This is a genomic window from Streptosporangium minutum, from assembly GCF_002149035.1.
In the GTDB taxonomy this organism is placed as follows: domain Bacteria; phylum Actinomycetota; class Actinomycetes; order Streptosporangiales; family Streptosporangiaceae; genus Streptosporangium; species Streptosporangium minutum.
Genome location: NZ_NGFP01000026.1, coordinates 1 through 53,026, shown reverse-complemented (window position 1 = coordinate 53,026; position 53,026 = coordinate 1). Strand labels below are relative to the sequence as shown.

At 71.1% G+C, this 53,026-nt stretch carries 53 protein-coding genes and 2 tRNA genes; 32 read left to right on the top strand and 23 right to left on the bottom strand.

Features of this window, described 5'->3' with window-relative positions:
* The coding region (locus tag CA984_RS08635; protein ID WP_133061577.1) for a hypothetical protein at positions 1-287 on the bottom strand (287 nt) is incomplete at its 3' end.
* Between the two features lie 126 nt (positions 288-413).
* Here CA984_RS08635 and CA984_RS08630 point away from each other — a divergent pair.
* Entirely contained in the window at positions 414-2,888 is a 2,475-nt protein-coding gene (locus CA984_RS08630; protein ID WP_086570044.1) for an ATP-binding protein, read from the top strand.
* Between the two features lie 410 nt (positions 2,889-3,298).
* Complete coding sequence (locus tag CA984_RS08625; RefSeq protein ID WP_086570042.1) at positions 3,299-4,072, top strand: AMP-binding protein; 774 nt, start codon at positions 3,299-3,301, stop codon at positions 4,070-4,072.
* A 132-nt stretch (positions 4,073-4,204) separates the two neighbouring features.
* Here CA984_RS08625 and CA984_RS08620 read toward each other — a convergent pair whose 3' ends face one another.
* Positions 4,205-5,923: an RICIN domain-containing protein gene (locus CA984_RS08620; protein ID WP_165781158.1), complete on the bottom strand. Its 1,719-nt coding sequence runs from the start codon at positions 5,921-5,923 to the stop codon at positions 4,205-4,207.
* Between the two features lie 675 nt (positions 5,924-6,598).
* Here CA984_RS08620 and CA984_RS08615 point away from each other — a divergent pair.
* The 3 genes from CA984_RS08615 to CA984_RS08605 are packed head-to-tail and all read left to right on the top strand — an operon-like array spanning position 6,599 to position 9,739.
* Positions 6,599-7,885 carry an ABC transporter substrate-binding protein gene (locus tag CA984_RS08615; RefSeq protein WP_086570035.1) on the top strand — a complete coding sequence of 429 codons (1,287 nt, stop codon included), beginning with the start codon at positions 6,599-6,601 and terminating at the stop codon, positions 7,883-7,885.
* Between the two features lie 52 nt (positions 7,886-7,937).
* Positions 7,938-8,825: a carbohydrate ABC transporter permease gene (locus tag CA984_RS08610; RefSeq protein WP_207620789.1), complete on the top strand. Its 888-nt coding sequence runs from the start codon at positions 7,938-7,940 to the stop codon at positions 8,823-8,825.
* Positions 8,822-9,739, top strand: coding sequence for a carbohydrate ABC transporter permease (locus CA984_RS08605; protein WP_086570033.1), 918 nt, complete (start codon positions 8,822-8,824; stop codon positions 9,737-9,739). Before CA984_RS08610 ends, CA984_RS08605 begins: the two co-directional genes overlap by 4 nt.
* A 77-nt stretch (positions 9,740-9,816) precedes the next feature.
* On the opposite strand, the gene CA984_RS08600 is transcribed toward CA984_RS08605, so the two are convergent.
* Positions 9,817-10,803 carry an ArsR/SmtB family transcription factor gene (locus CA984_RS08600; RefSeq protein WP_086570031.1) on the bottom strand — a complete coding sequence of 329 codons (987 nt, stop codon included), beginning with the start codon at positions 10,801-10,803 and terminating at the stop codon, positions 9,817-9,819.
* Between the two features lie 66 nt (positions 10,804-10,869).
* Here CA984_RS08600 and CA984_RS08595 point away from each other — a divergent pair, with 66 nt between their 5' ends.
* The gene (locus tag CA984_RS08595) at positions 10,870-12,069 is read left to right on the top strand and encodes an MFS transporter (RefSeq protein WP_086570028.1); all 1,200 of its coding nucleotides are present in this window, start codon (positions 10,870-10,872) and stop codon (positions 12,067-12,069) included.
* Between the two features lie 53 nt (positions 12,070-12,122).
* Here CA984_RS08595 and CA984_RS08590 read toward each other — a convergent pair whose 3' ends face one another.
* The 7 genes from CA984_RS08590 to CA984_RS08560 form a co-directional block, all read right to left on the bottom strand.
* On the bottom strand, positions 12,123-13,112 hold the full coding sequence (locus tag CA984_RS08590; protein ID WP_242675817.1) for a LacI family DNA-binding transcriptional regulator: 990 nt from the start codon (positions 13,110-13,112) through the stop codon (positions 12,123-12,125).
* 57 nt (positions 13,113-13,169) lie between these two features.
* Positions 13,170-13,973 (bottom strand): IclR family transcriptional regulator domain-containing protein, encoded by an 804-nt coding sequence (locus CA984_RS08585; protein ID WP_086570024.1) that lies wholly within the window; start codon positions 13,971-13,973, stop codon positions 13,170-13,172.
* Positions 13,957-14,355 (bottom strand): 4-carboxymuconolactone decarboxylase, encoded by a 399-nt coding sequence (pcaC, locus tag CA984_RS08580; RefSeq protein WP_086570021.1) that lies wholly within the window; start codon positions 14,353-14,355, stop codon positions 13,957-13,959. The genes CA984_RS08585 and pcaC overlap by 17 nt, the downstream gene beginning before the upstream one ends.
* A gap of 52 nt (positions 14,356-14,407) precedes the next feature.
* Positions 14,408-15,739: a 3-carboxy-cis,cis-muconate cycloisomerase gene (pcaB, locus tag CA984_RS08575; protein ID WP_207620788.1), complete on the bottom strand. Its 1,332-nt coding sequence runs from the start codon at positions 15,737-15,739 to the stop codon at positions 14,408-14,410.
* Between the two features lie 64 nt (positions 15,740-15,803).
* Positions 15,804-16,979 carry a thiolase family protein gene (locus tag CA984_RS08570; RefSeq protein ID WP_086570019.1) on the bottom strand — a complete coding sequence of 392 codons (1,176 nt, stop codon included), beginning with the start codon at positions 16,977-16,979 and terminating at the stop codon, positions 15,804-15,806.
* 346 nt (positions 16,980-17,325) lie between these two features.
* Entirely contained in the window at positions 17,326-18,552 is a 1,227-nt protein-coding gene (locus CA984_RS08565; RefSeq protein ID WP_086570017.1) for a Cmx/CmrA family chloramphenicol efflux MFS transporter, read from the bottom strand.
* Positions 18,549-19,544 (bottom strand): NAD(P)/FAD-dependent oxidoreductase, encoded by a 996-nt coding sequence (locus CA984_RS08560; RefSeq protein ID WP_086570050.1) that lies wholly within the window; start codon positions 19,542-19,544, stop codon positions 18,549-18,551. Before CA984_RS08560 ends, CA984_RS08565 begins: the two co-directional genes overlap by 4 nt.
* A gap of 92 nt (positions 19,545-19,636) precedes the next feature.
* Here CA984_RS08560 and CA984_RS08555 point away from each other — a divergent pair, with 92 nt between their 5' ends.
* Both CA984_RS08555 and CA984_RS08550 read left to right on the top strand, forming a co-directional pair.
* The gene (locus CA984_RS08555; RefSeq protein WP_086570015.1) at positions 19,637-20,236 is read left to right on the top strand and encodes a helix-turn-helix domain-containing protein; all 600 of its coding nucleotides are present in this window, start codon (positions 19,637-19,639) and stop codon (positions 20,234-20,236) included.
* A gap of 199 nt (positions 20,237-20,435) precedes the next feature.
* Entirely contained in the window at positions 20,436-21,650 is a 1,215-nt protein-coding gene (locus tag CA984_RS08550) for a CynX/NimT family MFS transporter (RefSeq protein ID WP_086570013.1), read from the top strand.
* Positions 21,651-21,868: 218 nt separating this feature from the next.
* Here CA984_RS08550 and CA984_RS08545 read toward each other — a convergent pair whose 3' ends face one another.
* Positions 21,869-22,381, bottom strand: a complete 513-nt coding sequence (locus CA984_RS08545) for a cysteine dioxygenase (protein ID WP_086570011.1) — start codon at positions 22,379-22,381, stop codon at positions 21,869-21,871.
* Between the two features lie 52 nt (positions 22,382-22,433).
* A complete protein-coding gene (locus CA984_RS08540) occupies positions 22,434-23,324 on the bottom strand; it encodes an amidohydrolase family protein (protein ID WP_086570009.1) in 891 nt (296 codons plus the stop codon).
* Between the two features lie 227 nt (positions 23,325-23,551).
* On the opposite strand from CA984_RS08540, the gene CA984_RS08535 reads away from it, so the two are divergent.
* Positions 23,552-24,505: a LacI family DNA-binding transcriptional regulator gene (locus CA984_RS08535; RefSeq protein WP_242675816.1), complete on the top strand. Its 954-nt coding sequence runs from the start codon at positions 23,552-23,554 to the stop codon at positions 24,503-24,505.
* Between the two features lie 80 nt (positions 24,506-24,585).
* Here CA984_RS08535 and CA984_RS08530 read toward each other — a convergent pair whose 3' ends face one another.
* Complete coding sequence (locus CA984_RS08530) at positions 24,586-26,061, bottom strand: aromatic amino acid lyase (RefSeq protein ID WP_086570005.1); 1,476 nt, start codon at positions 26,059-26,061, stop codon at positions 24,586-24,588.
* Between the two features lie 4 nt (positions 26,062-26,065).
* Entirely contained in the window at positions 26,066-26,434 is a 369-nt protein-coding gene (locus CA984_RS08525) for a phage holin family protein (protein WP_086570003.1), read from the bottom strand.
* Positions 26,435-26,692: 258 nt separating this feature from the next.
* On the opposite strand from CA984_RS08525, the gene CA984_RS08520 reads away from it, so the two are divergent.
* From CA984_RS08520 to CA984_RS08460, 13 genes are all read left to right on the top strand, one after another.
* The gene (locus tag CA984_RS08520; RefSeq protein ID WP_086570000.1) at positions 26,693-27,742 is read left to right on the top strand and encodes an NADP-dependent oxidoreductase; all 1,050 of its coding nucleotides are present in this window, start codon (positions 26,693-26,695) and stop codon (positions 27,740-27,742) included.
* 45 nt (positions 27,743-27,787) lie between these two features.
* Positions 27,788-28,072: a hypothetical protein gene (locus CA984_RS08515; protein ID WP_242675815.1), complete on the top strand. Its 285-nt coding sequence runs from the start codon at positions 27,788-27,790 to the stop codon at positions 28,070-28,072.
* A 60-nt stretch (positions 28,073-28,132) separates the two neighbouring features.
* Positions 28,133-28,531: an OsmC family protein gene (locus tag CA984_RS08510; protein WP_086569996.1), complete on the top strand. Its 399-nt coding sequence runs from the start codon at positions 28,133-28,135 to the stop codon at positions 28,529-28,531.
* A gap of 668 nt (positions 28,532-29,199) precedes the next feature.
* A tRNA-Lys gene (locus tag CA984_RS08505) sits at positions 29,200-29,273 on the top strand.
* 413 nt (positions 29,274-29,686) lie between these two features.
* Positions 29,687-31,033 carry a cytochrome ubiquinol oxidase subunit I gene (locus CA984_RS08500; protein ID WP_242675814.1) on the top strand — a complete coding sequence of 449 codons (1,347 nt, stop codon included), beginning with the start codon at positions 29,687-29,689 and terminating at the stop codon, positions 31,031-31,033.
* A 4-nt stretch (positions 31,034-31,037) separates the two neighbouring features.
* Positions 31,038-32,051 (top strand): cytochrome d ubiquinol oxidase subunit II, encoded by a 1,014-nt coding sequence (locus CA984_RS08495; protein WP_086569994.1) that lies wholly within the window; start codon positions 31,038-31,040, stop codon positions 32,049-32,051.
* 356 nt (positions 32,052-32,407) lie between these two features.
* Positions 32,408-33,316 (top strand): NADP-dependent oxidoreductase, encoded by a 909-nt coding sequence (locus CA984_RS08490; protein WP_086569992.1) that lies wholly within the window; start codon positions 32,408-32,410, stop codon positions 33,314-33,316.
* A gap of 295 nt (positions 33,317-33,611) precedes the next feature.
* Complete coding sequence (locus CA984_RS08485; protein WP_242675813.1) at positions 33,612-33,980, top strand: hypothetical protein; 369 nt, start codon at positions 33,612-33,614, stop codon at positions 33,978-33,980.
* A gap of 498 nt (positions 33,981-34,478) precedes the next feature.
* On the top strand, positions 34,479-35,333 hold the full coding sequence (locus CA984_RS08480) for a lytic polysaccharide monooxygenase (protein WP_242675812.1): 855 nt from the start codon (positions 34,479-34,481) through the stop codon (positions 35,331-35,333).
* Positions 35,334-35,388: 55 nt separating this feature from the next.
* Positions 35,389-36,009 carry a DUF305 domain-containing protein gene (locus CA984_RS08475; RefSeq protein WP_086569985.1) on the top strand — a complete coding sequence of 207 codons (621 nt, stop codon included), beginning with the start codon at positions 35,389-35,391 and terminating at the stop codon, positions 36,007-36,009.
* An 87-nt stretch (positions 36,010-36,096) separates the two neighbouring features.
* Positions 36,097-36,933 (top strand): MetQ/NlpA family ABC transporter substrate-binding protein, encoded by an 837-nt coding sequence (locus CA984_RS08470; RefSeq protein ID WP_086569983.1) that lies wholly within the window; start codon positions 36,097-36,099, stop codon positions 36,931-36,933.
* 152 nt (positions 36,934-37,085) lie between these two features.
* On the top strand, positions 37,086-37,352 hold the full coding sequence (locus CA984_RS08465; RefSeq protein ID WP_012894291.1) for a DUF6458 family protein: 267 nt from the start codon (positions 37,086-37,088) through the stop codon (positions 37,350-37,352).
* A gap of 168 nt (positions 37,353-37,520) precedes the next feature.
* Positions 37,521-37,739 (top strand): DUF4235 domain-containing protein, encoded by a 219-nt coding sequence (locus CA984_RS08460; RefSeq protein ID WP_269324029.1) that lies wholly within the window; start codon positions 37,521-37,523, stop codon positions 37,737-37,739.
* Between the two features lie 79 nt (positions 37,740-37,818).
* Here the strand turns inward: CA984_RS08460 and CA984_RS08455 are convergent, their stop codons facing one another.
* Complete coding sequence (locus tag CA984_RS08455; RefSeq protein WP_086569981.1) at positions 37,819-38,811, bottom strand: SDR family oxidoreductase; 993 nt, start codon at positions 38,809-38,811, stop codon at positions 37,819-37,821.
* Between the two features lie 18 nt (positions 38,812-38,829).
* A complete protein-coding gene (locus tag CA984_RS08450) occupies positions 38,830-40,050 on the bottom strand; it encodes a glycosyltransferase (protein ID WP_086569980.1) in 1,221 nt (406 codons plus the stop codon).
* 148 nt (positions 40,051-40,198) lie between these two features.
* On the opposite strand from CA984_RS08450, the gene CA984_RS08445 reads away from it, so the two are divergent.
* Together CA984_RS08445 and CA984_RS08440 are read left to right on the top strand one after the other, a co-directional pair.
* Positions 40,199-40,444 (top strand): BON domain-containing protein, encoded by a 246-nt coding sequence (locus tag CA984_RS08445; RefSeq protein ID WP_031171137.1) that lies wholly within the window; start codon positions 40,199-40,201, stop codon positions 40,442-40,444.
* On the top strand, positions 40,441-41,154 hold the full coding sequence (locus CA984_RS08440; protein WP_207620786.1) for a metallophosphoesterase family protein: 714 nt from the start codon (positions 40,441-40,443) through the stop codon (positions 41,152-41,154). Before CA984_RS08445 ends, CA984_RS08440 begins: the two co-directional genes overlap by 4 nt.
* A 495-nt stretch (positions 41,155-41,649) precedes the next feature.
* Here CA984_RS08440 and CA984_RS45950 read toward each other — a convergent pair whose 3' ends face one another.
* Together CA984_RS45950 and CA984_RS08435 are read right to left on the bottom strand one after the other, a co-directional pair.
* Positions 41,650-41,799 (bottom strand): GPGG-motif small membrane protein, encoded by a 150-nt coding sequence (locus tag CA984_RS45950; protein WP_012894286.1) that lies wholly within the window; start codon positions 41,797-41,799, stop codon positions 41,650-41,652.
* A 22-nt stretch (positions 41,800-41,821) separates the two neighbouring features.
* On the bottom strand, positions 41,822-42,358 hold the full coding sequence (locus tag CA984_RS08435; RefSeq protein ID WP_278248993.1) for a DUF6328 family protein: 537 nt from the start codon (positions 42,356-42,358) through the stop codon (positions 41,822-41,824).
* A 66-nt stretch (positions 42,359-42,424) separates the two neighbouring features.
* Here CA984_RS08435 and CA984_RS08430 point away from each other — a divergent pair, with 66 nt between their 5' ends.
* A complete protein-coding gene (locus CA984_RS08430; RefSeq protein ID WP_086569978.1) occupies positions 42,425-43,021 on the top strand; it encodes a nucleotidyltransferase family protein in 597 nt (198 codons plus the stop codon).
* Between the two features lie 158 nt (positions 43,022-43,179).
* Here CA984_RS08430 and CA984_RS08425 read toward each other — a convergent pair whose 3' ends face one another.
* Positions 43,180-43,551 carry a PRC-barrel domain-containing protein gene (locus CA984_RS08425; protein ID WP_086569977.1) on the bottom strand — a complete coding sequence of 124 codons (372 nt, stop codon included), beginning with the start codon at positions 43,549-43,551 and terminating at the stop codon, positions 43,180-43,182.
* A gap of 123 nt (positions 43,552-43,674) precedes the next feature.
* Positions 43,675-43,887 (bottom strand): hypothetical protein, encoded by a 213-nt coding sequence (locus CA984_RS08420; protein ID WP_086569975.1) that lies wholly within the window; start codon positions 43,885-43,887, stop codon positions 43,675-43,677.
* A gap of 53 nt (positions 43,888-43,940) precedes the next feature.
* On the opposite strand from CA984_RS08420, the gene CA984_RS08415 reads away from it, so the two are divergent.
* Positions 43,941-44,014: transfer RNA gene (locus CA984_RS08415), tRNA-Lys, on the top strand.
* 164 nt (positions 44,015-44,178) lie between these two features.
* Here the strand turns inward: CA984_RS08415 and CA984_RS08410 are convergent.
* Complete coding sequence (locus CA984_RS08410) at positions 44,179-44,577, bottom strand: VOC family protein (protein ID WP_086569973.1); 399 nt, start codon at positions 44,575-44,577, stop codon at positions 44,179-44,181.
* Positions 44,578-44,689: 112 nt separating this feature from the next.
* Between CA984_RS08410 and CA984_RS08405 the strand changes: the two genes are divergently transcribed.
* The 3 genes from CA984_RS08405 (at position 44,690) to CA984_RS48605 (ending at position 46,586) form a co-directional block, all read left to right on the top strand.
* Complete coding sequence (locus tag CA984_RS08405; RefSeq protein WP_242675810.1) at positions 44,690-45,658, top strand: helix-turn-helix transcriptional regulator; 969 nt, start codon at positions 44,690-44,692, stop codon at positions 45,656-45,658.
* A 411-nt stretch (positions 45,659-46,069) separates the two neighbouring features.
* Entirely contained in the window at positions 46,070-46,315 is a 246-nt protein-coding gene (locus CA984_RS45945; RefSeq protein ID WP_165781157.1) for a hypothetical protein, read from the top strand.
* Positions 46,200-46,586, top strand: coding sequence for a TetR/AcrR family transcriptional regulator C-terminal domain-containing protein (locus tag CA984_RS48605; RefSeq protein WP_278248992.1), 387 nt, complete (start codon positions 46,200-46,202; stop codon positions 46,584-46,586). The genes CA984_RS45945 and CA984_RS48605 overlap by 116 nt, the downstream gene beginning before the upstream one ends.
* Positions 46,587-46,667: 81 nt before the next feature.
* On the opposite strand, the gene CA984_RS08395 is transcribed toward CA984_RS48605, so the two are convergent.
* Positions 46,668-47,972, bottom strand: coding sequence for a CASTOR/POLLUX-related putative ion channel (locus CA984_RS08395; protein WP_086569967.1), 1,305 nt, complete (start codon positions 47,970-47,972; stop codon positions 46,668-46,670).
* A gap of 9 nt (positions 47,973-47,981) precedes the next feature.
* Here CA984_RS08395 and CA984_RS08390 point away from each other — a divergent pair, with 9 nt between their 5' ends.
* Positions 47,982-48,221, top strand: coding sequence for a hypothetical protein (locus CA984_RS08390; protein ID WP_086569965.1), 240 nt, complete (start codon positions 47,982-47,984; stop codon positions 48,219-48,221).
* A gap of 499 nt (positions 48,222-48,720) precedes the next feature.
* On the opposite strand, the gene CA984_RS08380 is transcribed toward CA984_RS08390, so the two are convergent.
* Positions 48,721-49,086: a hypothetical protein gene (locus CA984_RS08380; RefSeq protein WP_086569961.1), complete on the bottom strand. Its 366-nt coding sequence runs from the start codon at positions 49,084-49,086 to the stop codon at positions 48,721-48,723.
* A gap of 507 nt (positions 49,087-49,593) precedes the next feature.
* Here CA984_RS08380 and CA984_RS08375 point away from each other — a divergent pair.
* Both CA984_RS08375 and CA984_RS08370 read left to right on the top strand, forming a co-directional pair.
* The gene (locus tag CA984_RS08375; RefSeq protein WP_086569959.1) at positions 49,594-52,509 is read left to right on the top strand and encodes a glycosyl hydrolase; all 2,916 of its coding nucleotides are present in this window, start codon (positions 49,594-49,596) and stop codon (positions 52,507-52,509) included.
* Positions 52,510-52,788: 279 nt separating this feature from the next.
* The coding region (locus CA984_RS08370; protein ID WP_423229293.1) for a transposase at positions 52,789-53,026 on the top strand (238 nt) is incomplete at its 3' end.

The window sequence follows — 53,026 nt, the reverse complement described above, 5'->3', positions numbered from 1 at the left end:
GGGCGGTCCGGTGCGGCCGCGACGGCGCCGGGGCCGGGGACGACCGGGACGGCCGGCAGGTGGTGGTGCGGGTCGGGGCAGGCGGCGTAGGTGAGCACGATGTGGCCCTGGTCGTCGTAACGCCAGCTCGTCGAGTGGAGCAGGATCTCCCCGGCGTCCGCGAGCTCACGTGCGGCCTCGTCGGGGTGTGTCCCCCCGGCCAGCCGGTCCTCGGCCCTGCGATAGCCGAACCCGCCCGACCCGTCGAGCCGGAGCATCAGCACTTCCACCATCACATGCGAACTCATTGCAACAACATATTAGGCGCAGCCCCGGTAATCCGAGCGTGCGAAATGGGTCTAAGCCTGGGCACGGCACGGTAATTGGTGCCACACTTTCTGTGACGGCTGGCCCGCGACCTCCCCTAAGAGCCGATGACCCAGGACACCGCGCACGTATCCCTTACCGGCGGCAACCTTCCCCTCGAACCCAACGCCTTCGTCGGTCGTGAGGGCGACGTGGAGGAGCTTGTCGAGCTGCTGGGCGTCGCCAGGCTGGTGACCCTGTGCGGCGCCGGCGGCATCGGCAAGAGCAGGCTGGCGGTCCGGGTGGCGGCCCAGGTGGCGGCGGGGTTCCCCGGCGGCGTCTGGCTGGTGGAGCTTGCGGAGGCGGTCCGCGGAGACCTGGTCGAGCCTCGCGTGGCCGCGGTGCTCGGGGTGAAGGCCGAGCCGCCGCGCCCGCTGTCCGACACGCTGATCGACGCGCTCGGTGACCGGAACCTGCTGATGATCATCGACAACTGCGAGTCGCTCATCGAGGAGTCGGCCCGGTTCTGCCGGGCGGTGCTCACCGTCTGCCCGGCCGTACGGATGCTCACGACCAGCCGGGAGCCGCTGCGGGTGGCGGGGGAGACCGTGTGGCGGGTGCCGCCGCTCTCGCTGCCCCGGACCGGGGCGCACGACCTCGCCGGCAGCGAGGCGGTGCGGCTCTTCGTCGACCGCGCCGGGGCGGCCTCGCGTGGTTTCGCCGTCACCGAGCAGAACGCTGGCGAGATCGCCAGCCTCTGCGAGGCGCTCGACGGGATGCCCCTGGCCATCGAGCTGGCGGCGGCGCTGTGCAGGGTGCTGACGGTGGAGCAGATCCACGCCCGGATCAGGGACCGGTTCCGGCTCCTGTCCGCCGGAGACAGGATGGCCCCGGCCAGGCACCAGACGCTCCGCGCGACCGTCGACTGGAGCTACCAGCAGCTCAACGATCCCGAGCGGATCCTGCTGCGGAGACTGGCGGTGTTCACCGGGGGGTGGACGCTGGACATGGCCGAGCAGGTCTGCGCGGGCGACGGCCTGTGGGCCGACGACGTCCTGCGCGTGCTCTGCGACCTGGTCGACAAGTCCCTGGTGCTGGCGGACGCGGAGGTCGCGGGTGAGACGCGCTACCGGATGCTGGAGACGATCCGCCAGTACGCCGCCGAGCAGCTCGACACCTCCGGCGAGGAGGCCGCGCTGCGGCGGCGGCACCGGGACCACATGATCGAGGTCGCCGGCCGCATCCACCGGACGATCGTCCGGCGCCCCCGGCCGACCTGGGACGAGATCTGCCCGATGCTGGTCCTGCTGGACGAGCTGCAGGCCAACGTGTGGGCGGCGGTGCGCTGGTCGGCGGAGGCGGACGACCCCGAGAGCGCGCTGCGCCTGCTGGTCCTGCTCCGCTGGCCGACCATCGCCGGCGGCAGGTTCACCCCCGCCGACGAGTGGCTGGACCGCCTGCTCGCGGTGGGGCCGGCGGAGCTGCCGCCGGACGTGCGCGGCGACGCCCTCGTGCTCCGCGGTCAGGTGGCCTTCGGGCAGGGCGACCCCGACACCGCGCGGGTCGCCTGCACGGCCGCGGCCGAGCTGTGCCGGGCGACGGATCTGCACGGACCGCTGAGCGGAGCGCTCGCCATCCTCGCCTGGGTGGCCATCTACCAGCGCCGGCCGGAGAGGGCCAGGGCCTTCCTGGACGAGGCGCTGGAGGCCGTGCGCAGGGTCGACGACCCCTGGCACGAGATGGTGATCCGCTCCATGGAGGGGACGTTCGCGCTGTCGGAGGGGCGGGCCAAGGAGTCGCAGCGCTCCTTCGAGGCCGCGCTGGCCATCGCGCACGAGCTCGACAACCACTGGGCGGCCCCGGTCGCGCTCATCGGCCTGGCCCAGGTCGCCTGGCTCCGGGGCGACCTGGGGGAGGCCCGCGCCTACTACGAGCAGGCCCTCGACCTGCTCCAGGACATCACCGCCCACTGGCAGACCATCACCTGCCTGGCGGGTCTGGGCCGGATCGCCCTGGCCCAGGGCGACCTCGCCACCGCGCGCGTCAGGCTGATCGAGAGCCTGCGTCTGTGCCAGGGGACGGGCCAGCGGCTCGGCGTGGCCCGGCGGATCGAGACGCTCGCGCAGCTCGCGCTGGCCGAGGAGGACGACCGCCGGGCGGTGCGCCTGGCGGGGGCCTCGGCCGCGATCCGGAGCGCGATGGGCGGCGCGGTCCTGCCCTCCGGCTTCGGCGCGCGGATGGAGGAGCTGCTCCAGCCCGCCCGGGCCCGGCTCGGCGACGCGCTGGTCGCCCAGCTCTGGGCGTACGGCCAGGAGATGTCCCAGGACCAGGCGGTCCGCTACGCGCTGCAGGGCGACGACCAGTCCGACGCACCCCTGATGGTGGGCAGGCACCCGGTCGCCGCCCCGCTCACCACGCTCACCGGCAGGGAGTGGGAGATCGCCGGGCTGATCGCCAGGGGTCTGAGCAACAAGGCCATCGCCGACGAGCTGGTGATCAGTCCCGCGACCGCCGCCCGGCACGTGGCCAACATCCTGGCCAAGCTCGGTTTCTCCTCGCGGACCCAGGTCGCCACCTGGGTCATCGAGCAGAACCGTGGCTGAGACCGCTCCGCCTACACATCGGTTCTACACATCGCCGGTGGCATAGATACATCTCCGGATACGCACTCCGGAGCATGTGCCGGGGCCGCCGCCCGCCGTACGGTTCCCTCGTGTTCGACCGATGACGCCCAGCCCTCCGCACCGCGCCCGCCACGACGGCGGTCCGGTACGACGGGCCCACACCATCCCCGGCGTCTCGGTCGAGCACACCGGAAGCGTCGCGTGTCCCTCCCAACGGCCGGGGTCTCCTCGGAGGGGTGGGGACTTCAGGGCCACGGGCCACGCGACAGCGGGCCCGAGTCGCGCAGGGCTCGGGCCCGCCCTCCGGAGAGGGACGGATCCCGAATACACACCCATCTACATACATCTGCCGATGCCTGGGCGGAGAGCCCGGCCGTACCGTCGGCGGAATGAGACCCACCTCGTCCATCAAGGGCACCGTCACCGAGGCGGTGTTCGGTTGCGCGCACGAGCGGGGTGACCGGCCCGCCCTGATCGATCTCAGCGCGGGAGTGGTGTACGGCTACCGCCGCTTGGCCGAGGAGGTGACGCGGGGAGCCTCGGGGCTGGTCCGGCGGGGCGCCCGGCGGAGCCAGGTGGCGGGGATCCACGTCGACAACGCCGCCGCCCAGACGTTGGCGGTGCACACCGTCATCGCGGCCGGCGGGGTGGCGGCGCCGCTCGCGTCCGGGAACGGGGAGACGGCGGAGCTGCTGGCCCGGTGGGACGCCCGGCTGCTCATCACGACCCCCAATCTGGCGGAGGCGTCGTTGCAGGCCGCCGAGGCCTCCAGGGTCCGGCAGGTGATCGCTTTCGGCCGGGCGCGCGACACCGTCGACTTCGCCGATCTGCTGCTGCTCGACCCCGGCCCGCTGCCGCTGTTCGATCCGTCGGTCCAGCCCGCGCTGCTGACCGAGGACGAGGGGCTGTTCACCCACCGGGACCTGATCGGGCGCATGCGCGAGCTGGGCAGGCTCACCGTCCTGGAGAAGTCGGACGTCCTGCTGGTGACCTGGCCGCTGGGGTGCACCCTGGCCATGACAACCCTGGTCGGGCTGGCGCTGATGCGCGGCGCGCTGGTCGTGGTGGCCCCCGGCCTCTCGCCCGCCGAGCTGTCGGCGACCATCCACGACTTCGGGGTCACCGTCGTGGCCCTGCTCGACGGAGCCGTCCAGCGGGTCTAGGCTCCGCCCCGCCGGCCCTGTCCCGCGGCTCCTGCCGCGGCGGCAGCGGGGCGTCCTTTCGCGGAAACGCGCCGCCCGGCGCGAGATCCGGGCGGCGCGTCATCGGAAGGGGCGAACGTCGCCCGACCGGTCCTAGACCTGCTTGAGCGCCCAGAAGTGGTTGCTGTTGTCACCCGCGAGAACCTGCTGGTTCAGGACGGACAGCGAACCGGTGGTCATGTTGAGCGCACGCTTGCTGTACGTGTTGACGATGACGTACGTCCTGTCCGCCACCCGCTGCAGCTGCCACTTCTGCCTGCTGGATGTGGAGCAGGTCGACTGGACGATCTGGGTCCCGACAGCGGTGCTCGTCGCCTTCAGATCCAGGCACTTGCCGCTGTTGGCGTTGACCAGCTGCCAGTCGGGGGAGGTGGAGGCGCTGGGGTTGCGCAGTATCCACTGCTGGTTCTTCGCACCGGAATGCGCCTTGTGCGTCACCGACGCACCGGACGTCAGCGCCCCGTTGAGGACTTCGACGTTCTCCCGGTTCCCGACGCCCGTCAGGTAGTAGCTCGCACCGTTCCCCGGACCGACGGAGTTGATGAGCCGGTTGAACTTCCATCGCTGGTTGGTCGCGCCGGTGTAGGGACGCTGCTCCAGCGGGGCCGGGTAGGCGCCCGTGACCGTCAGGGCCAGCCCGGACAGCCAGTTGACGATCGCGTAGCTGCCGTCCGCCTGCGGCAGGTAGGCCCACCGCATGCCGTCCGTGCCCTTGCAGTTGTACTGCAGGGTCTGGGTCCCCGAGGCGGTCCCGCTGTAGGCGCTGTCGGCGCACATCCGGCTGTTCATGTTGACGAACTGGAGGCCGGTCTTGTAGCCCATCAGCCAGCTCTGGCTCAGGGTGTTGGTGCGGGCACGCTGGCTGAGCTTGACCAGTCCGGCGGCGGAGCCGCCGATCGGTTCGATGGCTCCGCCGGTCGACACACTGGTGACCACGTAGGTGAAGCCGACCGTGGGGTGGGCGACGGCGTCGCTGGTGTCCCCCTTGACGAGGAAGTCGTTGTCGGCGGTGTTCCAGTGGGTGGCGAGATAGCTGCCGGCCGCCGGGCTGACGTTGAAGTAGTCGTCGCGGTTGCAGTCGGGGAGCCGGTAGTCGTTCCACTTCAGGCAGGCCCAGGACGGGGTCCCGCCGTAACACATGAGGTCGAACTGATCCGAGCAGTGCGAGGTCTGGAAATGCGGGGCGCTCTCCTGCACCGCGCCGAACGTGTGCCCCAGCTCGTGGGCGATGGCGTTGGCCCCGAAGCAGTTGGGGACCGCGTCGACCCGCGCGTAGGTGCGGAGGTTGTTGTGGTTCTCGGCGCCGGGCCGGTCGTCCACATACCTCTGGCCCAGTCCGCAGACGACGGTCGCCTCGGTGAGCATGAGGTATTTGCGGTCCGCGCGGTTGTAGCCCAGCGCCTGCACCGCGGTGATGCCGCTGTTGAAGGTGGCCAGGGACTCCGCGGGCACGACGACCTCGCGGACCGCGACCTGACATCCTCCGGAGACAGCCTCGGTGACGTAGCGGATGTGGCGGCTCTTGCCGGCCGCCGCGGCGGCGTCGTTGTACGAGTCGTCGGCGTTGGCGAGCCACGCCTGGAACATGGGCAGCAGCCGGCTGTAACGGTCGGGCATGCTCGGCTCGCGGACGTACAGCACCTCGACGCGCTTGCCGCTCACCCCGTCGCCCTCGCAGAACACCCGGGCGGGCGCCGCCTCGGCCGCCGCCTCGGCCTGGTTGGCGGTGAGCCGGGCCGTGTCACCCTGCGGACCGGTCCGCACCCCGAGTCGCGCGCCGGGGAACAGGTCCTGATCGTTGGTGCAGGCCACCGGCTCGGGCGGTGCCGTCGTGCGGGCGCCCGGCTGAGGGGACGCCGTCGTGGAGGCGCTCGGCTGGGGTGAGGCCGTTGCCCGGGAGCTCGGCTGGGGTGACGCCGCTGCGGGGGCACACGGGTCGGCCGGCGCCGCTTCCGCGGGGGAGGCGTCCAGCCCCCCGGCGGCGAGGCTCGCGGCGGCGAGGACCCCTGCCGCGGCTAAAAGGGCGATTCGTCTGGCAAACACGTGAGGGACTCCCCGATGGTGAATTTCGCTCGCCTTGGCGGCAGTGTGGATCAAGATATATGCCGACTTTGGCATGATCAATCCGAATCGTCCGGTCTTCCCGCGTGCCGCGAGGGCTGACCCGAACCTCTCCTGTGGCCCACCAGCGCCAGATCGGCGCTGTGATCGGCGCGGTCCGCGCGGGGTGGGCCGGGGCGCGGCCGGGGTGGCGGCGATCGGCCGGGCGCGTACCCGCCGGCGGGCGCCACCGCCCTTGCCGGCGATCACTGGAGACCGCCGGCCACGGCTGGATCCGCGGGACGGCGTCCTGATCGGGATGCGCAGAAGTTATCCGCGCACACCTTGACGTCGCTCGGTGCCAGATGGGTTGATTGATCCACTGACAACGTTGTCATCTTTCTCGGGGGAATCTGTGAAACCTCGACCCCGAAGGGACGGGAAGCTATGCGACGACGGTGGATGGCGGCCGTCGCGGTCACCGTGGCAGGCCTGCTCACCCTGACCGCCTGCGGCGACGGCGGCGGCGCCGCGCAAACCCCGCAGGCCGGCGGAGAGAAGAAGGTTGAGGTCTTCTCCTGGTGGACGGGACCGGGCGAGGCCGACGGCCTGAAGGCCATGAAAGAGATCTTCGAGAAGCAGAACCCCGGCCTGACGTTCTTCGACGCGGCCGTGGCGGGCGGTTCCGGCGACAAGGCGCGCGCCCTGCTGGCCACCAAGCTGCAGGCCGACACCCCGCCGGACACCTTCCAGGGGCACGCGGGCGCCGAGCTGCAGGGCTACATCAAGGCCGGTGACCTGGAGCCGGTCAACTCCCTCTACGACGAGCTCAAGCTGAAGGAGGTCTTCCCGGAGCAGCTCGTCGACCAGATCAGCGTGCAGGGCCAGATCTACTCGGTCCCGGTGAACATCCACCGCTCCAACGTGATGTGGTTCAACCCCGCCGTGCTCAAGGAGGCGGGCGTCACCGAGGTGCCCAAGACGATCGAGGAGTTCGTCGCCGCCCTGGAGAAGGTCAAGAAGACGGGCAAGATCCCGCTCTCGATCGGCTCCGAGTGGACGATGGTGCACCTGCTGGAGAGCGTGCTGCTCGGCTCGCTCGGCACCGAGGCCTACAACCAGCTCTGGACCGCCGGATCCGACTGGTCGGGCCCGGCGATGACCAAGGCGCTCAACGACTTCAAGACGGTCCTGTCCTACGCCGGGGATCCGGCCGACGACTGGCAGCCCGCGGCCAAGCAGGTCGCCGACGGCGAGGCCGCGTTCACCATCATGGGCGACTGGGCCTACGGCTACTTCCACAATCCGCCGGACGGCGGCCTGGGCAAGAAGTCCAAGACCGACTTCGACTGGGCGCCCTCGCCCGGCACCGGCGGCACCTTCATGTGGCTGTCGGACAGCTTCACCCTGCCCAAGGGCGCGCCGAACCGCGCCGGGGCGCTGGCCTGGCTGAAGGTGGCCGCGAGCAAGGAGGGCCAGGACGCCTTCAACCCCAAGAAGGGCTCCATCCCGGCCCGCAAGGACGCCGACACCTCCCTCTACACCGACTACCTCGCCGACGCGCTGAAGGACTGGGGGAGCGACAAGCTCGCCGGGTCCATCCAGCACGGCGTCACCGTCAACGACGCCTGGCGTGTCTCGATCAACGAGGCGGTCGGCCTCTTCCACGCCGACAAGGACGTGGCCGCGCTCCAGGCAGCGCTGGCCGAGGCCGCCAAGAACTCGGGCCAGTGACGTCCGGTACGGCCCGCGGCGCCGCGGGCCGTACCTCGTGGAAGGGGTGTCAGTGACACGGGTGCGCAGGTGGCTGCCGGGGCTGCTGCTGGTCATGCCGTCGATCATCGCCATCGCGGTCTTCGTGTACGGCATGCTCGGCTGGAACTTCCGGCTGGCCATGACCGACAGACATGATGAGATCTCCGAGGGGAGCTTCGTCGGCCTGGAGAACTTCGTCACGCTCTGGGACCAGAAGCGCTGGGGCATCTCGGTCGACCACGCGATCGTCTTCACCGTGGTGTTCGTGGGCGGGGCGCTGGCGCTGGGCTGGCTGCTGGCGTTCCTCATGGAGAAGGGGATCAGGGGGGAGGGGACCTTCCGGGCCGTCTACCTGTTCCCGATGGCGATCTCGTTCGTGGCGACCGGGGTCGTCTGGCGCTGGCTGATGAACTCCGGCCAGGACGAGCGGGCGGTCGGGCTGAACCGGCTGTTCGACAGCCTGGGCCTGGACTTCCTGCAGTGGGAGTGGTTCCGGAACCCGGACTGGGGGATGGCGGCCATGGCCATCCCGGCGATATGGCAAATGTCTGGATATGTCATGGCACTGTTCCTGGCGGGCTTCCGGGGCGTCCCCGAAGACCTCCGGGAGGCCGCCCGGGTGGACGGCTGCACCGAGTGGCAGGTCTACCGGCACATCGTGCTGCCGCTGCTCCGCCCGGTGACCCTGTCCGCGCTGATCATCCTCGGGCACATCTCCCTCAAGGTCTTCGACCTGATCGTCGCGGTGTCCGGCAAGCAGATCATCACCGACGTCCCCGCCGTGTTCATGTGGGTCGCGGTCTTCGACTCCCACGACCCGGCCAAGGGCGCCACCATCGCCTCCTACATCGTGCTCGCGGTGAGCGTGTTCGTCATCCCCTACCTGGTCTGGACCCTTCGCAAGGAGAGGCGGCCATGACGGTTACCGAGACGCCGGCTCCGCCCGCGCGGGCGGAGGACCCGGGCGGCCGGGCCAGGCGGCGGGCCGGCCGGGCGCGCGGGATCCGGCTGGCGCTGCTGGTCGCCTTCCTGGTGATCTTCCTGATCCCGGTCTACGTCCTGCTGGTCACCAGCTTCAAGCCGCTGACCGAGGCCGATCCCGGACGGGCCTGGGCGCTCCCGGAGGTGTGGACGGCACAGCCGTGGCGGGTGGCCTGGGAGAAGCTCGCCCCCGGCATCTGGAACAGCGTGCTGCTGGCCGTACCGGGCGCGCTGATCTCGGCGGTCCTGGGCTCCATGAACGGCTACGTGCTGTCGAAATGGCGCTTCCCCGGCGCCGACGTGCTGTTCACGCTGTTCCTGTTCGGCATGTTCATCCCCTACCAGGGGGTGATGATCCCGCTGGTCCAGCTCCTGGTGAAGCTCAACGAGGTCACCCAGTCCCTCACCGGGACGCCGGGCGTCTTCTACGGCGCGATCCCGGGACTGCTCCTGGCGCACGTGGTCTACGGCATCCCGATCTGCACGCTGATCTTCCGCAACTACTACGTCACCATCCCGGACGAGCTCATCGAGGCCGCCCGGGTGGACGGCGCGGGGATGCTGCGGACCTACCGGTCGGTGGTGCTGCCGGTCTCCGGGCCGGCCTTCGCGGTGGTGATCATCTGGCAGTTCACCTCGATGTGGAACGACTTCCTGTTCGCCGTCTTCCTCACCGGCCCGCAGAGCTGGCCCACCACCGTCATGCTCAACAACATCGCCGGGGCCCAGACCGTCCCCTACAGCCAGCAGATGGCCGCGGCCCTGCTCGCGTCCGTCCCCACGATGATCGTCTACGTCCTGCTCGGCCGGTTCTTCATGCGCGGGCTGATGGCCGGAGCGCTGAAGGGCTGACCCGCGTCCGGGGCCCCGCGTTGTCCCGCGGCGGGGGCGCCCGGAGGCCCGGCCCGCGTCCGGGGCCGCGTGCCGGCTCAGCGCGGGGACGCCGGAGGGCTGACCAGGGAGTCGCCCAGCGCGGTGCGGTGGTAGAGGACGCCGCGGCCGGTACGGCTCCCGGTGACCAGTCCGGCCCTCCGCAGCGCGGCCAGATGACCGCCGACGGTGCCCAGGCTCAGGCCGAGCAGGGTGACGAGCTGGGTGGTGGTCGCCGGGCCTGCCAGCTCCAGCAGGACGCGGGTCCTGGTCCGGCCGATCAGCCCGGCGAGGCCGTCCGGCGCCTCCTGGGCGATCCCGGCGCCCCGGGCCGGATAGCTGATCGCGTACGGCCACGCGTGCTCAAGATAGGAGCCCACCCCCACCGGCAGCACGGTCGGCACGAAGAGCAGGCCGCGCCCGTCGAGCCGGTATGTCTCGTCCGGGCTCATCGCGCGGACCTCGATGACGCCGTCCGGGCGCCAGCGCACCTGGGGACCGAGGTCGGCCAGCGCCGCCGCCCAGCCGTAGGTGGCCAGGCGGCCCGCCCGCTGGATCACGTCCCGCTCCAGCACCGCGTGGAAGCGCGGCCACGCGGGTGCGACGATCTCCTCCCAGACACCCTGGAGCCCGTCGGCGAACAGGTCCACGACATCGGGTGCGCGCAGCACGTCCATGACGGAGTCCGGGAGACGCGCCATGCCCTCCAGGTTCCTGGCGATCTCGTCGCGCGCCTGGGCGACCGGGGTCGCCCGCACGGCCGCGAGCTCCACCTCGAACGGGGTGTTCACCCCGGCCGGCGGCGGCGCGGGGAAGTCGGCGTTGTACCGCCGCTCCCGGAACAGCGCCACCATGGCTCCCAGTCCCGGCCGCCCGGCCACCAGGTTCTCGTACGGCTTCCGCACCCGGTCCACCCAGGCGCGCCATACTCCGGCCTCCTTCTTGCCGGACAGCAGCCAGAGCGTGTGCTTGGTCACCATGAGCGGGGAGATGGCGAACCTGCTCGCCACGATGTCCTGCGGGCTGACCTCGATCAGGTTGACCATCACACGACCTTTCGGATATATCCGAAAGCTTAGCCAGCCGCCTCCGGCTCCCCGAGCATGGCGCGCATGACCACCACACATGAGCGCGCCGCGACCTACGGCGAGGTCTTCGCGAGCCGGGAGTTCCGGGTGCTGTTCGGGAGCTTCACGCTCCTGGTGGCCGGGGACCAGGTCAAGATGCTGGCCCTGGCGGCACTGGTCTACGCGCGGACCGGTTCGCCAGGCCTGTCGGCCGCGGCGTACATGCTGGGCTTCCTCCCCTACGTCGTCGGCGGGACGTTCCTGCTCTCGCTGGCCGACCGGATACGGCCGCGCACGCTGATGATCGCCGGAGAGCTGGTCCGGGTGGCGACCTGCCTGCTGCTGGCCTTCACCGGGCTGCCCGTCTGGGCGATGCTCGCGCTGGTCCTCGTCACCGGCCTGTTCTCGCCGGTCTTCATGGCGGCCCGTACCGCCCTCCTGCCGGACCTGCTGCCGGGCGACGCGTTCGTGCTGGCCAGGTCCGTGCTGTCCATGACGGCGGCCGGGGCGCAGATCGGCGGGCTGGCCGTGGGCGGCGGCATCCTCGCGGCGATGGGCCCCGCCGGGGCGCTGGCCGTCACCGCCGGACTGTCCGCCGTGGCAGCCCTGGTGCTCCGGGCCGGTCTGCCCGACCTCCCCGCCCGGGGCGCGGGGGAGGGCGGTGCCGTACGGGAGACGCTGCGGGTCAACCGGAGCCTGCTGGCCGACCCGAGGGTGCGCGGGCTGCTGCTCGCCCAGTGGCTGCCGGTGTCGTTCGTGGCGGGCGCCGAGGCGATGTTCATCCCCTACCTGGGCGGCACGGCCGGGATCGCGCTCGCCGCCGCGTCCCTGGGCATGGCGGCCGGCAACCTCGCCGTCGGCCGGTTCGCCTCACCCCCGGCGCGCGAGCGGCTGGCGCTGCCGCTCGCGGCGCTGTCGGGCGTTCCGCTGCTCGGCTTCGCCCTCCAGCCGGGTTTCGCGTGGGCCGCCCTGCTCGCCCTGCTCGCCACCATCGGCAGCGCCTCCTACCAGCTCGGGCTGCAGCGGGGGTTCGTGGCGGCGGTGCCCGAACCGGTCCGGGGACAGGCCTTCGGCCTGGCGACGGCGGGGATGATGACCGGCCAGGCGGCGGGCGCCGCCCTCGTGGGCCTGGCCGCCGAGCTGACCGCGCCGCACCTGGCGATCGTCCTCGCCGGAGCCGTGACCGTCGGCTGCTCCCTCGCCCTGCACCGCTCCCTGCGCCCGGCGTCCCCCGCCCCGGCGTGATCGCTCCCGGGAGGCGGCCTACGGCCGGAGCTCTCCCGAACCGCGGAGGCGGCCTACGGCCGGAGCTCTCCCGAACCGCGGGGGATGAGGCGGGTGGGCAGCTCGATGCGCTCGGCGGCGCCCGGTCCGCCCATGATGCGGCGGAAGAGCAGCTCGGCGGCGGCGCGGCCGAGCCTCGCCGGGTCCTGGGCCACCACGGTCACGCCGGGCACCAGCAGGTCGGCGAGCTCGAAGTCGTCGAAGCCGACCATGGGGAGCCGGTGGCCGGTGCGCAGCACGGCCACGGTGATCCGGCCGTTCCCGGTGAACACCGCCGTGGGCGGGTCGTCTCCGGCGAGCATCCGGGTCAGCGCGGGCCCGGCCCGACCCGGAGGGCCCATCGCCACCAGTGACTCGTCGACCGGCAGGCCCGCGTCCTCGACGGCGCGGCGGTAGCCGTACAGGCGCTCGGCGGCGGTGAAGATGGAGGCGCTGTCGCCGAGGAACGCGACGCGGCGGTGGCCGTGCCGGATGAGGTGGGTGACCCCGGTGTGCGCCCCGCCCTTGTTGTCGCAGATCACGGTGTCCACGTCCAGCCCGCCGGGCCGGTCGGCGAAGACGGCGGGGATCCCCGCGTCGAGCTCGGGCCTGAGGTATCCGTGGTCGGTCCCGGCCGGCACGATGATCAGGCCGTCCACCCGGCGGGAGCAGAAGGTGAGGACGAGCTCCCGCTCGCGCCGCGGCTCCTCCCCCGAGGAGCCGCTGAGCACCAGTGACCCGTGCCGGAGCGCCACGTCCTCGACCGCGCGGCTGATCCCGGAGTAGAACGGGTCGGCCACGTCCTCGATCACCAGGCCGATGCTCGCGGTCCTGCCCCGGCGGAGCACCCGGGCGCTCTCGTTGCGCCGGTAGCCGAGCCGTTCGATGGCGGACAGGACCCGCTCGGCCGTGGCGGGGTTGACCCCCGGCTCCTCGTTGACGACGCGGGAGACGGTCTTGAGCGCCACCCCGGCCGCCGCGGCGACGTCTTTCATGGTGGGACGTCCGTGGACACTGTCTGTCACGGCCTGATCATCGCCCAAGTCCCCGCTGTTGACAACGTTGTCATCGATCCCGGCGGGTCAGCGGGAGAGCCCGGCGCCCGTCACTCCCGTCGCGTGCAGGTCGGCCTCCACCCGCGCCGCGGCGGCCAGCAGCGGCGGCAGCAGGTCGCTCCGGACGGATTCGACGGTCGTCCGGCTCACGTGGGAGGAGATGTTCATCGCGGCGGCCACCCGGCCGGAGCGATCCCGGACGGGCACGGCGACCGAGCGCAGCCCCTCCTCCAGCTCCTGGTCGACCATCGCCCAGCCCTGGGAGCGGACGCGGTCGAGCTCGGCCCTGAGGGCGGAGGGCGTGGTGACGGTCCGGGCGGTGAACCCGCGCAGCGCGGCGCCGCCGAGCCGGGCGTCCAGCTCGTCGGCGGGCAGCGCGGCGAGCAGCACCCGGCCCGTTGAGGTGCAGTGGGCCGGGAAGCGGGTGCCGATGTCGATGGACACCCGCATGATCCGCGTGGTCGCCACCCGGGCCACGTAGACGATGTCCTCGCCGTCGAGCACCGCCATCGACGCCGACTCGCGCACCTCGGCGACGAGCCGCCCCAGGTGCGGCTCGGCCACCTCGGGCAGCGAGAGCCCGGACAGGTAGGCGTAACCGAGCTCCAGGACGCGCGGGGAGAGCGCGAACAGCCGCCCGTCGGTCCGGACGTAGCCCAGGTCGACCAGGGTCAGCAGGAACCGCCGGGCCGCCGCGCGGGTCAGGCCGGTGGCGCGGGCGACCTCGCTGAGCGTCAGCTCGGGGGTGGCCGCGCCGAACGCCCGGATCACCGACAGCCCCCGGGCCAGCGACTGCACGTGGTCGGAGCCGCGGTCAGCCGGTCCGTCCATCCCCGTCCTCCTCGTCCCGGTCGGACTCCAGTGCCGCCTGCGCCACCGCGAACGCGCGGTTGGCCGCGGGCACCCCCGCGTAGACCGCGGTCTGCAGCAGCACCTCCTTGATCTCCTCCTCGGTGAGACCGATACGGAGCGCCGCCCTCACGTGCATGGCCAGCTCGTGTCCGTGCCCGAGCGCGGCGAGCAGGGCGAGGGTGACGCAGCTACGGGTGCGCCGGTCCAGGCCGGGACGGGTCCAGATCTCCCCCCAGGCGTACTTGGTGATGAGCTCCTGGAAGTCCGCGGTGAACGGCGTGGCGGCCGCGGTGGCGCGGTCCACGTGCTCGTCACCCAGTACGGCCCGGCGCGTCGCGTCTCCGGCGCTCCACATGTCCATCCTTCAGCTCCTTGTCGTGTTCACCCGGCTGTCCCCGTCCGGGACGCCGTGCTCAGCCGGGCGGGTTCAGGTGGGCGGCGAGCGCCCGGTCGACGAAGGTCCCGGCGGAGCCGAGGCAGCCCGCCGGGTCCAGGGCGGCGTCCAGCTCCTGCGGCGTCAGGCTCAGGCCGGGAGCGGCCGGCAGCGCCTCCCGCAGCGACAGGCCCTCGTCGACCGCCCTGGCGCAGGCGGCGTCCACCAGCCCGCGCGCCTCGGGGGTGCCGCCGAGCCGGGCGACGACGTGCTCGGCCATCGGCAGCCCCCGCGTCGCGTCGAGGTTGGCCCGCATCCTCGCGGGGTCGACGGTCAGGCCCTCCAGCACCTCGCGGAGCCAGGACGCGGCGCTGCCGGTGAGCCGGAGCAGCTCGCTGAGCGTCTCCCACTCCGCCTGCCAGGGGCCGGCGGCGCGCTCGTGCTCCTGAACCATGCCCGCGAGCACCGAGGCCACCAGTCCGGGGACGCGCTGGACGCAGGCGAGCACGGACATCGCGCCCACCGGGTTGCGCTTGTGTGGCATGGCGCTGGAGCCGCCCCGGCCGGGGGCCGACGGTTCGGCGGCCTCTCCCACCTCGGTCTGGGCCAGCAGCTTCACGTCGGTCGCGATCTTGCCGAGCGTCCCGGAGGCCATGCCGAGGGCGCAGGCCAGCCGGGCGACCGGGGTGCGGTCGGTGTGCCAGGGCAGGAGCGGCTCGGCCAGGCCCAGCTCGGCCGCCAGGCGCGGCAGGACCTCGTGGCCCCGCTCGCCGAGGACGGACAGGGTGCCCGCCGCCCCGCCGTACTGGACGGGCAGGTCCAGCTCCGCCAGCCCCGCCCGCGACCGGTCCAGCGCGCTCAGCCAGCCGGCCGCCTTCAGCCCGAAGGTGACCGGCACGGCGTGCTGCAGGACGGTGCGCCCGGCCATCACGGTGCCGCGGTGCTCGCCGGCCAGCCGCGCGCACGCGTCGGCGCAGGCGGACAGGTCGGCCAGGAGCGGGGCGAGGGCGCGGCAGGCGACCAGCATCGCGGCCGTGTCGTTGATGTCCTGGCTGGTCGCGCCGTAGTGCACGAACCGCCGAAGCTCGGGCTTGACCCGTTCGCGTAGCGCGGCGACCAGGGGGATCACCGGGTTCCCCGCCGGCGCGGCCCCGCACCCCAGCTCGGCCAGGTCGAAGAACTCCGGCCGGCAGGCCTCCTCCAGCGCCGATGCCGCCTCCTCCGGGACCAGCCCGATCCCCGCCTGGGCGCCGGCCAGTGCGGCCTCGACGTCCAGCATCGCGGCCAGCCACGCCGCGTCCGACACCTCGGGCGCGGCCCCGCCCCTGGCGAACATCCCGGAGAACAGACCGTCGCGTGCCGACAAGGTCATTCTCACCTCCAGTTTCATGATGTCGACAGAGTGTCACGTAGGTGGGCGAGGGGTGCGGCGAACGTCAAACCCCTTCCAAAACGACGGCCAGCCCCTGGCCCACCCCGATGCAGATGGCGGCCAGGCCGTAGCCGCCGCCCCGGCGGTGCAGTTCGTGGGCGAGGGCGCCCAGGATGCGGGCGCCGGAGGAGCCGAGCGGATGGCCGAGGGCGATCGCGCCGCCGTTGACGTTGACGATCTCCGGGTCGAGGTCGGGCCACTCGGCCAGGCAGGCCAGGGACTGGACGGCGAAGGCCTCGTTGAGCTCGACCACGCTCAGGTCGGACCAGGTGATGCCCGCGCGGGAGAGCGCCGTGCGGGCGGCCTCGACCGGCCCGATGCCGAACAGGTGCGGTTCCACGCCGGTCACCGCCCGCGCCGCGATCCGTGCCAGCGGCGTACGGCCGGCCCGCTCGGCCCCCGCCTCGTCGCCGACGAGCAGGGCGCAGGCGCCGTCGTTGAGGGGGGAGGCGTTGCCGGCGGTGACGGTGCCGCCGGGGCGGAAGACCGGCTTGAGGCGGGCGAGGGACTCGGGCGACGCGTCGGCCCTGACGGACTCGTCGTGGTCCAGGGCGTCGAGCGCGGCCACCTCCCCGGCGAAGACGCCCCGCTCCCAGGCCGCCGCGGCACGCCGGTGGCTGCGCAGGGCGAAACCGTCCTGGGCCTCGCGGGTGATCCCGTAGCGGTCGGCGAGGATCTCCGCGCCCTCACCCAGGGCGACCGTCCACTCGGCGGGCATCAGAGGGTTGACCATGCGCCAGCCGAGGGCCGTGTCGTGCAGGGTCTGCGCCCCCCGGTCGAAGCCGCGCGACGGCTTGGGCATCACCCACGGCGCCCGGCTCATCGACTCCGACCCGCCAGCGATCACCAGGGAGGCGTCGCCCACGGCCACGGCGCGGGAGGCGGCGACGACCGCCTCCAGTCCGGACCCGCACAGCCGGTTCACGGTCGTGCCGGGCACCGTGACGGGGAGTCCGGCGAGCAGGACGGCCATCCGCGCCACGTCGCGGTTGTCCTCGCCGGCGCCGTTGGCCGCGCCGAAGAACACGTCGTCGACGGCCGCCGGGTCGAGATCGGGGGAGCGGCCGGCCAGCGCCCGGACCACGTGCGCGGCCAGGTCGTCGGGGCGGACGCCCGACAGCGCCCCGCCGTACCGGCCGATGGGGGTGCGGACCGCGTCGAGGACGAAGACGTCATTCATGATCTCGAGCTCCTGGTCGACGGGTGCCGGTGCCCCGCGCTGGTCGCGGGAGGCCGCTTCACGGCCTGGTCCCGGTGAGGCTGCGCAGGGCGCCGAGCTCCGCCGCCGCGTCGGCGAGCGAGGTAACCGTGGCCATCGCGCCCCCTCATGTATATGTTCGCCATGCGGACAAAAGTTCTTCTTGCGAACATAGTGACCTTCTCCGGGGAAGGTCAATCTTCGGATCGCCACGCCGTGACGGCCCGAGGCTCCGGAAGCTCCGGCGAGGGGAGAGGCGGCGGTGAGGTGGTTCTCAGCTCCGAGGCGTGAATGTCACAGTTCGGGCATGTCGTCCGGGATGCCGGGCTCAGCCTGGCGGACTCCCCTCGTCCGCCATCTGCGAACGGCGACGTGAGATCGCCCGGTCGAGAAGGACGGCCGGTACGACGGCCGCTGCCAGGCCGACGCCGATCCATGTGACGGAGGTGATGCCCGCGCCGGCGTTCAGGGCGGCTCCGGCGAGCGCTGGGACGAGGCTGATGCCGAGCTGGAACGCGGAGACGGTGGTGGCCCCGGCGAGCGTCGGCGCCTTCGACGCGATGGTGAACACCCGCGCGTAGACGGCCGGGTTCAGCACGAATCCGGCGATCCCAAGGAGCAGAACGAGGGGGACCACGGCCAGTGCGTGCCGGGCGAGGAGCGCGAGCAGGGCGGAGCAGACCAGGATCCCGATCGCCCCGGTCAGGAGCGCGTGGAAGGGCCGCCGATCGGCGATCCTGCCTCCGACGGACAGGCCGATGAAGGCGCCGACGCCGAACAACGCGAGGATCGCGGGAACCCAGACACCGGGAATGCCGGTGATATCGGTCAGGAACGCCGCGAGGTAGTTGAACGAGATCATGTAGGCGGCAGTGCTCAGGACGATGGCGGCGTACACGACCCACAGTTGCGGTTGCCTCATGGTGCGAAGCTCACGCCTTACGCTGGGCTCCTCGCCCGCGCCTGTCGCGGGCATCGCGAGCAAGCTCAAGATCGCGCCGGCGGCGGTCAGGGCGACCACCCCCCAGAATCCGCCCCGCCATCCCGTGAAGTAGCTGAGCAGTGCCCCTGCCGGGCCACCGGCGATCATCGCCAAGCTGAGCCCGCTGACGACGACTCCGGAGGCGCGTGCGGTGCGGTCGGGCGTGACAAGGCCGATCGCGGTGACCGCCGCGACCGCCCAGTACCCCGCATAGGCGAGGCCGCAGACGAAGCGGGTGGCCAGCAGCACCGTGTAGTCGTCGGTCAGAAGGCCGATGGTCACCGAGGCGGCGAAGACGGCTTGAGTGGTCACCAGCGTGGTCCGTCGCGGCCAGCGCAGCGTCATGACGGCCAGGGGAGGCCCTCCGACGACGACACCGATGGCGAATACCGAGATCAGCGCGCCGGCGGCGGACAACGTGATCCGGAGGTCGTCCGCAACCGCCGGCAGGACCCCGGCCAGCAAGAACTCCGCGCTGCCCATCGCGAACAGGCTCAACGCCAGCAGGTAGACGCCGAACGGCAGCCTGCCGCGAGCGACCGGCACTCGCTGCTGTGCGGTTCCGACGCTCACCGGCCATCACCCCGCGCCGTTACGGCGGTGGCGGCACGGTGCTGTTCGACGGCGCGATCGACGTCCTCGTCCAGCAGATCGGTGTTCATGGCGAAGGCGGCGGCAGACCCCATGCCGGCGGCGGTGACGACCTGGGCGCGCGGGTCGATGACGTTGCCGGCGGCCCAGACGCCGGCGACGCCGGTCCGGCCGGTGCGGTCGGTGGCGACCCAGCCATTGTCGTCCTTGTCGCAGCCCAGGTGGGTCAGCAGCTCGTCGCGCGGCACCATGCGGGGGAAGAGGAAGGCGGCGGCGCGCGGGACGGCGCGGCCGTCGGCGAGCTCGATGCCGTGCAACCGGTCGCCGTCGACGACCAGCCGTTTGATCTCGCCCTCGACGACGCGCAGGCCGCGCGCCTCCAGCCGCTCCCGATCCTGCGCCGTCAGCTCAAGGGCGTGCGGGAAGAAGGCGACGTCATCGCTCCACGCCCGCAGGAGCAGCGCCTGATGCACCGCGCCCGGATGGGTGCCGAGAACGGCAAGAGGCCGGTCGCGGACTTCGTAGGCGTGGCAGTAGGGGCAGTGCAGGACATCCTTGCCCCACCGTTCGTGCACGCCCGGGATGTCGGGCAGTTCGTCGCGGAGCCCGGTCGCGACCAGGACGCGGCGGCCCTTGATCACCGGCCCGCCGACCATGCGGACGTGGTAGCCCCGGTCGATCTGCTCCACCCGGCCCTGGATGAGCCGGACGCCGTACCGGGCGACCTCGGCACGGCCGAGTTCGAGCAGCGTCGCCGGGGACAGGCCGTCGCGAGACAGAAAGCCGTGCATGTGCGCGGCGGGCGCGTTGCGTGGCTCGCCGGCGTCTATCACCGCCACCTTGCGGCGGGCACGCCCCAGGAGCAGGGCGGCATTCAGACCGGCCGCTCCGGCGCCGACCACCACCACGTCGTAAGCCTCGTCGTCGGCGGCGTACAGCGCGCCGCCGTTCTGGTCGTTCGTCGCCTTGATCATGGCGATCACCTCCGGGCCCGATGGTGTGTGGCCTTGTGGTGGATCGACAACTTTCGTTGCCATTTCTGGGACGCGGCAGATGGAATGGGGGCATGGACGAGCAATCCCCGATCGCCGCCACGCTGGCCCAGGTCGGTTCCCGCCTCAAGCGCATCCGCACCCAGCGCGACATGAGCCTGTCGGCGCTGGCCGAGGCCACCGGCATATCCAAGAGCACGCTGTCGAGGCTGGAGACGGGCCAGCGCCGCCCGAGCCTGGAACTCCTGCTGCCCATCGCGCAGGCCCACCAGGTGCCGCTGGACGAGCTGGTCGGAGCGCCGGAGGTCGGCGACCCGCGGATCCGCAGCAGACCCCGCATCCGCAACGGCCGTACGGTGATCCCCCTGACGGTCCATCCCGGGGCCCTGCAAGCCTGGAAATCGATCATTCCAGCCGAGCAGAACCGGCCCGAGCCGGTCACGCACGAGGGCTACGAGTGGCTGTACGTCCTGTCCGGGCGCATGCGGCTCATCGTGGCCGGTCACAACCTGATCATGGGGCCGGGTGAGGCCGCCGAGTTCGACACCCGCCTGCCGCACTGGTTCGGCCCCACGGGCGAGTCTCCCGTGGAGGTCCTCAACCTGTTCGGCCGCCAGGGGGAGCGCATGCACATCCGCGCCAGGCCACTCTCCCGAGAGGAGCCGGCGCCCTGAGCGGGAGAACCCTTGCCGGGAGCATCCGGGCGGGCGATCCGCGCCTCGGCCGGTGCCGTCGTACCCGCGTGCCCGCAACGGCCGCGGCCTCTGCCGCGGGACGGACGCCGGCTTCGAGCGGGCGCCGCGTCGTGGACCGGTCTCCGGCGGCACCGGCGCCTTCTGGTCGCCGATGTCGGCGCTGTGGGAAAGTGGGGCAATGACTGATCGGGGACTCAGGCTGTCGCGGGCCCTGCTGATCGCGGGGTTCGTGCTCGCCTCGCTCAACCTGAGACCCGCGCTGGCCGGGGTGTCCCCGGTGCTGAGCGAGATCATGGCCGACCTCGGGCTGAGCGCGGCCGGCGGCGGGGCGATCACCACGGTGATGGTGGTCTGCCTGGGCGTGCTGGCCCCGCTCGCCCCGCTGCTGGCCCGCCGGTTCGGCCTGGACCGCACGCTGCTGGCCGGACTGCTGATCCTGGCCGCCGGGGTGGCGCTGCGCGCCGCCGGGAGCGTCCCGGCCCTCTATGCGGGGGCGGCCGTCGCCGGTACGGCCATCGCCATCATGAACGTGGTGATGCCCGCAGTCGTCAAGCAGCACTTCCCCTCCCAGATCGGCCTGTTCACCTCGGTGTACGTCTCCGGCCTCGTGCTGGGCGCCGCCGTCGCGTCCGGGCTGGCGGTGCCGCTGGAGCGCGCCGGCGGGTACGGCTGGCGCGAGGTGACCGCGATGGCCGCCGTCCCGGCCGTGGCGGCGGCCGTGCTCTGGCTGCCCCAAGCGCTGCGGCGTCCGGTGCCCGGGGGAGCCGCGCCCCGGTCCTTCCGCGCGGTGCTGGGCAGCCGGGTGACCTGGGCCGTCACCGCCTACATGGGCCTTCAGTCGCTGACCTTCTACATCGTGCTCGCCTGGGTGCCCACGATCCTCCGCGACGCGGGGCTCCCCGCCGACCAGGCGGGCTACATGCTCGGCCTGACCAACCTCGCGCAGATCGCCGCCACGCTCACGGTCCCGGTCCTCGCGGGCAGGGCCCGGTCGCAGGTGCCGCACGTGACGGTCGCGGCCGTGCTCACCATCGCGGGCTACGTCGGCGTGCTGGCCGCGCCGGCCACCGTCCCCTGGCTGTGGATGATCGTTCTCGGCCTGGGGCAGGGCGCCTCGATCGCGCTCGCCCTGCTGATCATCGCGCTGCGCGCCCCCGACCCCGCCTCGGTCACCGCGCTGTCGGCCGTCGCCCAGTCCGCCGGATACGTGCTGGCGGCGCTCGGCCCCTTCCTGATCGGCGTGCTCCGCGAGAGCTCGGGCGGCTGGACGCTGCCGCTGCTGGCCGGGCTCGGCGCGTGCGGGCTGCAACTGGCCGCCGGGTTCCTGGCCGGCCGCCCGGTGGCCGCCGGCGCGGAGAGGGCGCGTCCCGCCACCGTCACGGAACAGGGCTGAGCCTCCGCCCGCGGCTCCGGCCGTTCCCGTGAGCGGTACGGCATCGCCCGGATCCCGGCCTCCGAGGAGATCGTCCGGCTCCCGCAGCGCCACGGGCGACGTGACGGCCGGCTGGAGAAGCTGTACCCGCTCGGCCTGGACGGCGTCTTCGCCGACGGCCCGGGCATGGCCCGGGCCGTCAGGGAGCGGGTGCTCACCCAGCGGAGACGGTACGGCTCCTAGGCGACGGCGACCTCGGTCTCGTCCATGGGGCGCAGCTCGTCGGCGTAGCTGACCGAGGCGCGGCGCATCACGCCGCTGTCGCTGATGGAGTACTGGCCCAGGCGCCACAGCGGCGGCGAGTAGGCGTGGATGGAGACGCTGCCGTCCACCGCGCCGGTCAGCCGGTGGATGTGGTCGGGGCCGAAGGAGAACGACTCGCCCGCCGAGACGACGGTCTGCACGTGCTCGCCGCCGATGCGCGGGTTGCACTCCAGCAGCGTCCCCGCCACCACCCGGACCGCGCCGGAGGAGATGTCGTGGTCGTGCCAGCCGGTGTCGTCCTCCGGCCGCCAGCACAGCAGCCAGATATCGACGTAGGCGTCCCGGTAGAGGGAGGCGTAGTGGCGGCCCCCCTCCTCGGGGAAGTCCACCTGGTCCTCCCACCGGGACGGGTCGGCGGCCAGCTCGTTGACCAGGTCGCGGAGCTCGCGCCGGTCGAGGGCGCGGGCGGGCAGTGCCTCGTAGCTCATCGCCGGCCTCCTGGAGGCGCACAGCGCTCACGGCCCTGGGACTGGTTCACGTTCACTTGCGCGACTCCTTTCGGTTCAGCAGACGGCTGGGATTGGTGACCGCGACGGCGTGCCGTGCGGCGTCGCCGAGCGCGGGGTCGGGGGCCCTGGCGTAGGGCTCGTCGGATCCGTTGACCACGACGTCGATGCCGAGCTCGCGGACGATCGCGTCGATGGCGCGCGGGCCGTAGGAGGAGGTCTCCAGGAACAGGTCGGGATCCACCAGGCCCCGGCCCTCGCCGCTGCGGTTGATCAGCCGCTCGGAGTGGAGCGGCGCCAGCCCGGCCAGCAGCGCGAAGCAGACCCGCAGCCCGGGGTGGCGGGGACGGCCGAAGGCGGAGAAGGCGTACCAGGAGGCGTGCATCTGCTGCACGTACGGCACGACGGCGGGCCACCAGCCGGGTCCCCCGGGTTCGGCTGCGGGTCCGGGGTGCACGAAGAGCGGCAGGTCGCGCTCGGCGAGCACGTCGAGCAGCGGGGCGACCCTCGCGAGGTCCTCACCGGTCCCCATGGCCGTCGCGGGCAGCTGGAGCCCGGCGAACCCCTGGTCGAGGGTCTTGGCGAGCCTGGAGGGGGCGATCTCGCCGAGGCAGGTCGCGGCCCAGGCCCCGAACGGGGCCGGCAGGGCGAGGGCGTCCTCGTGGTAGGCGTCGATGATCGGCCAGGCGTCCACGGGCGGCAGCGACTCGATGCCGAGCGGGCTGGACAGCGAGACCAGGGCCAGGTCGAGTCCCTCGTTCAGCGCCAGGCGGCCGGTGAGGTCGTGGTCGCCGGGGTCGACCTCGTAGGCGGGCTCGCCGTACAGGTGGAGGGTCCAGCGGTCCAGGCGGGGAGGGGTCGTGCGACGCCGGAGCGCGTCGATGAGCGCGGGCGTCCACAGGTGCTGGTGCACGTCGACGGTCATCTTCCCTCCTCCCTTCGTGGTATTCCCTACCTAGAATATAGGTAACCGGTCTGACCTTACTACGTTTCCGGGTGACGCGTTTCAGTGAACCGTTTCAGTGAACCGTTTCACCTCGTGTGTGTCAATGCCCTGAATCGCCGTGATATGGCGGAGAACGCCCCGTGGGAGGGTGAGAGGCATAGGCTGGCCGGATGCCCCAGCCCCGGAAACGAGCGACGATACGCGAGGTGGCGAAGGCCACCGGCCTCTCCCCGGCCTCGGTCTCGTATGCCCTCCGAGGCATGCAGGTGTCCGAGGAGACCATCGAACGGGTGCGCCGGGTCGCCGCCGAGCTCGGCTACGAGGCCGACCCCATCGCCCGCGCGCTGGCCAGCGGCCGTACCGGGATGATCGGCCTGCTCTGCGGCTCCCTCGAGGACCTCTGGCAGCAGGCCCTGGCCGTCGGCATCGGCCGGGCGCTGAAGGACAACGACCGCTACGCGCTGATCCTGGACGCCACCGGTGACCCGTCACGGGAGCGCACGCTGGCCCGGCAGCTCCGTGACCAGCGGGTGGACGCCCTGATCGTGCAGCCGGTGGACCCGGCGGCGCCGCTCTGGGCCGAACTGTGCGAGAGCCTGCCGGTGGTCTCGATCGGCGACTCCCTGGCCGGGGCGCGTACGGCGGGCGAGGTCGTGTTCGACAACCGTGCCGGCGTGACCCTGGCGCTGGAGCACATGCGCGACCGGGGGCACCGGCGTGTCGCCGTCCTCACCCCGACCCGGGCCAGCACCCCCGACCGCCCCGCCGACGTGCACGTCCTGGCCGAGGCGGGACGGCTGGGACTGGACATCGAGGTGGTCACCGCGCCCCAGGCGCTGGTGGCCGCCACGGACGTCGCCCGGCGGATGCTCGCCGGCGGGCACCGGGCGTTCTTCTGCTTCGCCGACTCGATCGCCTACGGGGTGTACGCGGCGTCGGCCGAACAGGGCCTGCGGATCCCCGCCGACGTGTCCGTGATGGGCTACGACGACCACCCGATGTCGGGGCTGCTCAGCCCGGGGCTGACCACGGTCGACTGGGACATCGACGGCATCGTCCGCGCGGCCGTCCGCCTGGTGGTGGCCGCCGCCGACGGCAACACCCGCCGCCGCCGGATCGTCCAGGCCCCCGAGCTCCGCGAACGCGGCTCGGTGGGCTGACGCGGGACCCCGCCCGCCGGGCGAGAGTCCCTCTCGCCACGCCAGGGTCTCGGCCTCGCCACGCCAGGGTCTCGGCCTCGCTACGCGAGGGTCTCGGCTGCCATCTGGGGGCCCGGTCCGTCGGGTGAAGGGGCCGGCGGTCCGGTGAGGCCGGGCGGCGGCCCGTCAGGCACCGGGAGGCCCGCCCCGGCGTGCGGCCGGTAGGTCAGGCCGGGCAGCAGTCCGCGTGCGGTGTCGAGGTCGGCGTCGAGGGGGCGGTCGGCCGTCCGGCGGTCCAGGCCGACGTCGCAGGGGAGGCCGCGCTGGCGCAGTGCCCGGACCGCCGCGACCAGCTCGCAGGCCAGGACCGTTTCGAGCGGGTCGAGGGCGGAGAGGGTGGACCGCGCGGCCTGCGGGGTGAAGCTCGCGTGGTCCTCGGTCCCCAGGGAGAGCACGGCGGTGCCGAGGGTGACCGGGGCGGCGAGCTGGCGGAGGTCGGCCAGGGCCGAGTGGGCGACGTATTCGAGGATCATCACGCCGGACAGGCCGGGGCGCTCGGCGAGGAAGGGCAGCAGTCCGGTGTGGGCGGGGTCGGTCAGGGTGGCGAGCCTGGCGGCGCTCAGCGACGCGGTCTGGACGAGGGCGGCCCTGAGGGCGTCGAGGGCGAGCGCGATCCGGGCCGAGTGGAAGTTGCCGTTGTGCCAGGCCCGGCCGTCGGCGATCAGCGGGTTCTCCGGGGCGGTGTTCAGCTCCTCGGTGACGGCCCGCTCCGCGCGGTCGAGGGCGTCCAGAGCGGCGCCGTGGACCTGGGGGAGGGCGCGGTAGCCGTAGGGGTCCTGGACCCGTCGCGGGGTGGTGGCGCCGATCAGGGCGCGGAGCCCGGCCGCGACCGCCGCCTGGTCCGGCCTGCGCTGCACGGCCTGGGCGAGAGGTTCGAGCGAGGCGTCTATCGCCCGGAAGGAGTGGGCCGCGACGGCCGTCGCGGCGGTGAGGGCGATTCTCAGGCGGTGGCAGGCCAGAGCCGCGTCGGCCAGGGTCGCCGCCCCGGAGCTGATGAAGGGGAGGGCGTCGCTGGAGGCCAGCGCGTACCGGGGCGCGAGGCCGTCTCCCGGCCCGGAGGGCGGTGTCCAGGGGATCTCGCCGAGGAGGCAGAGGGCGGTGGTGGCCAGCGCGGTGAGGTCGCCGGTGCCGATGGCGCCGTAGGTGCGGATCGGGGGAGTGAAACCCCGGTTGACGGCGGAGGCGAGGACGGGGAGAAGGCCGGGGTTGAGGCCGGAGCCGCCGGTGAGGAGCTGGTTGAGGCGGACCACGAGGGTGGCGCGGGCGCGCGGTCCTTCGACCAGGGGGCCGGCGCCGCCGGCGTGGCTGCGGAGCAGGTCGAGGCCGGTGGCCTCGACCGGGACGTCCTTGTTGGCGCCCACGCCGGTGGTCTGGCCGTACAGCGGCCCGCTGAGGGAGCGGGCCGTCCGCCAGGCGGCCTCGGCGCGGTCGGCGGGACCCAGCAGGATCCCGGAGCCGTGTGCGGCCCGGTGGACCTGCTCGCAGGTCAGGTGGGCGCCGTCAAGGACAACCGTCATCGGGTCAGTCGCCGAACACCAGGTCGAGCAGCCAGCTCACCAGGCCGACGATGATCGCGCCCCAGAACGCGGGCCAGAAGCCGTCCACGTGGAAGGGCAGGTGGATCTGGGCGGCGATCCAGCTTGTGAGCAGCAGCAGGCCGGCGTTCACGACCAGGGCGAACAGGCCGAGGGTGAGCACGTAGAAGGCGCAGCCGAAGGTCTTGATGATCGGCTTGAGGACCGTGTTGACGACGCCGAACAGGAGGGCGACCGCGAGGAGCGTGCCGATCTGCTTGGCGGTGGTCTCGGTGGTCACCGTGATGCCGGCCACGAGCTGGGTGGCCACCCAGAGGGCGGCTGCCACAGCCAGGATCTTGATGATGATTTTCACGTTTGCGCATCCTCGCATGGGAGATCGGACGAGCGATAGATCCACCCCGTTAAAAGCGGATATATCAGGACACTAAATACTTCGCGGCCATCATGGCCGCCGGGACGGCGGCGCATCGGCGGGCGGGGTTGCGGAAAGCCTCCTGTCGTGACTCCGAGTAGTCGGAAAGGTTAAAGCTTTCATGGGCGGCCCGTCGCTCCCCCCGTGGAGGGGAATGGCTTCCGGGAAGAGCGTGCGCCGCCCCAGGAAGGCTTCATCATGTCCAACGACACGTCCAACGGCTCCGGTTCCGCCGGCCGTACGGCATCGCGGGAGATCCGGCTCGCCTCGCGGCCCTCCGGCTGGCCGACGGCGGAGAACTTCGAACTGGCGGAGGTGGAGCCGCCCGCTCCCGCCGATGGTCAGGTCCTCGTCCGCAACCTCTACATGAGCGTCGATCCGTACATGCGGGGACGTATGAACGACACCGAGTCCTACACCCCGCCCTTCGAGCTCGGCAAGCCTCTTGAGGGCGGCGCGGTCGGCGAGATCGTCGAGTCGCGCGCGCCCGGCCTCGCCGCCGGCGATCTCGTCCTGCACGGGTACGGCTGGCGGGAGTACGCCGTCGTCGACGCCGGCCAGGTCCGCAAGGTCGAGGAGATCCCCGGAGTACCGCTCTCCGCCTACCTCGGCGTGCTCGGCATGCCCGGTCTGACCGCCTACGTGGGTCTGCTCGACATCGCCGCGTTCAAGGCGGGCGACGCGGTGTTCGTCTCCGGCGCGGCCGGCGCGGTCGGCAGCCTGGTCGGGCAGATCGCCCGGCTGAAGGGCGCCTCCCGGGTCGTGGGCAGCGCCGGCTCGCAGGAGAAGATCTCCTACCTGACCGGGAAGCTCGGCTTCGACGCCGCCTTCAACTACAAGACGGCCCCCGTCCGCAAGCAGCTCGCCCAGGTGGCTCCCGACGGGATCGACGTCTACTTCGACAACGTCGGCGGCGACCACCTGGAGGCGGCCCTCGACGCGTTCAAGCACTACGGGAGGGTCGCGATGTGCGGGGCGATCTCCGTCTACAACGCCGCCGAGCCGGTCCCCGGCCCGAGCAACCTGTTCCTGGCCGTCGGCAAGCGGCTCACCCTGCGCGGGTTCATCGTGGGCGATCATTTCGACCGCATGCCCGACATGGTCGCCGAAGTGGGCACCTGGCTCCGCGACGGCGAGATCACTTTCGAGGAGACCGTCGTCGACGGCCTGGAGAACGCGCCCAGGGCGTTCATCGACATGCTCCGCGGAGCGAACACCGGGAAGATGGTTGTCCGGTTGGTCCACTGATCGTGCATGATCGCCATATTCCGGGGGCAGAAGGGGCGAAAGGAGGTGGGTCAGTTGGAAACGGATGAGCTTGAGGCGTTGTCGGCCCAGGAACTACATGATCGGGCGGTCCGCTACGCCGTCCATCACGGGGACTTCGCCTTCCTGTGGGAACTGCTGAAGGTGATCCCCGCGGCGGAGGCCTCCACCGGCAACAAGGACGAGACGGCGAACGACCTCAGCCGGGTCTCCGCCCTGCTCAGCGATGCCATGGTGTCCGGCGAGGGGCGGCTCGGCGAGGCGTTGCGCCCGTTCTACATCGACTACCTCTCCAAACACCCCGAAGCCTAGGCGGCCGCCCCCTCTGACCGGTTCGGTAAGGTGATCGGCAGGGTTACGGGAGGAGTCGTCATGGCACAGGTGCGAGTCGAGCGGACCGACGACGGGTACGTGGCCCGCAACGACCGCGGGGCCGAGGTGGCCATGGGCGGCGGCGACGAGCAGGGGGTGTTCACCCCCGTCGAGCTGCTGCTCGTGGCGCTCGGCGGCTGCAACATCGTCACCGTGGAGCCGCTCACCGCCCAGCGCGGTCACAGGCTGGTCCGCCTGGCGATGACCGTCCAGGCGGAGAAGGTGGAGCCGACGCTGCTCGGGCCCATCACCATCACCTACGACGTGGAGCTGCCGGAAGGCGACGAGAAGGCCGACCAGGTCTTCCGTGCGGTGGCCCACCGCGTGGAGGAGAAATACTGCACGGTGAGCAGGGCGCTGCGGGAGAAGAGCGAGGTCCTGCTCGAACTGCCCGAGTGACCTGACGCGTCCGGCGGATGGTCGCCTGGACGGGCTGACGCGATCCGCTCTGCCGGATCGGCCCGACGCGTCCGGCGGGCGGTCACCCGGATCGTCCGGCGGGACCCGCTCCGCGAGAGTGGCTCGTCCCGTCCCGTCCGGTCTCCGGCGGTCTCGCGTCGTTGGTCCGGCAATACCGGGTCAACCCCGGGTGTAGGCGCAAAATCAACCCGTGGATGACGTGCTCGTTACATTTGGTTCTGTACTGTTGAAGCAGGTCAAGGGGTTCTGCGAAGCCCGGGGGGAGCATTGCAGAGACTTTTCACCGGATACAGGACGCGAGGGGGATCGCGTCCCTGAGCGGAGCCGCCGGAGTCTTGGGGGAGACGAAGGAGAGGCCCGCGAGGAGGCCGGGGCCGGACAGTTGGGGGACTGTCCGGCCCCGAGTCTGTCCAGGGATATGCGCCGACGGTCGAAGGACCGTCTGGCCCCTCGCCGGATCGGGCCGGGCGGCCGGGGGACCGCCCGGCTCGATTCCGTCCGCTACGTCCGTGATGCCGTCCCGGCCGTCATGCTGCTCTATTCGTGATGCCGTCCCGGCCGTGAGGCAGCTCTGTCCGTGATGCCGTCCCGTGGTCGCCTGATGTGCGTCGCCGCCGGGTCTGCTGCTAGAGTTACCTCCGTTGCAAGCGCCGCTAGCTCAGTTGGTTAGAGCAGCTGACTCTTAATCAGCGGGTCCGGGGTTCGAGTCCCTGGCGGCGCACAGCACGGAGAAGCCCGGTTCGGTAACCACCGAACCGGGCTTCTCCGCTTTCGGGCCTCTCCGGACCCAGGATCTCCGGCCCCGCCGGTTCCGACCTGGCCTCCCACCGCCATGCCCGATCGCCGCGCCCACGCTCCAGCACTGCCATGCTTGACCGCCGCGCTTGACCGTCGTGCCCGCCCTCCACCATTGCCATGCCTGACCGCCGCGCCCGAGCGTCGTGCCCGCCCTCCAGCAGTGCCCGCACCGTCATGGCGACGACTGCTTGCCGGGTTTCTGCCTGCCCGCCGTACCGGACGTGCCGCACGCCCATGGGTGGACTTATGGGGTGTGTGCGTCGTTTGTCCGTTACTGTGTCGGGGCAGAGGCCTGACATGGGGATCGGGGGCGGTGTCGGCGCCTGTGTGGCGACGGTGCTCGTCTTGCCTGCCGGGCCGGCGAGCGCGGCGGATCTGGTCGCGGCGCGCCTGCAGATGGCCCTCTCGCTGGGCTGGCACATCGTGCTGGCCTGCCTGGGGGTCGGCATGCCCGCCCTGCTGCTGTACGCCGAGTGGCGGGCGATCCGCACCGGTGACGGCGACTCCATGCGGCTGGCCCGGCGATGGGCCAAGGCGATAGGGGTGCTGTTCGCCGTCGGGGCGGTCTCGGGGACGATCCTCAGCTTCGAGATGGGCCTGCTCTGGCCGGGGCTCATGGGGACCTACGGCGAGGTGATCGGCCTGCCCTTCGCGCTGGAGGGGATCGCCTTCTTCGTCGAGGCCATTTTCATCGGCGTCTACCTGTACAGCTGGGACCGGCTGCCGCCCAGGATCCACCTGCTGAGTGGGGTGCCCGTGCTGATCGCGGGAGTGGCCTCGGCGTTCTTCGTGGTGACCGCCAACGCGTGGATGAACCAGCCGGTCGGGTTCGTGGTGGAGAACGGCCGGGTGCGGGACGTGGCCCCGTGGAGGGCGATGTTCAACCCGGCCACGCCGCCGCAGACGCTGCACATGATCGTGGCGGCGTTCATGGTCGCGGGGTTCGCCACCGCGGGGGTGTACGCGGTGGCGATGCTGCGCGGGCGGCGCGACCGCTACCACCGCCTGGGCTTCATGATCCCCTTCACGATGGCGGCCGTGTTCGCCCCGATCCAGATCCTGCTGGGCGACTACGCGGCCAAGTTCCTGGCCGAGTACCAGCCGGCCAAACTCGCCGCGGCGGAGGGGCTCTTCCTGACCCGCGCGGGCGCGCCGCTCAGCCTGGGCGGCTTTGTGGTCGACGGCGAGCTGCGCTACGCGATCGAGATCCCCAACGGCCTGTCCCTGCTGGTCGGCTACAGCCCGCACACCGTCGTCCAGGGGCTCGACCAGGTGCCGGTGGCCGACCGCCCGCCGGTCACCCCCGTCCACCTGGCCTTCGACACGATGGTGGGGATCGGTTTCTTCCTGCTCCTGCTGTCGGCCTGGTATGTCCTGGCATGGGGGCGGCGGCGTGAGCTGCCCCGCTCCCGCTGGTTCCTGAGGCTCGCGGCCGTCTCCGGGGTGGCGGCCGTCGTCGCGGTGGAGGCCGGTTGGGTCGTGACGGAGGTCGGCCGGCAGCCGTGGGTGGTCTACGGCAGGCTGCGCACCTTCGACGCCGTCAACCCGGTGCCCGGCCTGTGGATCGGGTTCGCCGTCGTCTCGCTGGTCTACGCCGTGCTCACCGTCGCCACCGTCTACGTCCTTCGGCGCATGGCGCGCGCCCCCCAGGAGCTGACGCACGCCCCCCAGGAACCGGAGTGACCCGATGGACGCGGCGCAGATCCTGCTGGTCGTGATGTGGGTGGGCGTGACGCTCTACGCGTTGCTGGCCGGAGCCGACTTCGGCGGCGGCATCTGGGACCTGGTGGCGGGACGCAGCCGTGCCGGCATGCCGCAGCGGCGCCTCATCGAGCACTCCATCGGTCCGGTGTGGGAGGCCAACCACGTCTGGCTGATCTTCGTGATCGTCGTGCTGTGGACCGGTTACCCGCCGGTGTTCGCCGCGGTGATGTCCACGCTCTACATCCCGCTGACACTGGCGGCGCTCGGCATCATCGCCAGGGGAGCCGCCTTCGTCTTCCGCAAGGCCAGCACGGAGCTGTGGCAGCAGCGCCTGTTCGGCGCCGCCTTCGCGACCTCCTCGGTGCTGACGCCCTTCTTCCTGGGCACGGTCGCCGGGGGGATCGCCTCGGGGCGCGTCCCTCCCGGCCTGGCGACCGGTGATCTCGTGACGAGCTGGCTGAATCCGACCTCGCTGCTCGGCGGGGTCCTCGCGGTCGGCGTCTGCGCCTACCTCGCCGCGGTGTACCTGTGCGACGACGCGGGACGGGCGGGACTGCCCGGCCTGGCCGAGGGGTTCCGGCGCAGGGCGCTGTTCGCGGGCCTCGGCGTGGGGGCCGTCGTGCTGGGCGGCATCGCCGTGGTGCGCTGGGACGCCCCCCGGCTGTTCGACGGCCTCGCCCACCGGGCACTGCCCCTTGTCGTCGCCGCGGCCGTGCTCGGCCTGCTCTCGCTGGCCCTGCTGTGGCGGCGGAGCTACCTGTCCGTCCGGATCACCGCCGCGCTGGCCGTCACGGCGGTGTTGTGGGGGTGGCCGCTCGCGCAGTATCCGGTCATGCTCCCTCCGGGCCTCACCGTCGAGGTGGCCGCGGCGGACCCGGCGGTGCTCGGCGCCACGCTCGTCGTGCTCGCGGTGGGCGCGCTGCTGGTGGTGCCGTCCATGACCTGGCTGCTCCTGCTGCAGCGGCGCACGCCGTACGACCCGGGCGCGCACGGCTGACGACCGTACGGCGCAGGCGCGCGGCTGACGGCCTGGACGAGAGTGGCTGACGGCCCGGTGGGGGCACGCCGCTGACGGCCGTGCGCGCGGCTGACGGCCATGGGCGCGCGCGGCCGGCGGACGTACGGCCGGCGGACGTACGTCGGAGGCGGGGCCGGCCGTCTCCGGTGCGGGCCTACCCGCTGGTCGTCCGCTGTCTTCACCGCTCTTTCCGGTGACTGCTTTGTGATCACGAAGGGAGCGCTCTTCCGGAGCTCTCGCATCGCTCGGCCGCCGCCGAGGATCCCGGCCGGTTGACCTCAATCATGGTTGAGGCTGCAAAGTGGGTCCGGCAGACACGAGTGAAGGAGTTTTCGATGAAGGCCGCTGCTTTTTCCGAGTTCGGCGGGCCCGAGGTGCTGCGGGCCATGGAGATCGAGACGCCCGAGGCGGGGGAGGGGCAGGTGCGAGTGCGGGTCAGGGCGGCGGGCGTGCAGCCGTTCGACGTGGCCGTGCGCCAGGGATGGATGCCGGCCGGGGTGAGCGGGGGCCTGCCCCGGATCCCCGGCAACGAGTTCGCCGGGGTCGTCGACCAGGTGGGTGAGGGGGTGCGCGGGATCTCTGCGGGCGACGAGGTGCTGGGCTTCAACCTGCTGAACTCCTACGCCGAATACGTCGTGGTCCCTGCCGAGAACGTCACGGCCAAGCCCGCGAACATGCCCTGGGAGGTGGCGGGCGGCTTCACCGCCGGCACCCAGACCGCCCACATCGCCCTGCGGCAGCTCGGGGTGGGGGAGGGTGACACGGTCCTGGTCCACGCTGCCGCCGGCTCGGTCGGCACCGCCGCGGTGCAGCTCGCCCGGCTCTGGGGGGCCACGGTCATCGGCACCGCGCGCGAGGAGAACCACGACTACCTGCGCTCGCTCGGCGCGATCCCCGTCGCGTACGGCGAGGGCCTGCTGGAGCGGGTGCGGGCCCTCGCCCCCGGTGGGGTGGACATGGTCCTGGACGGCGCGGGAGGCGAGGCGCTCGACGTCTCGCTGCGGCTGGTGAAGGGCGACCGCATCGTCACGCTGGTCGAGCACGACAGAGCGGAGGAGCTGGGCGTCCAGCTGACCCGGGGGGTGCGGCTGGCCTCCCGCCTCGCCGAGCTCGCCGAGCTCTACTCCGACGGCGGGCTCACCTTCCACGTCCGCCGGACCTACCCGCTGGACCGGGCCGCCGACGCCCACCGCGAGGTCGAGACCGGCCACGGCCGCGGCAAGGTCGTTCTCACCGTCGGCTGAAGGGGCGCGCCGGAGGAAAACTCGCACCGGGGAAGGTCCGTTCCGGGGAGGGCACGCCGCCGGTCGAAGGCTCGGTGCCGGGAGGGTGTGCTGGAAGGCCCGGCGCCGGGGAGAGGGCGCCGTCGGCGGGAAGGCCGGTGCGGACGGGAGGATCGACCGTGAGCAGGGCGGACTTTAGATCATCTTGACGCTCGATCAGGAGATTCGATCAGGAGAACTGTGTCGACACGCACACAACAAGTGACGTTTCCCCTGTAAAGTCCGATTTGAGGACCGTATGGCGGGGGGAGCCATCGTGAGAAGACTCATGTATGCGGCGGCGCTGTTCATCGTCGTCACTTCTGGAATCGTCGCCACGGGGACGTCGGCGCAGGCGCGGGCGCTCGACGATGGCACGCCGGTGGGCCGGGACCAGTACCGGATCCTGATGAACCAGTGCCGGTACGCCGACACGGAGCAGTTGCGCAGCCAGTGCCGGTCGGCGGTCGAGAACGACTACCGGATCGGGGCGGAGAACTCCAGCCTGGACTGCCGGACGTATTCCGGGGTCACGGTCTGCGGAGACCTGATGCTCAGCAAGCGGGAGGCCGCGTGCGTCCAGCACTCGGTGACGGCGGGGCTGACGGAGCGTCGATCCGAAGTGGAGTGCTACGCGCTCTACTGACCTCACGACGGGAGATCGGGCCTCGCCGTGGGGAGCGGGGCCGGAGGCGAGCCCGGCAGGGCCGTTGCCGCCGTGCGCCGCCCGGCGGGAGCCGCCTGCTGCCTGCCTGCTGTTCGCCTGTCTGTCGCCTGCCCGGCGGTCGTCGGCCGTCAGTCGTCGGTTGCCGGCTGCCTGCTGCTCGCCTGCCGGCTGCCTGTCGCCCGTCGGCCGTCTGCTGCCTGTCCTCGCCCGCCTGCCGCCTGCTGTCGTCCGCCTGCCTGCCGCCTGCCGTACGAYCTCGCCGGCGCGGTTTTCCCGGCGACGGTGACGGCCGGAGCGGGGGGAGCGGACGCCGGGGCGCGGTGGGGATGCGACCGCGAACTCGGGAATCCCTTCTTCGGATGCGCCGGACCCCATGGCGCCAGGGGCCGAATTCTTAGTAAGGTTTCTTGTTAATAACGTGCTATCCGTCGGCCGTTGGACATGTCCCACCTCCATCCCCCTGTAGGAGGAGTCCACGTGCACCTGCGACACAAGGCGGCCGCCGCGGCCGCCGCACTCACCGTTGGATCTCTGCTCGCCCTGTTGCCGTCCGCTCCGGCGGTCGCCCACGGATCCATGTCGAACCCACCCAGCCGCGCCTATGTCTGCAAGACGGAGGGCCCGGAGACCCCCAAGTCGGAGGCGTGCAAGGCGGCCGTCGCGGCCGGTGGCACCCAGGCCTTCTATGACTGGCACGAGGTCTCCCGCCTGGAGGCGGGCGGCAACCACCGCGCGATCATCCCGGACGGCAAGCTGTGCAGCGCCGGACGTGACAAGTATCGCGGGCTCGACCTCGCCCGGACCGACTGGCCCGCCACGCGGGTCTCCCCGGGGCCGCTGACGATCACCTACCACGCGACCGCGCCCCACGCGAACAGCAACTTCGAGTTCTACATCACCAAGCAGAGCTGGAACCCGACCCAGCCGCTGCGCTGGTCGGACCTGGAGCCCGTCAAGACGTTCAACAACCAGAACCCCAGCACGTTCACCAACTGGACGATCAACCTCCCGCAGCGCAGCGGCCGCCAGCTCATCTACTCGATCTGGCAGCGCGTGGTGGGCAGCACCGAGGCCTTCTACACCTGCTCCGACGTGGACTTCGGCGGCGGCACCACCCCGACGCCGACGCCCACGCCGACTGTGACTCCGACGCCCACTCCGACCCCCACGCCGACGGCCACGCAGTCGGGCGGCACCTGGAGCGCGGGCACCGCCTACGCGGCGGGCGCGCGGGTGACCTACGGTGGCCTGACCTACCAGTGCCTGCAGCCGCACACCGCGCTGCCGGGCTGGGAGCCGCCGAACGTCCCCTCCCTGTGGCAGCGCGTCTGATCCAGCGGAGCCGGGGCGGTCACGGCCGCCCCGGCCCCATCCTCGAGAGGAGTCCATGGTGAAGCGCGCGGGCCCGATCGTCCTGGCCGTCTTTCTTCTCACCGGCTGCGGCGCCCACAGCATCCAGGAACTCAAGGGCGGCGAGGAGCTCAAGGGCGGCGGCCACGCCGCGCACGGCTCCGCGCGCGCCTCGGGCGGGACGGCCGTCCCCGGCAGGGACTACAACCCGGCCGACGTGATGTTCCTCCAGATGATGATGGCCCACAACGGCCAGGGCGTGCGGCTGGCACGGCTGGCGCCTGACCGGGCCACCCGTGAGGAGGTCAGGACGCTGGCGGCGGCGATCGCCACCACCCAGGAGACGGAGGCCGCGTCGATGTCCGAACGGCTGATCGGCTGGCGCCAGCCCGCCACCGCCGGGGCCGACGAGCACGCCGCCCACGGAGGCATGCCGGGGGTGGGCGAGGAGGAGATCGCCGCGGTCGCCGACGCAGCTCCGGCCGACTTCGAGAAGAAGTTCCTCAACATGATGATCGCCCAGCAGGACGACGCCATCCAACTGGCCAGGATGGAGGTGGCCACCGGCCTGAACGCCGAGGTCAAGGCGGTGGCGGAGCGGGTCGACGCCTCGCGTTCCGCGCAGATCAAGCAGATGCTGGCGCTGCTGGACCAGTGACCGGGTCTCGGGGTCGTTGATCGATTTGTCCGCACACTCTCCCATATGCAATATTTCCTACCTAATGTAAGGGAAATAGGGAGAGTCATGCGCAAGTTGTTCGGGGTCGTGGCCGGCTTGATCCTGGCCGGAAGCCTCGCCGCGTGCGGCGGGGCCTCGACCGACACGGCCGAGCCCGCCGCCGCACCCGGGGCCGACGCCCCGCTCAAGGTCGGGGTGAACCCCGTGCCCCACGGTGAGGTGCTCAAATACGTCAAGGACAACCTCGCCGCCAAGGCCGGGCTGAACCTGGAGATCGTCGAGTTCACCGACTACGTCCAGCCCAACACCCAGCTCGACGAGGGCAACCTGGACGCGAACTACTTCCAGCACATCCCGTACCTGGAGGAGTTCTCCAAGGGCAAGGACATCAAGCTGAGCTGGGTCGCCCCGGTCCACATCGAGCCGCTCGGCCTCTACTCCAAGAAGATCAAGAACGTCACCGAGCTCGCACAGGGCGCCTCGGTGGCCCTGCCGAACGACACGAGCAACCTGGGCCGCTCGCTCAAGCTCCTCGCCGACAACGGCGTGATCACCCTCAAGGAGGGCGTCGGCGTCAAGGCCACCGAGCGCGACGTGGCCGACAACCCCAAGGGCCTGCAGTTCAAGCCCCTGGAGGCCGCCCAGCTTCCCCGCTCCCTGGAGGACGTGGACGCCGCGATCATCAACGGCAACTACGCCCTGGAGGCCGATCTCCAGCCCGCGACCGACTCGCTGATCCTGGAGAAGGGCGAGGGAAACCCCTACGCCAACGGCCTGGTGACCGTGCCGGCCAAGGTGGACGATCCCCGCGTCAAGAAGCTCGCCGAGGTCCTTCAGGGCCCCGAGGTCAAGAAGTTCATCGAGGACAAGTACAAGGGTGCGGTGCTGCCCGCCCAGCAGTGACCTTCGGCCGTCTCCACCATCGGTTTTCCCGCTCCCGCCGGTCCCGTGACGACGGCCGGACGGCCGTCCCCGGCCGGCGGCCCCCACGGCGCGACGTTTGAGATCCGTGTGGGGGATAGGTGATGAGGCGTTGGCTCGAAGGAGGGAATCCCATGACCATCGCAGGCGGCATCATCCTCATCATGCTCGGCGCCATCTTCACCTGGGCGGTCGAGTTCGACATCGCCGGGTTCGACATCAACGTCGTCGGCGTCATCCTGATGCTCGGCGGTCTCGCGTGGTTGCTGTTCGCGATCTACCGGATCAGCGTCGCCCGGCGGGCCGTGGCACCCACCACTACCACCACGGTGGTCGAGGACCCGGTGACCCACCGCCGCGTGTACGAGGAGCGCGGCTACACCGACCCTCCGGTCGTGTGATCCGGTCACTCCCCAGTACGAGAGCTGAGGTTTCCAAGGGCCTCACCTGCCCGATCCGGCCTGGGCGCACCCGTTAGCGCCCGGCCCTCCCGGGTAGGTGAGGTCTTTCATCGAGTGTGAACGGAGGACGGGACGTTGAGCAGGGTCGTATCCCGAGGGACGAGCGCCGTGAGCGGAATGATCGGCGGCGCCATCGCCGGTGCCATCTTCAAGCAGGTCTGGAAGTTCGCGTCGGGCAAGGACGACGCGCCCCAGGCGACGTCCGATGAGTACGGCTGGCGAGAGATCCTGGTCGCGTCGGCCATCCAGGGCGCGATCTTCGGCGTGGTCAAGGCCGCGATCGACAGGTCCGCGGCGCGGAGCATTCACCGAGCCACCGGCAAGTGATCTCGCGTGCAGAACCCCCGCCCCTCCGAAGGGGCGGGGGTTCTGCACGTCCGGGGCGTCCGGGGCGCGCCGGACCCCGTCAGGACCTTCGCCGGCGGGCGAGCACGGCGACGACGGCTCCACCGGCCAGGGTGAGGGCCGCCCGGCGGTGGCGGGAGAGCCACGCCTGCGCGCTGTGAGCGTGGGAACGGTGGCCGAAGGTGCCGTGGGCGCCGTAGTCGTCGTCCTCGTCGGCGGGCTTCCACAGGTTGGCCACGCCGGTGGGGGCCTGGGCCTTCGTCTGCTGGCTCTCCTGGCCGGTGCGGGCGAGATAGCGGTCGAGCAGCCCGGGGGCGATCCGCTGCGCGAGCAGGGTGGCGACCGTCGAACCGCCCACCCAGTATTCACGCCGCTCGGGATGCTCGGCCGCGAACACCAGCGCCCGCGCGGCCACCTCGGGATCGTAGATCGGCGGAACCGGCTGGGGGTGACGGCCCAGCTTGGACAGCACCCAGGAGAACTGCGGAGTGTTCAGCGCGGGGAGCTGCACCATGGTGATCCTGATCCCGCTCCGCTCGCCCAGCAGTTCGGTCCTGACCGACTCGGTGAACCCCTTGATCGCGTGCTTGGCCCCGCAGTAGGCCGCCTGCAGCGGGATGCCCCGGTAGGCCAGCGCCGATCCGGCCTGCACGATCGTCCCCCGGTCGCGGGGACGCATCAGATCCAGCGCCACCCGCGTCCCCCAGACGTAGCCCAGGTAGGTGACCTGGGTGGCCCGCTCGAACTCCTCCGGCGTGATCTCCGGGAAGGGGGCGAAGACCGAGGAGAAGGCCACGTTGATCCAGGCGTCGATCGGCCCGACGTCCCTCTCGATCTGTTCCGCGGCCTCTCTGACCTGCTGGTAGTCGGACACGTCGGCCTCGTAGACCAGGCCGGCGCCGCCCGCCGCGCCGGCCTCCACCGCGGCGGAGCCCAGACCGGTGGTACCCCGGGCGATCAACGCCACGGTGGCGCCGCGAGCGGCCAGCCGCCGTACCACCGCCCGGCCCACCCCGCCGCTGGCTCCGGTCACCACCACGACCTTGTTCTTCATGGCTGTTCCTCCTCCGGCTCAGGCGGCCCCCGTACCCGGGAAGGAGCCGGTCATGCCGGGTGACCGGCCGAGGGAGGTGAGCACGTCCGTGTAGACGGCGGCGGTCTGGGCGGCGACCCGGCCCCAGTCGTAGCGGGACCTCGCCCGGTCGGCGGCGGCGATGCCGTACGCCGTGAGCAGGAACGGGTCGGCGAGCAGCCCGCGCAGGGCGCGGCCGAGAGCGGCCGGCTTGCGCGGCGGGACCAGCAGGCCGGTGACGCCGGGGACGACCGTGTCCAGATGGCCGCCCACGGCGGAGGCGACCACCGGCACGCCGCAGGCCATGGCCTCCAGTGGCACGATGCCGAACGGCTCGTACCACGGCACGCTGACCACGACGTCCGCCGCGCGCATCAGCGCCGGGACGTCGTCGCGGTTCACCTTGCCGAGGAACCGGACACGGTGCGCCACGCCACACATCTCGGCGATCCGTGCCAGGCGGGTGGGCTCCGGCTCGCCGGGAGCGCCGCCCGCGACCACGAGCGTGGCGTCCGGCACGTGGCGCAGTGCCCGGATCGTGGTCTCCACACCTTTACGCGGGACCGCCCGGCCGATGGCGAGCAGGATCGGCCCGGGGCCGAGATCCATCTTCGGGCCGGTCGGGGTGAAGGCGTTCAGGTCCACGCCGCAGGGGACGATGCTCATGGAGGCGCCCGGCATCCGCATCCGGCCCAGCTCGGCCACCTCGTCGGCGCAGGTAGCGATCACCGCGTCCGCCTGGCGGGCGAGGAGCGCCTCGGTCCCGATACGTTCGCGTGGGCTGGTGTCGGCCTTTCCCTGATGCCGCCGCTTCACGGTGCCGAGCGCGTGGAAGGTGTGCACGGTGGGCACCGCGGTGTCCCGGGCGGCGGCCAGCGTGGCCAGGCCGCTCATCCAGAAGTGGCTGTGCGCGAGGTCGGGCGGCCCGGCATGCCAGCGCCGGGCGAGCCACCGGCTGAAGTCCGGCATCCAGGGGAGCAGGTCGTCCTTGGCCATGACCACGGCGGGGCCGGCCGGGACGTGGACCACGGTGACCCCGGGGGCGAAATCGACCTCTTCCGGCTGGGAGGGGGTCTCCTTGCGGGTGTAGACGGTCACATCGTGTCCCTGCGCGGCGAGGGCGCGGGAGAGGGAGGCGACATGGACGTTCTGTCCTCCGGCGTCGGCACTGCCGACGGTCGCCAGAGGGCTGGCGTGTTCGGACACCATCGCGATCTTCATGGGCACGGCTCCATGTCGTGACATGTGAAAGCAACGTGCCTGCGTCTTAGGCATCCAATTGACTCTCCTTCCCTTCAAGAGCGTTTTAAACGCGTTTGACCTTGGGTTTCTCGGGAACGCGATCGTTTTGAACGAGAGGAGTTCAACGATGGAGGCTCCGCAATACGTCGCCGCGCGCGTGCAGCGCGCGCTGGCGGAGGACGAGAGAACCCATGAGCTCGGTATCCGGGTGGACGTCCGGGGCGAGCAGCTCTTCCTGCGCGGCCAGGTGACCGGTGACGAGCGTCGTGCGCTGATCGCCGACGTGGCGGGCGAGGCGGCCCCCGGTCTGACGGTCCGCAACGAGATCACCGTCATGGAGGTCCGGGGCCCGGGAGAGGAGGAGAAGCTGTGAGAGAGCTGCGGATCGCGGCGGTCGGAGACGTGCACCTGGACGAGAGTCTCAGGGGGCGCTACCGCGAGCGGCTGGACGGCATCGAGGAGCACGCCGACGTGCTGTTGCTCGCCGGAGACCTGACCCGGCACGGCACGCTGGAGGAGGCGCGCGTGGTGGCGGACGAGTTCCGCGACCTGCCGATCCCCGTGATCGCCGTGCTCGGCAACCACGACCACCACTCCGACCTGCCCGCCGAGATCGCGTCCATGCTGTCCGAGGCCGGCATCACCGTCCTGCACGACGACGCGACCGTGCTCGACATCGACGGAGTACGGCTCGGCGTGGTCGGCGGCAAGGGCTTCGGCGGCGGATACGCGGGCAAGTGCGCCAGCGATTTCGGCGAGCCCGAGATCAAGGCGTTCGTCGGGCACACCAAACGGATCGCGGAGCGCTGGCGGGTGGCGCTCAAGGAGCTGCAGGCCGACCGGAGGGTCGTGCTGTCGCACTACTCCCCGGTCAAGGACACCCTCCACGGGGAGCCGCTGGAGATCTACCCCTTCCTCGGCAGCTACCTGCTGGCCGAGGCGGTGGACGCGGAGGGCGCCGACCTGATCGTCCACGGTCACGCGCACGCGGGGACCGAGAAGGGCGTGACCCCCGGAGGCATCCGGGTGCGCAACGTGGCACTGCCGGTGCTGGGACGGGCGTACGGGGTTTACTGCCTGTAGTCCCGGATCGCCCCGGTGCCGGCATCGGCGCCGGGGCCGGTTTACGTGTGAGGCCGATCAAGGCGCGCGGACGTTGAACCGTTGACGGGCGAAAGCCGTCAGCGGATGAAATTGTTGACGCGTGAAGCCGTGAGCCGTGAAGCCGTGAAGCCGTGAGCCGTGAAGCCGTGAGCCGTGAAGCCGTGAAGCGGTGAGCCGTGAGTCGTGAAGCGGGTTGTGAAGCAGCCCGTGAAGTCATGAGCCATAAGCCGTGAAGCGGGCTGTGAAGCCTTCCATGAAGGCATGAGTCATGTGAGCAGTGAGGCGGGCTGTGAAGCCTTCCACGAAGGCATGAAGTCATGAGCGCGAAGTCATGAGCCGTGAAGAACTTCCGTGAAGGCATGAAGAAGCGGGCCGGGCGAGAACCCGGCCCGCTGAGGCTTCTGGTGGTAATTCGGGGCGACTTGAAGTTCGATGTGGATTCTGATTGGAACTTTCGCGAGCCATCGGCTCGCGTCACACATTGAAGATGCTCACACCCCCGGGACCGACGAGGAAGCCGAGGACGATGAGGACGATCCCCCAGAGGAGATCGCGACGGGCCAGGATGACATAGATCCCGGCGACGACGAGAACGACTGCGATGATCCAGAGCAAGGTAGCCATAAGAAGCCACTGCCCTCACAATTCACGACTTAACATCCTTGGTTCGGTACAGATCGACAATCGGTTGCAGAATCCAGAGCCAGCCACTGGCCAGCGCGATCACGCCGCCGAACAGCGCGGCCGGCCACGCGTTGATGACCGTCTCCGCGACGAGCGCCACCGAGCTGGTCATCGCGATCGCAAGCCCGACGGCGCCGGCGATGCCGAGCTCGTTGGCGCGGTGCAGCATCTTCTCCTTCAGCCCGGTCCGGAACAGCAGGCGGTGCTGGGCGGCGGGGGTGATGAAGCAGATGGAGGCCAGGGCGGCGCTCAGCAGTGCGATGAAGAACAGCCAGCGGCCGAGGGCGTCGACCTTGTGGAAGCCCGCCGCGAACGGCAGCGTCAGCAGGAAGGCGAACAGGACCTGGACGCCGGTGACGGCGACCCGTAGCCCCTGCATGAGCTCGCCGAGCTCCCGGTCCACCCGCTCCTTGTGGCTCTCACCTGGCTCCGGTTCCTCTGCACTGCGGCTCCCATCGGGCTCTCGCCCATCGTTTTGTACCTGTTCCGGCTGATTCATGCAGGGCATTTACCCGAGTCAAGGTTTGCCATGCCTACCTGGGGATCTACAGGGTAAGCGGGGGTCATGGGAAGCCACAGCCACGAGGTAACCGACGGGATCCTGGAAACACTGAAGCGGGCGAGCAGCGGCCTGAAGGACGCGGACGTCAGGTTCGCCCTCGCCGGAGGCTGCGCGGCGTACGCGCGCGGGGCAGCCCCCTCGCTGCACGACGTGGACTTCGTGCTCCCCCAGGAGGACGTGCCGACCGCCCTGAAAGCACTGCGTGAACTGGGCTTCGAGACAGCCAAACCGCCGGAGGACTGGCTGGTCAAGGCCTACGACGAGGGGAGGCTGGTGGACCTGATCTTCTCGATCTGCGACCATCCCGTCACCCCGGCGCTGCTGGAGCGGGCCGAGCCGATGAAGGCGTCGGCGGTGATCCTGCCCGTCCTGGAGGCCACCGACCTGGTCATCTCATGGCTGCTGCCGCTCTCGGAGCACAGCTGTGACTACGGCTCGCTGCTGCCCCAGGTGCGGGCGCTGCGCGAGCAGGTCGACTGGGACCGGGTCGCGGCGGTCGCGCAGGCCTCGCCGTACGCGTTCACCTTCCTGACCCTGCTGGAGCGGCTGGGGGTGATCCCCGGCACCCCCGATCCGACCGGCGACCCGTCCTGGCCCTGACATCGTCCTGGCTCTGACCTGTTCTAACCCGTCCTGGCCCTGACCTGTCCTAACCCGTCCTGGCCCTGGCTCTGAACCCGTGCCACGGCGGAGGGCGCACAGAACACAGGAGGGGCCCCGCCTCGCGGCGGGGCCCCTCCTGTGTTCACCGTGCCGGGTCAGTAAGTCCCGCCAGGGCCGGCCCCGAAGGGGAAGCGGCCGTAGTACTCACCGACGGTGTCGCGGTAGGTGGGCTCCTTGAAGGTCGCCTCGTCGAACTCCGGAGCGTGCTTGATCTCGTCCTTGGTGCGTGCGACGTGGACCTTGCGCTCCTGCGGGTCGATCCGGGTCACCGTGCTCGCCGGAAGCAGGACCTTCTTACCGAAGATCCACGGGCCGGTGTCGACGACGATGTAGCTCTCGCCGACGTCGTAGGTGGCCTCGTCGACGGAACCGATCTTCCCGTCGGTGGCCTCTACGTGGTAGCCCGCAATGTCGAGGCTCTTGTTGACGTCATAGACATCGGCTCGATAAGTCCAGAGCTCAGACATAGTGCTTATCTTCCTTTCGGTTGATTCTCCGGGCTCAACTCTCGTACCCGAGAGAAGAGGGATAAACGGACCACACTGAGATCTGCGCAATCAAAGCCGTAGCTTGTCCCCTGCCGAAGGGAATCATGGGATCCGGCCGAGGACGTCCGGCGGAGCCGTACCGGCCCGGGATCCGGCCTCGGGACAGCGGCGGAGGGCCGGTCGGACGACCGGGCCGACGCGGGCGATCATCTCCGGAGCGTCGAGGGGCAGTCCGGCGTCTCCGCCTCCCGAGGTGAGGACGACGAGGAGACGGCCCAGATGGTGGCCGCCGCTGATGTGCCGTGACCGGCACATGTCATCTCATGTACGGATTACAGACGCAAGTCCGGTACTCTTGTCGTGGTCAAGCGCCGCTAGCTCAGTTGGTTAGAGCAGCTGACTCTTAATCAGCGGGTCCGGGGTTCGAGTCCCTGGCGGCGCACTGGTGAGAAGCCCAGGTCGACATGGTCGACCTGGGCTTTTTCCGTCTCCGGGTGCTTGCGGCGTCGGCCGCTGCAAGCGGACATGAAGAGGCACTGGCCGGCGGACGCGTTCATCGGGAGCCCTGGGATCTCGGGACTCCCGCATGATCGGCTGTGCGTGGTGTCAACGTGCGAACTTCTCGATGGCCGCCGGGGTGACCGGGGTGAAGAAGTTGACGAGGTTGCCGTCGGGGTCGCGGAACAGCAGCGACCGGTTGCCCCAGGGCATCGTGGTGGGCTCGGTGACGAAGTCGGTGACGAAGCCGGTCAGGTTCTGGTGAACGCGATCCACGTCGTCGACGCGGAACTCGGTGATCACGCTGTGGTTGTCCGCTGGGCGGGCAGAGCCCGGGGCGAACAGCGGGACGGTGCGGACGCCGGCGATCGCGAGGGTGGCGTCGGGGGTCTTGAGTTCGGCGAAGTCCTCGGTGGCCCACGTCGCCCGCACCCCTGTGGCTCGCTCGTAGAACTCGACGAGGCGCGCGACGTCGCTGGTAATGATGCGGATCGAGACGAAGTCCATGGTGATCTCCTTGGCTGACGAAGTCGCTGCACTTCGCAGGCTAGGAGAAATAGTGGACAGAATCCGTCCTGTATTTGCGTAGGCTGTGAACATGCCTGGACCCACTGGCCGCGTGCTGACACTCCTGGAGTTGCTGCAGTCGGGCGGCACCCGGACGGTGGTCGAGCTCGCCGACCGGCTCGGTGTTGATGGGCGCACCGTGCGGCGGTATGTAGACCAGCTGATCGACCTTGACGTGCCCGTGGAGTCGGTGCGCGGACGCTACGGCGGGTACCGGCTTGCCCCCGGGTACCGTTTGCCTCCGCTCATGCTCAGTGACGACGAGGCGATGGCCGTGTTGCTCGGCTTGGTCGCCGGCCGCCGAGCAGGGTTGATGACCGCGGGTCACACGGCGAGCGAGACGGCATCGGCCAAGATCCGGCGGGTGCTGCCCAAGCACGTCGCCCGCCGGCTCGACACGCTCCTGAAATCTCTCGCCTTCACGGATCAGCCCGGTGAGTTCGCCACCCCGGACGCTGGGATCCTGCTCACCATCGCCGATGCGGTGCGTCACCGCCGACCGGTCTCGATCAGATACACCGGCCGCGACGGCCGGCGCAGCGAACGCATGCTGCACGCGTACGGAATCGTCGCCCATTCGGGCCGGTGGTACGTCACGGGCGCGGACGCTGGAATCGGTGAGGACCGGACCTTCCGGCTCGATCGCATCGCAGACGCAAGGACCCTGCCCGGCTCATTCGAGGCGCCTGTGGGGCCCGGTCCGGCACAGCGCGTGTTGTCAGGGTTCGCCACGGCTGAGTACCGGTATGAGGTGACCTTGCGGATCCACGGGACGGTTGAGCAGATCCGTGCCCACCTTCCCGCCAGTGTCGCGAGCTTGGAGGAGCACGAGCCCACGGCAGGCAAGGACCCGGCGACCGAGCGCTGGCTGCGCGTCGAGCTGCGGGCGGAGCGGCTCGACTGGTTGCCTCCGGCACTCGCCTCGCTTGACCGGCCGTTCGTCATCGAGCGCCCCGATGAACTGCGCGACCTCGTCATCGCGCTCGCCGATCGCCTCGCGTCCTGCGCCCGCCAAGGCTGACAGCGAGGAACCAATGTCATGAGATGGCACAGCTGATGACCCCAGCCGGCACTCACGGCCGTGACCGTCCCCCCATCACGGCCACCTGGCAGCATTTTCGCTGACCGCGAGAGCGCACTGCGGTGACCGCCCACCAGCGGATCATCCTGTCCGTCCACAGCCGCGGAACCGCATGCCCGCGACTCGACGCCCGTCGACGGCGACCGGGTCAGCCGGTGATCACTGTGACCGGCCGGTGAGGTGCCCGCTCCCGGAACGCCCCGTGACGTGCATGAAGTCTGATTCGCCGGAAATATCAGTGTCAGGAGAGACGATGGAGATGGGAACACGAGGTGAACGATCAACCGGGTACTGCGGAGGTTCCACGGAACTCGCGCACCCCGGAGAGAGAGGCGCACGATGCCGACAACGATGAGCGTGTCCGAACTGGCACAGGTTCTTTTCGCCTCCGCGCTGCAGGCATCCGACGATCCCTCGCCGGATCAGGTGCGTACGGTCATCGAAGACAGGCTCCGCGCCTGTCATGAGGACCTCGCGTCCTGTGCGGGCTGTGTCGCGCAGGAGGCCGGGGACCATCCCGAGGCGTACGCGACCCGGATGCGCTGGGCCCTCTGCGCCGCCCACCAGGTCGATCCCGCCACCCTCGCCGCGACCTGACCCCGGCCGGCGGAGGCCGGAGCGGTGCGGCTGCCCGTCGTGGTGGTTCCGCAGGACGAGGGCCAGTACGGCGGCGCCCCGCAAGGAGGGCTGGACGGAGGCGGAACGTGACGCCTTCATGCAGCCCTACCTGCGCACGCTCATCGACAGCGGGGAGTTCCCCCATCTCGCGCTGATGCTCGGCGACGGCATCCCCGGCGCGGACGACAACTTCGAGCGCGGTCTGCGCTGGCTGCTCGACGGCGTCGCCGGTGATCTCCGCCTAAGCTGATCGGCCCCGCGGTGCCCCCGGTGCGGCCGGTTCCGTCGGTGGGCGGCGGGAAGGGCGGGGCGTCCGGGCCGGCGCGACGGCTCAGGCGTGCTCGGCCCGGCGGGCTCCCGCCGGAGGGGCTCCCTGTCCGGGACGGAGGGCGCCGTCGGCGAGCACGATCACCGCGTCGCCGGGGCGGAACGTGAGGTCCGTGCTCTTCGGCGGGTTCAGGACGATGCCGCCTCCGGCGGCGCCGAGGGCCGCGCCGGCGGCGCGGTAGCCGATCGCCACCTCGTCGTACGCGCGTGCCGCCGCCACCACGGTCGCGTAGTTGACCGGGGCCGACAGCCGTACGTAGTCCTCGGCGGGCCGGATGTAGATCTCCTGGCCTCCGGCGTCGAAGAGATCGGCGAACAGCCCGTAGCGGTGGGGGTTCTCGGCGATCTGGATCATCAGGAGGCTGGTGATCCTGGAGCTGACGATGAAGTCGTCGACCTCGGTGACCTCGACGAGCCGCCTGTCGCAGTCCCTGGCGATCTCCGTCACCAGGCTGTGCCGCCATCCGTTGTCCCCGCGCATGTCCCTGACGTGAAGAAGGGTGAGGAGCGTGCGCGAGTCGGCGACCTGGGCGTCGACCCGGTCGTCGGCCAGGATCAGGACGTGGTCGTAGGATCCCAGGCCCAGCGCGTCGAGGGTGTCGCGCCGCGTGACGTCCTCTGTCGCGTAGCTCAGAGCCAGGTTTCCGAGCCGGGCCGACAGGCTGCTCACCTGCGACGTCACCCGGGGGTCGTCGGCCACCACGGTCACCTGCGAGCCCGGTGGGAGGTAGCGGTCGAACTCCGTGACGATCGCGGCTCCGCAGTCGTTCCAGCCGAGGACCAGGACGCGGCGCGCCGCGGGTCCGTCCCGGCCGGTGACGGCGATCGCGTCCCGGTCCACCCCGGCGGACGTGGGGAGCGGCGCGGTGCCGTGGTCGTCCGCGATGACGACGAGCCGGTCGCCCGCGCCGATCGGCGTCTCCCCGGCCGGGTTGAGGACGGCCTTCCCGTCCTGCTCCAGGCCGATGAGGGAGCAGTTCTCCAGGGCCGTCAGGGCGTCTCCGAACCTGCTGCCGGCCAGCTCACCGGGCGGGCGGAAGTAGATCTCCTCCCCCTCGAAGCTGAGAAGGTCGCTGTAGACCGTGGAGAGGCCGGCGTGCAGGCAGGTCTGCACCATGATCCGTGCGGTGATCTCGTCGACGTCGACGACCTGCGTGTTCGCTCCGCCCGCGAGGCGGGCCGCCGCGAGGTTGCGCGGGTCGCGGACGCCCGCCACCAGCTGGACCTCCTGCCGGACCCCCGCGGCGTCGAGGGCGAGGAGGGTCTTGACGGTCCTGGCGTCGGAGTCTCCGTCCTCGGACCCGAGCACGATGACCGCGTGTGCCCCCGCTCGGGGCTGACGATGGCCACGTCCACCGGGTCGGTGGGGTTCCCGGTGCGGCACACGACGCGCATGCGACGGGGGAGGACCGCCCTCTCCCTGATGGTCTCCTCCATGGAGACCCGGTCCATGTCGGCGAGGATCGCCACGCGGCTCCTGCCCCGACCGGCGTTGGCGAGGGCGAGCTCCGACAGGATCAGGAACACCTGCTCCGACCAGCCGAGCACGACGGTGTGATCGTGTTCGATGACCTGGGAGCGGCCTTTCCGCAGCCGGGCCAGCTTCCGGTCGAGCCCGGTCTCGATCAGCCCGACGAGCGTGCCGAAGATCACGAGCCCGGTCAGGGCGTGGACCAGCATGCTCGCCAGGAACACCGGGGAGCCGGTGTCCCGGGTCACAGTGAACGGCGACATGGTGCGCATCAGGCCCGCCCACAGGGCGGAGGGAAGATCCGGAGGGCTGGGAGAGAGGGTGAGGATGGCCACCGCGCCGAGGGCCGCCATGACCAGCGCCACGACGGCCAGCAGGCCGGTCATCGCCCAGGCTCCCCGGGAGATGAGGTTGTCGAAGCGGTACCGCAGGCGCCTCAATCGTGAACCCTCCCTGCCTTCACCTCGGGTTACCGAACGCAACGGAAAGTAATTATTACCCGCCTTCAGGGAGAGCCGGGGGTTCTGCGGCAAAAAGGCTCTGGCCAGACCTCGTCAGGTCTGGCCAGAGCCGGGGGCGGGTGAGACTAGCTGACGTTGGCGCAGATCACGTAGACGCTGATGCCGACGTCGTTGTAGTTGTTCTGGCGGCCGAGACCGATCCAGCCGGAACCGTCATCGGTGGGGAAGGATCCGACCAGGATCGCGTCGTTGCCCTGCGCCTCGGCGCCGCCGCCGATGGCCCTCTTCCCGGAGGGGCACCGGACCGTGCGGCGCTGGAAGTTGGGGACGTTGGCGTTGGGCAGCTTGACGACCTGGTAGCCCGTGAAGTCGGCGGCCGCCGGAGCGGCCGGCGCCGCCGCCGTGGCCGGCGTGGCGGCGGCCACCGTGGTCAGGCTCGCGCAGCCGACGAGGGCGGCGAGGGCGATGGTGGTGAGCCTCTTGCTTCGCATGCTGTCTCCTGGGACAGAGGGTGCTGCAGTGGTCACGGAAAGTAAACAATCCACTACGCGGAGTGTCCAGCCTTGCTTTTGTCACCGCGCGGCCAGTTGTGCCGGGTGCGGTGAATGTGATCTACACCGGCCTCCGGCGTCGCCTTCCGCGCTTTCCGGAGGGCTGTGGCCGGGATGGCGCGGGGGCGGTCCCCGTGCGTCGCGGACCGGTCGGCCGGCGACGGACGGTTCCTGGAAGAGAGAGCGCTCTCACATCGAGGTACGGCCACCGCCCGCTGCCGGAACGGGACTCCCCGGAGTGCTCTCCCGTCTCCAGGGTGTGCCCTCCGTGTAGGAAATGCCTATTTCGTGGGGTAATGCCCTCCCGCCTGCGCTTCCTTCTTTCACCTTTCCGTTACCGTCGTGAAATGTTGACGTCCGTGACACAGGCCGTTACTTTCGCGGTCAGAGAGCGCTCTCTCGCACGGTCCGCCTCAGATCACCGACTTCTCCCCGGAGGCACCCCCCATGCATCCCTCCATCCGGACCACAGGTCCGGACAGTGCGCACCCCCGTGAAAGGCGACTCACCCACCGTCCCTGGGCCCGCAGGCGCGCCCTCGTCGCCGGCGTGGCCGTCGCGATGGTGGCCGGCATGTTCGGCTTCGGTCTCGCCCGGTCCGCCGAAGCGGCCGCGGTCGGCGCCGGCAGCTATGCCGACACGCTGCCCGCCGGCCGCTCGCTGCCGACCGGCTGCGGTTCCATCTCCACCAACCCGCGCCAGTGGGTGACGGCCAACGCTCCCGCGGGAGCCGTCCCGACCAACGACTGGTGGTCGTCGATCCTCTACAAGAAGACCGACTGCTCCTACGGCGAACCGCTGCACGCCCACCCGATCTCCTACGACACCTCCGGCGCCGGCCTCGGCTTCTCCTACACCACCACGCCCGCGATCAGCGGGACGGCCACCGGGGTCGGGGAGTTCCACTACCCCTACGTCCAGGACATCCAGGTCGGCGTCGCCGGGCTGAACTCACCCGACGTCAAGGTCGACGGCTGGAGCGACTGGACCGTCACGCCGTACTGGAGCGGCGGCGGCCGGACCATGAAGGCCACCATCGGCCACGGCCTGCCGTTCGGCTACTTCCAGGTCACCGGTGGGGACGCGCGGATCACCGCGGCCGGCGCCCCGTCCGTCTGGTCCAACAGCGGCGCCACCATCGGTTTCACCGTCAACGGGCACGACTACGCCGCCTACGCGCCTACGGGCGCCACCTGGGCGGTCAGCGGGGCGACGATCAGCTCCTCCCTCGCGGGCAAGGGCTTCTTCTCGGTGGCGGTCCTGCCCGCGGGCGGCGACCGCGCGGCCCTCGCGAACACCTACGGCCAGTACGCGCACGCGCACGTCACCGGCACCCGGGTCTCCTACTCGTACAACCCGGCGAGCAGCACGTTGAGCACGACGTACGCCTTCACCACCACGGCCCGGCAGGGCGGCGCGACCGGCACGGTCATGGCCCTCTACCCGCACCAGTGGAACCATCTGACCGGCTCGACCCCCCTGGCGCAGACCTACGTCTCCGCGCGCGGCCAGATGAAGATCATCACCGGCACGCAGTTCACGACGTCCATGAAGTACACCGGCGTGCTGCCCGAGGTGCCCGCCGTCGGCGACGGCACCGGAGCCGACCTGGCCACGGTCACCGGCCTCCTCAACGCCGAGCTGGGCAACCCGATGGACAACCGGGGTGACGACACCTACTGGACCGGCAAGGGGCTGGGACGGGCCGCGCGCATCGCGGAGATCGCCGACCAGCTCAACCTGACCTCGGTCCGCGACGCGGCCCTGGGCGCCATCCGCACCCGCCTCAACGACTGGTTCACCGCCTCGCCGGGCAAGACCTCCCGGGTCTTCTACCTCAACCCCACCTGGGGGACGCTGATCGGCTACCCGGCCTCCTACGGTTCCGACCAGGAGCTCAACGACCATCATTTCCACTACGGCTACTACATCGCGGCCGCCGCGACCCTGGCCAAGTACGACCCGAACTGGGCGAAGACCAGTCAGTACGGCGGCATGGTCGACCTGCTGATCCGCGACGCCAACAACTACGACCGCGGCGACACGCGCTTCCCCTACCTGCGCGACTTCGACATCTACGCCGGCCATGACTGGGCGTCGGGCCACGGCGCGTTCGGCGCGGGCAACAACCAGGAGTCCTCGTCCGAGGGCATGAACTTCGCCAACGCGCTGATCCAGTGGGGGCAGGCCACCGGCAACACCGCGGTCCGCGACGCCGGCGTCTACATCTACACAACGCAGGCGGCGGCGATCCAGGAGTACTGGTTCGACGTGCGCGACCAGAACTTCCCGGCGGCCTTCGGCCACAGCACGGTCGGCATGGTCTGGGGCGACGGCGGCGCCTACGCCACCTGGTTCAGCGCCGAGCCGGAGATGATCCAGGGCATCAACATGCTCCCGATCACCGGCGGCCACTTCTACCTGGGCGACAACCCCGCCTACGTGACCACCAACTACAACGAGCTGACCAGGAACAACGGTGGACCGCCCACGGTGTGGCGGGACATCCTCTGGGAGTTCCTCGCCCTCGGCAACGGAGACGCCGCCCTGGCGAACTTCCGCGCCAACAGCGGTCTCACCTCCGAGGAGGGGGAGAGCAAGGCGCACACCTTCCACTGGATCCGGAACCTGGCCGCGCTGGGCACGGTGGACACCTCCGTCACCGCGAACCACCCGCTGGCCAAGGTGTTCAGCAAGAACGGCGCCCGGACCTACGTGGCTGCTAACATCACCGGCGCCGCGATCACGGTGACCTTCTCCAACGGCACCGCGCTCAACGTGCCGGCGGGCAAGACGGTCACCTCGGGCGCCCACACCTGGAGCGGCGGCAACGCCGGCGGCGGCGTCGGCCCGAGCCCCCAGCCGACCCCGACGGTCACGCCGACCGTGGGGCCCTTCGCCGCGACGCGCTACCCGCAGGCGGGCGGGGGACTGCCGGGTACGGCGGGCGCGGCGGGCGCCGTCACGCTCGCCGCCGCCAACGGCAACCATGACGGCACGCCCGTGAACGCGCAGATCTTCACGGCCACCGGCCTGACCGCCGCCCACAACGGCGGGGCCACCGCGTTCGACCTCTTCGTGGACGCGGGCACCACCGTCGCCAACGGCGTCCAGGCCCGGGTCTCCTACGATCTGACCGGCGACGGGAGCTGGGACCGGGTGGAGACCTACCGTTACTTCGCCACCGACCCGGTGGCCGGCTGGGAGCACTACACCCAGGCCGCAGGACTGCAGTCCTCCTCCGGGACGCTCGGCAACCTGTCCGGCGGCCGGGTGAGGGTGGAGATCTGGAACGCCATCGGCGGCGGCACGACCACCCTCGGCACCGGCGACCGTTCCCTGGTGCGGCTGCCGTTCGGCTGATCCGCGGACATGTGCCGGTCCTGCCGGCACGTGGTCGGCTGGTCCGCCGGCTTTCGGCTGATCCGCGGGCACGTGCCGGTCCTGCCGGCACGTGGTCGGCTGATCCGCCGGCTTTCGGCTGATCCGCGGGCACGTGCCGGTCCTGCCGGCACGTGGTCGGCTGATCCGCCGGCCTTTGGCTGATCCGCCGACAGGTGCCGGTCCTGCCGGCACGTGGTCGGGCGTTCCCCCTTGAATGTGGACACCTTGGAGACTGGATCTTGAGGTCCAGGGGAAGAGATGTCACTGATGGTGATGAAGAACTACCCGCCCGAGTTCAAGGCCGACGCGGTCGCGTTGGTCTTGTCCAGGCCGGACCGGACGATCACGTCGATCGCGAGGGACCTGGGGATCAGCCGCGAGACGCTGCGGTTGTGGGTACGCGCTGCGCAGATTCGGGGTGAGGGCGCTCCAAATGCGACGGGGCGTGTCGCTGCTACCGGTAAGCGGGCGCTGTCGGGGCACATACCCTCGGACG

What these genes read in the sequence shown, in the direction of transcription:
- CA984_RS08630 (WP_086570044.1), top strand. Translation starts at nt 414, where the DNA reads ATGACCCAGGACACCGCGCACGTATCCCTTACCGGCGGCAACCTTCCC.
- CA984_RS08625 (WP_086570042.1), top strand. Translation starts at nt 3,299, where the DNA reads ATGAGACCCACCTCGTCCATCAAGGGCACCGTCACCGAGGCGGTGTTC.
- CA984_RS08615 (WP_086570035.1), top strand. Translation starts at nt 6,599, where the DNA reads ATGCGACGACGGTGGATGGCGGCCGTCGCGGTCACCGTGGCAGGCCTG.
- CA984_RS08605 (WP_086570033.1), top strand. Translation starts at nt 8,822, where the DNA reads ATGACGGTTACCGAGACGCCGGCTCCGCCCGCGCGGGCGGAGGACCCG.
- CA984_RS08600 (WP_086570031.1), bottom strand. Translation starts at nt 10,803, where the DNA reads ATGGTCAACCTGATCGAGGTCAGCCCGCAGGACATCGTGGCGAGCAGG.
- CA984_RS08595 (WP_086570028.1), top strand. Translation starts at nt 10,870, where the DNA reads ATGACCACCACACATGAGCGCGCCGCGACCTACGGCGAGGTCTTCGCG.
- CA984_RS08585 (WP_086570024.1), bottom strand. Translation starts at nt 13,973, where the DNA reads ATGGACGGACCGGCTGACCGCGGCTCCGACCACGTGCAGTCGCTGGCC.
- pcaC (WP_086570021.1), bottom strand. Translation starts at nt 14,355, where the DNA reads ATGGACATGTGGAGCGCCGGAGACGCGACGCGCCGGGCCGTACTGGGT.
- pcaB (WP_207620788.1), bottom strand. Translation starts at nt 15,739, where the DNA reads ATGACCTTGTCGGCACGCGACGGTCTGTTCTCCGGGATGTTCGCCAGG.
- CA984_RS08570 (WP_086570019.1), bottom strand. Translation starts at nt 16,979, where the DNA reads ATGAATGACGTCTTCGTCCTCGACGCGGTCCGCACCCCCATCGGCCGG.
- CA984_RS08560 (WP_086570050.1), bottom strand. Translation starts at nt 19,544, where the DNA reads ATGATCAAGGCGACGAACGACCAGAACGGCGGCGCGCTGTACGCCGCC.
- CA984_RS08555 (WP_086570015.1), top strand. Translation starts at nt 19,637, where the DNA reads ATGGACGAGCAATCCCCGATCGCCGCCACGCTGGCCCAGGTCGGTTCC.
- CA984_RS08550 (WP_086570013.1), top strand. Translation starts at nt 20,436, where the DNA reads ATGACTGATCGGGGACTCAGGCTGTCGCGGGCCCTGCTGATCGCGGGG.
- CA984_RS08545 (WP_086570011.1), bottom strand. Translation starts at nt 22,381, where the DNA reads ATGAGCTACGAGGCACTGCCCGCCCGCGCCCTCGACCGGCGCGAGCTC.
- CA984_RS08540 (WP_086570009.1), bottom strand. Translation starts at nt 23,324, where the DNA reads ATGACCGTCGACGTGCACCAGCACCTGTGGACGCCCGCGCTCATCGAC.
- CA984_RS08530 (WP_086570005.1), bottom strand. Translation starts at nt 26,061, where the DNA reads ATGACGGTTGTCCTTGACGGCGCCCACCTGACCTGCGAGCAGGTCCAC.
- CA984_RS08520 (WP_086570000.1), top strand. Translation starts at nt 26,693, where the DNA reads ATGTCCAACGACACGTCCAACGGCTCCGGTTCCGCCGGCCGTACGGCA.
- CA984_RS08510 (WP_086569996.1), top strand. Translation starts at nt 28,133, where the DNA reads ATGGCACAGGTGCGAGTCGAGCGGACCGACGACGGGTACGTGGCCCGC.
- CA984_RS08495 (WP_086569994.1), top strand. Translation starts at nt 31,038, where the DNA reads ATGGACGCGGCGCAGATCCTGCTGGTCGTGATGTGGGTGGGCGTGACG.
- CA984_RS08490 (WP_086569992.1), top strand. Translation starts at nt 32,408, where the DNA reads ATGAAGGCCGCTGCTTTTTCCGAGTTCGGCGGGCCCGAGGTGCTGCGG.
- CA984_RS08475 (WP_086569985.1), top strand. Translation starts at nt 35,389, where the DNA reads ATGGTGAAGCGCGCGGGCCCGATCGTCCTGGCCGTCTTTCTTCTCACC.
- CA984_RS08470 (WP_086569983.1), top strand. Translation starts at nt 36,097, where the DNA reads ATGCGCAAGTTGTTCGGGGTCGTGGCCGGCTTGATCCTGGCCGGAAGC.
- CA984_RS08465 (WP_012894291.1), top strand. Translation starts at nt 37,086, where the DNA reads ATGACCATCGCAGGCGGCATCATCCTCATCATGCTCGGCGCCATCTTC.
- CA984_RS08455 (WP_086569981.1), bottom strand. Translation starts at nt 38,811, where the DNA reads ATGAAGAACAAGGTCGTGGTGGTGACCGGAGCCAGCGGCGGGGTGGGC.
- CA984_RS08450 (WP_086569980.1), bottom strand. Translation starts at nt 40,050, where the DNA reads ATGAAGATCGCGATGGTGTCCGAACACGCCAGCCCTCTGGCGACCGTC.
- CA984_RS08445 (WP_031171137.1), top strand. Translation starts at nt 40,199, where the DNA reads ATGGAGGCTCCGCAATACGTCGCCGCGCGCGTGCAGCGCGCGCTGGCG.
- CA984_RS45950 (WP_012894286.1), bottom strand. Translation starts at nt 41,799, where the DNA reads ATGGCTACCTTGCTCTGGATCATCGCAGTCGTTCTCGTCGTCGCCGGG.
- CA984_RS08435 (WP_278248993.1), bottom strand. Translation starts at nt 42,358, where the DNA reads ATGAATCAGCCGGAACAGGTACAAAACGATGGGCGAGAGCCCGATGGG.
- CA984_RS08430 (WP_086569978.1), top strand. Translation starts at nt 42,425, where the DNA reads ATGGGAAGCCACAGCCACGAGGTAACCGACGGGATCCTGGAAACACTG.
- CA984_RS08425 (WP_086569977.1), bottom strand. Translation starts at nt 43,551, where the DNA reads ATGTCTGAGCTCTGGACTTATCGAGCCGATGTCTATGACGTCAACAAG.
- CA984_RS08420 (WP_086569975.1), bottom strand. Translation starts at nt 43,887, where the DNA reads ATGTGCCGGTCACGGCACATCAGCGGCGGCCACCATCTGGGCCGTCTC.
- CA984_RS08410 (WP_086569973.1), bottom strand. Translation starts at nt 44,577, where the DNA reads ATGGACTTCGTCTCGATCCGCATCATTACCAGCGACGTCGCGCGCCTC.
- CA984_RS45945 (WP_165781157.1), top strand. Translation starts at nt 46,070, where the DNA reads ATGAGCGTGTCCGAACTGGCACAGGTTCTTTTCGCCTCCGCGCTGCAG.
- CA984_RS08380 (WP_086569961.1), bottom strand. Translation starts at nt 49,086, where the DNA reads ATGCGAAGCAAGAGGCTCACCACCATCGCCCTCGCCGCCCTCGTCGGC.
- CA984_RS08375 (WP_086569959.1), top strand. Translation starts at nt 49,594, where the DNA reads ATGCATCCCTCCATCCGGACCACAGGTCCGGACAGTGCGCACCCCCGT.